This is a genomic window from Pseudomonas sp. SCB32 (assembly GCF_009189165.1).
Classification (GTDB): domain Bacteria; phylum Pseudomonadota; class Gammaproteobacteria; order Pseudomonadales; family Pseudomonadaceae; genus Pseudomonas.
On the sequence record NZ_CP045118.1, the window covers coordinates 5839488 to 5896702 of the forward strand.

At 65.2% G+C, this 57215-nt stretch carries 50 protein-coding genes and 1 pseudogene (1 of these 51 only partly in view); 23 read left to right on the top strand and 28 right to left on the bottom strand.

Annotated elements, in window-relative coordinates:
- Positions 1-104 precede the first annotated feature (104 nt).
- Both GA645_RS26620 and ompR read right to left on the bottom strand, forming a co-directional pair.
- A complete protein-coding gene (locus GA645_RS26620; protein ID WP_152227070.1) occupies positions 105-1424 on the bottom strand; it encodes an ATP-binding protein in 1320 nt (439 codons plus the stop codon).
- 61 nt (positions 1425-1485) lie between these two features.
- Positions 1486-2226 (bottom strand): two-component system response regulator OmpR, encoded by a 741-nt coding sequence (gene ompR / locus GA645_RS26625; RefSeq protein WP_152227072.1) that lies wholly within the window; start codon positions 2224-2226, stop codon positions 1486-1488.
- A gap of 363 nt (positions 2227-2589) precedes the next feature.
- Here ompR and GA645_RS26630 point away from each other — a divergent pair, with 363 nt between their 5' ends.
- From GA645_RS26630 to gshA, 3 genes are all read left to right on the top strand, one after another.
- Entirely contained in the window at positions 2590-4932 is a 2343-nt protein-coding gene (locus GA645_RS26630; RefSeq protein ID WP_152227074.1) for a Tex family protein, read from the top strand.
- Between the two features lie 57 nt (positions 4933-4989).
- Positions 4990-5331: a PaaI family thioesterase gene (locus tag GA645_RS26635; RefSeq protein WP_372239819.1), complete on the top strand. Its 342-nt coding sequence runs from the start codon at positions 4990-4992 to the stop codon at positions 5329-5331.
- A 221-nt stretch (positions 5332-5552) separates the two neighbouring features.
- Positions 5553-7139, top strand: coding sequence for a glutamate--cysteine ligase (gshA, locus tag GA645_RS26640; RefSeq protein ID WP_152227078.1), 1587 nt, complete (start codon positions 5553-5555; stop codon positions 7137-7139).
- A 195-nt stretch (positions 7140-7334) separates the two neighbouring features.
- Here the strand turns inward: gshA and argA are convergent, their stop codons facing one another.
- A complete protein-coding gene (argA, locus tag GA645_RS26645; protein ID WP_152227080.1) occupies positions 7335-8633 on the bottom strand; it encodes an amino-acid N-acetyltransferase in 1299 nt (432 codons plus the stop codon).
- Positions 8634-8788: 155 nt separating this feature from the next.
- On the bottom strand, positions 8789-9928 hold the full coding sequence (gene argE, locus GA645_RS26650; protein WP_152227082.1) for an acetylornithine deacetylase: 1140 nt from the start codon (positions 9926-9928) through the stop codon (positions 8789-8791).
- A 175-nt stretch (positions 9929-10103) separates the two neighbouring features.
- Here argE and GA645_RS26655 point away from each other — a divergent pair, with 175 nt between their 5' ends.
- Both GA645_RS26655 and GA645_RS26660 read left to right on the top strand, forming a co-directional pair.
- Positions 10104-11468 carry an inorganic triphosphatase gene (locus tag GA645_RS26655; protein WP_152227084.1) on the top strand — a complete coding sequence of 455 codons (1365 nt, stop codon included), beginning with the start codon at positions 10104-10106 and terminating at the stop codon, positions 11466-11468.
- Between the two features lie 58 nt (positions 11469-11526).
- Positions 11527-13311: a GspE/PulE family protein gene (locus GA645_RS26660; RefSeq protein ID WP_152227086.1), complete on the top strand. Its 1785-nt coding sequence runs from the start codon at positions 11527-11529 to the stop codon at positions 13309-13311.
- Here GA645_RS26660 and GA645_RS26665 read toward each other — a convergent pair.
- Positions 13286-14302: an AraC family transcriptional regulator gene (locus tag GA645_RS26665; RefSeq protein ID WP_152227088.1), complete on the bottom strand. Its 1017-nt coding sequence runs from the start codon at positions 14300-14302 to the stop codon at positions 13286-13288. The genes GA645_RS26660 and GA645_RS26665 overlap by 26 nt on opposite strands.
- 131 nt (positions 14303-14433) lie before the next feature.
- Here GA645_RS26665 and GA645_RS26670 point away from each other — a divergent pair, with 131 nt between their 5' ends.
- Both GA645_RS26670 and GA645_RS26675 read left to right on the top strand, forming a co-directional pair.
- Positions 14434-15321 carry an SDR family NAD(P)-dependent oxidoreductase gene (locus GA645_RS26670; protein WP_218572344.1) on the top strand — a complete coding sequence of 296 codons (888 nt, stop codon included), beginning with the start codon at positions 14434-14436 and terminating at the stop codon, positions 15319-15321.
- Positions 15322-15429: 108 nt separating this feature from the next.
- Positions 15430-16272 (top strand): SDR family NAD(P)-dependent oxidoreductase, encoded by an 843-nt coding sequence (locus GA645_RS26675; RefSeq protein WP_178119594.1) that lies wholly within the window; start codon positions 15430-15432, stop codon positions 16270-16272.
- 58 nt (positions 16273-16330) lie between these two features.
- Here the strand turns inward: GA645_RS26675 and lgt are convergent, their stop codons facing one another.
- Complete coding sequence (gene lgt / locus GA645_RS26680; protein ID WP_152227092.1) at positions 16331-17131, bottom strand: prolipoprotein diacylglyceryl transferase; 801 nt, start codon at positions 17129-17131, stop codon at positions 16331-16333.
- Between the two features lie 20 nt (positions 17132-17151).
- Complete coding sequence (locus tag GA645_RS26685; RefSeq protein ID WP_152227094.1) at positions 17152-17934, bottom strand: sulfite exporter TauE/SafE family protein; 783 nt, start codon at positions 17932-17934, stop codon at positions 17152-17154.
- 114 nt (positions 17935-18048) lie between these two features.
- Here GA645_RS26685 and GA645_RS26690 point away from each other — a divergent pair, with 114 nt between their 5' ends.
- Positions 18049-18795 carry an NRDE family protein gene (locus GA645_RS26690; RefSeq protein WP_152227096.1) on the top strand — a complete coding sequence of 249 codons (747 nt, stop codon included), beginning with the start codon at positions 18049-18051 and terminating at the stop codon, positions 18793-18795.
- Here GA645_RS26690 and GA645_RS26695 read toward each other — a convergent pair.
- The 3 genes from GA645_RS26695 to GA645_RS26705 all read right to left on the bottom strand — a co-directional run bounded on the left by GA645_RS26695 (position 18792) and on the right by GA645_RS26705 (position 22691).
- Entirely contained in the window at positions 18792-19817 is a 1026-nt protein-coding gene (locus GA645_RS26695; RefSeq protein ID WP_152227098.1) for a sensor domain-containing diguanylate cyclase, read from the bottom strand. The two genes, GA645_RS26690 and GA645_RS26695, sit on opposite strands and share 4 nt — an antisense overlap.
- Before the next feature lie 83 nt (positions 19818-19900).
- Positions 19901-22180, bottom strand: coding sequence for a phosphoenolpyruvate--protein phosphotransferase (ptsP, locus tag GA645_RS26700; RefSeq protein WP_152227100.1), 2280 nt, complete (start codon positions 22178-22180; stop codon positions 19901-19903).
- Positions 22181-22211: 31 nt separating this feature from the next.
- Positions 22212-22691, bottom strand: a complete 480-nt coding sequence (locus GA645_RS26705) for an RNA pyrophosphohydrolase (protein ID WP_152227102.1) — start codon at positions 22689-22691, stop codon at positions 22212-22214.
- Between the two features lie 147 nt (positions 22692-22838).
- Here GA645_RS26705 and GA645_RS26710 point away from each other — a divergent pair, with 147 nt between their 5' ends.
- On the top strand, positions 22839-23495 hold the full coding sequence (locus GA645_RS26710) for an HAD family phosphatase (protein WP_152227104.1): 657 nt from the start codon (positions 22839-22841) through the stop codon (positions 23493-23495).
- Between the two features lie 5 nt (positions 23496-23500).
- Here GA645_RS26710 and GA645_RS26715 read toward each other — a convergent pair whose 3' ends face one another.
- The 3 genes from GA645_RS26715 to ilvA form a co-directional block, all read right to left on the bottom strand.
- The gene (locus GA645_RS26715) at positions 23501-23968 is read right to left on the bottom strand and encodes a DUF2269 domain-containing protein (protein WP_152227105.1); all 468 of its coding nucleotides are present in this window, start codon (positions 23966-23968) and stop codon (positions 23501-23503) included.
- 10 nt (positions 23969-23978) lie between these two features.
- The gene (locus GA645_RS26720) at positions 23979-24446 is read right to left on the bottom strand and encodes a DUF2269 domain-containing protein (RefSeq protein WP_178119595.1); all 468 of its coding nucleotides are present in this window, start codon (positions 24444-24446) and stop codon (positions 23979-23981) included.
- Positions 24447-24520: 74 nt separating this feature from the next.
- The gene (gene ilvA, locus GA645_RS26725; protein ID WP_152227109.1) at positions 24521-26035 is read right to left on the bottom strand and encodes a threonine ammonia-lyase, biosynthetic; all 1515 of its coding nucleotides are present in this window, start codon (positions 26033-26035) and stop codon (positions 24521-24523) included.
- 202 nt (positions 26036-26237) lie between these two features.
- On the opposite strand from ilvA, the gene rpiA reads away from it, so the two are divergent.
- A complete protein-coding gene (gene rpiA, locus GA645_RS26730) occupies positions 26238-26909 on the top strand; it encodes a ribose-5-phosphate isomerase RpiA (protein WP_152227111.1) in 672 nt (223 codons plus the stop codon).
- A 42-nt stretch (positions 26910-26951) separates the two neighbouring features.
- On the opposite strand, the gene GA645_RS26735 is transcribed toward rpiA, so the two are convergent.
- Entirely contained in the window at positions 26952-27881 is a 930-nt protein-coding gene (locus GA645_RS26735) for an SdiA-regulated domain-containing protein (protein WP_152227113.1), read from the bottom strand.
- A gap of 138 nt (positions 27882-28019) precedes the next feature.
- On the opposite strand from GA645_RS26735, the gene GA645_RS26740 reads away from it, so the two are divergent.
- The 7 genes and pseudogenes from GA645_RS26740 to GA645_RS26770 all read left to right on the top strand — a co-directional run bounded on the left by GA645_RS26740 (position 28020) and on the right by GA645_RS26770 (position 35973).
- Positions 28020-29036 (top strand): AraC family transcriptional regulator, encoded by a 1017-nt coding sequence (locus GA645_RS26740; RefSeq protein WP_152227115.1) that lies wholly within the window; start codon positions 28020-28022, stop codon positions 29034-29036.
- Positions 29037-29274: 238 nt separating this feature from the next.
- Complete coding sequence (locus GA645_RS26745) at positions 29275-30324, top strand: ABC transporter ATP-binding protein (protein WP_152227117.1); 1050 nt, start codon at positions 29275-29277, stop codon at positions 30322-30324.
- Complete coding sequence (locus tag GA645_RS26750) at positions 30321-31235, top strand: ABC transporter permease (protein ID WP_152227119.1); 915 nt, start codon at positions 30321-30323, stop codon at positions 31233-31235. Before GA645_RS26745 ends, GA645_RS26750 begins: the two co-directional genes overlap by 4 nt.
- Positions 31232-32020 carry an ABC transporter permease gene (locus GA645_RS26755; RefSeq protein WP_152227121.1) on the top strand — a complete coding sequence of 263 codons (789 nt, stop codon included), beginning with the start codon at positions 31232-31234 and terminating at the stop codon, positions 32018-32020. Before GA645_RS26750 ends, GA645_RS26755 begins: the two co-directional genes overlap by 4 nt.
- Positions 32021-32063: 43 nt before the next feature.
- Complete coding sequence (locus tag GA645_RS26760; protein ID WP_152227123.1) at positions 32064-33113, top strand: extracellular solute-binding protein; 1050 nt, start codon at positions 32064-32066, stop codon at positions 33111-33113.
- Between the two features lie 385 nt (positions 33114-33498).
- Positions 33499-34886 (top strand): annotated as a pseudogene (locus tag GA645_RS26765) (APC family permease).
- Positions 34887-34941: 55 nt separating this feature from the next.
- Positions 34942-35973: a histone deacetylase family protein gene (locus GA645_RS26770; RefSeq protein WP_017520827.1), complete on the top strand. Its 1032-nt coding sequence runs from the start codon at positions 34942-34944 to the stop codon at positions 35971-35973.
- A gap of 128 nt (positions 35974-36101) precedes the next feature.
- On the opposite strand, the gene GA645_RS26775 is transcribed toward GA645_RS26770, so the two are convergent.
- The 3 genes from GA645_RS26775 to GA645_RS26785 all read right to left on the bottom strand — a co-directional run bounded on the left by GA645_RS26775 (position 36102) and on the right by GA645_RS26785 (position 38905).
- Entirely contained in the window at positions 36102-36479 is a 378-nt protein-coding gene (locus tag GA645_RS26775) for a NirD/YgiW/YdeI family stress tolerance protein (protein ID WP_152227125.1), read from the bottom strand.
- A 205-nt stretch (positions 36480-36684) separates the two neighbouring features.
- The gene (locus GA645_RS26780; protein ID WP_152227126.1) at positions 36685-37350 is read right to left on the bottom strand and encodes a fumarylacetoacetate hydrolase family protein; all 666 of its coding nucleotides are present in this window, start codon (positions 37348-37350) and stop codon (positions 36685-36687) included.
- Between the two features lie 160 nt (positions 37351-37510).
- Entirely contained in the window at positions 37511-38905 is a 1395-nt protein-coding gene (locus GA645_RS26785; RefSeq protein ID WP_152227129.1) for an FAD-binding oxidoreductase, read from the bottom strand.
- A gap of 193 nt (positions 38906-39098) precedes the next feature.
- Between GA645_RS26785 and serA the strand changes: the two genes are divergently transcribed.
- Entirely contained in the window at positions 39099-40328 is a 1230-nt protein-coding gene (serA, locus tag GA645_RS26795; protein ID WP_152227131.1) for a phosphoglycerate dehydrogenase, read from the top strand.
- Between the two features lie 219 nt (positions 40329-40547).
- Here serA and GA645_RS26800 read toward each other — a convergent pair whose 3' ends face one another.
- Both GA645_RS26800 and GA645_RS26805 read right to left on the bottom strand, forming a co-directional pair.
- Positions 40548-40979, bottom strand: a complete 432-nt coding sequence (locus tag GA645_RS26800; RefSeq protein ID WP_152227133.1) for a DUF4399 domain-containing protein — start codon at positions 40977-40979, stop codon at positions 40548-40550.
- Between the two features lie 134 nt (positions 40980-41113).
- Positions 41114-41608: a DUF523 domain-containing protein gene (locus GA645_RS26805; protein WP_152227135.1), complete on the bottom strand. Its 495-nt coding sequence runs from the start codon at positions 41606-41608 to the stop codon at positions 41114-41116.
- A 253-nt stretch (positions 41609-41861) separates the two neighbouring features.
- Between GA645_RS26805 and GA645_RS26810 the strand changes: the two genes are divergently transcribed.
- Positions 41862-42410 carry a DUF6160 family protein gene (locus tag GA645_RS26810; RefSeq protein ID WP_152227137.1) on the top strand — a complete coding sequence of 183 codons (549 nt, stop codon included), beginning with the start codon at positions 41862-41864 and terminating at the stop codon, positions 42408-42410.
- 10 nt (positions 42411-42420) lie between these two features.
- Here GA645_RS26810 and GA645_RS26815 read toward each other — a convergent pair whose 3' ends face one another.
- Positions 42421-43044 carry a 2OG-Fe(II) oxygenase gene (locus GA645_RS26815; RefSeq protein WP_152227139.1) on the bottom strand — a complete coding sequence of 208 codons (624 nt, stop codon included), beginning with the start codon at positions 43042-43044 and terminating at the stop codon, positions 42421-42423.
- Positions 43045-43144: 100 nt separating this feature from the next.
- Between GA645_RS26815 and GA645_RS26820 the strand changes: the two genes are divergently transcribed.
- Positions 43145-43885, top strand: a complete 741-nt coding sequence (locus GA645_RS26820) for a hypothetical protein (protein ID WP_152227141.1) — start codon at positions 43145-43147, stop codon at positions 43883-43885.
- Positions 43886-44023: 138 nt separating this feature from the next.
- Here GA645_RS26820 and GA645_RS26825 read toward each other — a convergent pair whose 3' ends face one another.
- Positions 44024-44962 carry an alpha/beta hydrolase gene (locus GA645_RS26825; RefSeq protein ID WP_152227143.1) on the bottom strand — a complete coding sequence of 313 codons (939 nt, stop codon included), beginning with the start codon at positions 44960-44962 and terminating at the stop codon, positions 44024-44026.
- Between the two features lie 125 nt (positions 44963-45087).
- Here GA645_RS26825 and GA645_RS26830 point away from each other — a divergent pair, with 125 nt between their 5' ends.
- Together GA645_RS26830 and GA645_RS26835 are read left to right on the top strand one after the other, a co-directional pair.
- Positions 45088-45663 (top strand): DUF6436 domain-containing protein, encoded by a 576-nt coding sequence (locus GA645_RS26830; protein ID WP_152227145.1) that lies wholly within the window; start codon positions 45088-45090, stop codon positions 45661-45663.
- Positions 45664-45749: 86 nt separating this feature from the next.
- Positions 45750-46250 carry a transcriptional regulator gene (locus tag GA645_RS26835; RefSeq protein ID WP_152227147.1) on the top strand — a complete coding sequence of 167 codons (501 nt, stop codon included), beginning with the start codon at positions 45750-45752 and terminating at the stop codon, positions 46248-46250.
- 150 nt (positions 46251-46400) lie between these two features.
- Here the strand turns inward: GA645_RS26835 and GA645_RS26840 are convergent, their stop codons facing one another.
- Positions 46401-47453: an AraC family transcriptional regulator gene (locus GA645_RS26840; protein ID WP_152227149.1), complete on the bottom strand. Its 1053-nt coding sequence runs from the start codon at positions 47451-47453 to the stop codon at positions 46401-46403.
- 107 nt (positions 47454-47560) lie between these two features.
- On the opposite strand from GA645_RS26840, the gene GA645_RS26845 reads away from it, so the two are divergent.
- Positions 47561-49948 carry a penicillin acylase family protein gene (locus GA645_RS26845; RefSeq protein ID WP_152227151.1) on the top strand — a complete coding sequence of 796 codons (2388 nt, stop codon included), beginning with the start codon at positions 47561-47563 and terminating at the stop codon, positions 49946-49948.
- Positions 49949-50349: 401 nt separating this feature from the next.
- Here the strand turns inward: GA645_RS26845 and GA645_RS26850 are convergent, their stop codons facing one another.
- The 6 genes from GA645_RS26850 to GA645_RS26875 all read right to left on the bottom strand — a co-directional run.
- Positions 50350-51225 carry an ABC transporter permease subunit gene (locus GA645_RS26850; protein ID WP_152227153.1) on the bottom strand — a complete coding sequence of 292 codons (876 nt, stop codon included), beginning with the start codon at positions 51223-51225 and terminating at the stop codon, positions 50350-50352.
- 82 nt (positions 51226-51307) lie between these two features.
- Positions 51308-52189: an ABC transporter permease subunit gene (locus GA645_RS26855; RefSeq protein ID WP_152228330.1), complete on the bottom strand. Its 882-nt coding sequence runs from the start codon at positions 52187-52189 to the stop codon at positions 51308-51310.
- Positions 52190-52215: 26 nt separating this feature from the next.
- A complete protein-coding gene (locus GA645_RS26860; RefSeq protein ID WP_152227155.1) occupies positions 52216-53370 on the bottom strand; it encodes an ABC transporter ATP-binding protein in 1155 nt (384 codons plus the stop codon).
- Between the two features lie 151 nt (positions 53371-53521).
- Entirely contained in the window at positions 53522-54589 is a 1068-nt protein-coding gene (locus GA645_RS26865; protein WP_152228333.1) for a polyamine ABC transporter substrate-binding protein, read from the bottom strand.
- 247 nt (positions 54590-54836) lie between these two features.
- A complete protein-coding gene (locus tag GA645_RS26870) occupies positions 54837-55937 on the bottom strand; it encodes a polyamine ABC transporter substrate-binding protein (protein ID WP_152227157.1) in 1101 nt (366 codons plus the stop codon).
- A 117-nt stretch (positions 55938-56054) separates the two neighbouring features.
- A protein-coding gene (locus tag GA645_RS26875) for an aspartate aminotransferase family protein (protein WP_152227159.1) crosses the window boundary here: on the bottom strand, positions 56055-57215 show its 3' portion. The gene runs 204 nt beyond the window's last position; the window shows 1161 of its 1365 coding nt (coding positions 205-1365); the start codon falls outside the window, past its right edge; the stop codon is at positions 56055-56057.

Consider the following 57215-nt stretch of genomic DNA (forward strand, 5'->3'; position numbering starts at 1 on the left):
AAGGAGAGGACAGCTGAGAAAGCGAAGTTGACTGCAGTCAATGAGCACTTCTCGGCTGGCCTCAACGCAGTTTTGCCGACGCGCAGCAGATCGTAAGCAGGCTCTTAGTGGGCGTCGCGCGGCAGCAGCAACCCCAGCGGCAGGCAGACCCGCGCTTCCACACCACCGCCCTCACGGTTGCGCAGCTCGATGCTGCCGCCGTGCTGCTCGGCGATGCGCTTGACGATGGCCAGTCCCAGGCCGGTGCCTTTGCCGCCACGCGCCTTGTCACCCCGGAAGAAGGGATTGAAGATGTTCGCCAGCTCCTGCGGATCGACGCCGGCGCCACGGTCGAGCACGCTGAGCACCACGTAGGGCGCAGCGCCGCCACCGGCCACATGCGCCGCCACTTCGACCTTGCCACCGCCGTGGTTCAGACCGTTCTCGATCAGGTTGCCCAGCAGGCGCTTGGTCGACACCCGGCGGAAGCGGAACAGCGGCAGGGTATCCAGGCACAGGCGCACGCGATTCCCGTTCTGGTTGAAGGCATCGGCCACTTCGCGGATCAGGTCGGCCAGGTCACCCTCTTCCACCGGCTCGTCGCGGCCATCGCGGATGAAGGCGAGGAACTGGTCGAGGATGGCGTCCATGTCCTCGATGTCGCGGACCATGTCCTCGACCATCTCGCGGTCGCTCTCGGGCATCAGTTCCAGGGACAGGCGCAGGCGCGTCAGCGGCGTGCGCAAGTCGTGGGAAACACCGGCCAGCATCAGCTCGCGCTCGCGCCCGGCCTGCTCGACGTCGTCGGCCATCTGGTTGAAGGCGCGGTACACCTCGGCCATCTCGCTGGGGGTTTCCGGCCCCAGCGGCAGGCGCACGCTGCGCCCCTTGCCGAACTCGCGTGAGGCGAACACCAGGCGCTTGAGCGGCTGGCTGAGCAGGCGCACGAAGATCCACGCCGCCGCAGTGGACAGCAGGCCGATGCCGAGGAACCAGCCCAGCACGCTCCAGATCTGCTGGCCCCGCAGCGGGTGCGGGTACAGCGGTACGCCGATCCAGCCGTCACCCAGGGTCGGCGCGCGAACCCAGAGCATCGACGGATGATGGATGCGCAGGCGGGTCTCGGTGTCGATGCCCAGCTCCATGCGCATCTGCCGCTGGAAGATCTCGGTGTACGGCCAGTGCACTTCCTCCGGCTGCCCCTGCTCGTGGGGCGCCCACTTGAGCCCGGCGGACTCGGCGATGGCTTCGCGCGACTTCTCGTCCGCCGCCCAGTAGGCACGCACGGTCAACGCGGCACCGTGGCTGTACTGGCGGTCGACCAGCATGTCCTCGTTCATCAGCAGGTAGACCAGGGTCAGCGCCTTGGAAAACAGCACGACGATGAGCACCAGCCAGAGGGTGCGGGCGAAGAAGCTTTGCGGGAACCAGAGGGGTGTTTTCAAGAAGGCAGTACCAGCGGAACACGAACGGCCGGGGCGAAAGGGCTCGCCCCGGCGGGGTCAATCACTTGCGGGCGGCGCCATCGGGCACGAACACGTAGCCCACGCCCCAGACGGTCTGGATGTAGCGCGGCTTGGACGGGTCGGGCTCGATCAGACGGCGCAGGCGGGAAATCTGCACGTCGATGGAGCGCTCCAGGGCGTCCCACTCGCGGCCACGGGCCAGGTTCATCAGCTTGTCGCGGGTCAGCGGCTCGCGGGCGTGCTGCACCAGGGCCTTGAGCACGGCGAACTCACCGGTGGTGAGCATGTGCACTTCATCGCCTTTCTTCAGCTCGCGGGTGGCCAGGTGCAGTTCGTAGTCGCCGAAGGTGACGATCTCGTCCTCACCCGCCGGTGCGCCCGGCACCAGCGGCGCCTGGCGGCGCAGCACGGCCTTGATCCGCGCCAGCAGCTCGCGCGGGTTGAACGGCTTGGCCAGGTAGTCGTCGGCGCCCTGCTCCAGACCGGAGATGCGGCTGGACTCGTCGCCCTTGGCGGTGAGCATGATGATCGGGATCTGGTTGTTCGAGTCGCGCAGGCGCTTGCACGCGGAGAGGCCATCCTCGCCGGGCATCATCAGGTCCAGCACCACCAGCTGGAACAGCTCGCGGGCCAGCAGGCGGTCCATCTGCTCGGTGTTCTCGACGGCGCGGACGCGGTAACCCTGCTCATCGAGGAAGCGTTCGAGCAGACGGCGCAGGCGCGCGTCGTCATCGACCACGAGGATCTTTTCGCCTTCCGGCAGGTTGGCAGCGTTACTCATGGAAACTCCCAGAATCTGATTCGGCGGGCATTATCGCCCAGCCGCCGTGCATCACGGCCTGTCCATTGTTAGCAGATTTTTCCCCGACCAGCCGACCACCGGGTGAAATTGTCGTGGGTATAATGCGGCGCTTTTGCGGCGGGGCGTTGTCACAGAGCCTGTCAAATGACCGGGAAGCCCGGTCCAGATGCTCTTTTATGTGCCTGTTCATGATCTTGCGAGCTAGCGCAGAACAAGGCGAGGGCGACTGAGAAAGCAGAGTTGACTGCAGTCAACGAGCATTTCTCTGCTGGCCTCAACGCAGTTATGCCGACGCGCAGCAGATCATGTGCCCCGTTTTCGATTGTCTTGTCAGGTGGATTCATGGACAGCATCAACACCCGTATCGCCGAAGAGCTTTCCGCACTGCCCTCCGGCCGCGTTCAACCGCAGCAAGTCGCCGCTGCCGTCGCATTGCTCGATGAAGGCTCCACCGTCCCCTTCATCGCCCGTTACCGGAAAGAAGTCACCGGCAGCCTGGACGACACCCAGCTGCGCATGCTCGAAGAACGCCTGCGTTACCTGCGCGAGCTGGAAGACCGCCGTGGCGCGATCCTCGCCAGCATCGAGGAACAGGGCAAGCTGACCCCGGAGCTGGCCCGCGAGATCAAGCTCGCCGATACCAAGACCCGCCTCGAAGACCTCTACCTGCCCTATAAGCAGAAGCGCCGCACCAAGGGCCAGATCGCCCTGGAAGCCGGCCTGGGCGAGCTGGCCGACGCACTCTTCAACGATCCGAGCCTGACGCCGGAAACCGAAGCCGCACGTTTCGTCGATGCCGAGAAAGGCTTCGCCGACACCCGCGCCGTGCTCGAAGGCGCCAAGTACATCCTCATGGAGCGCTTCGCCGAGGACGCCACCCTGCTGGACCGCCTGCGCGGCTTCCTCAAGGACAACGCCACCCTCACCGCGCGCATGGTGCCGGGCAAGGAAACCGAAGGGGCCAAGTTCAGCGACTACTTCGAGCACGACGAGCCGCTCAAAAGCGCCCCGTCGCACCGCGCCCTGGCGATCTTCCGTGGCCGCAACGAAGGCATCCTCAGCGTTGCGCTGAAGGTCGGCGAAGAACTGCCGGGCACCTCGCACCCGTGCGAGATCATGATCGGCGAGCGCTTCGGCGTTTCCAACCAGGGCCGCGCCGCCGACAAGTGGCTGTCCGAAGTGGTGCGCTGGACCTGGAAGGTCAAGCTCTACACCCACCTGGAAACCGACCTGCTGGGCGAGCTGCGCGACGGCGCCGACGCCGAAGCGATCAACGTCTTCGCGCGCAACCTGCATGACCTGCTGCTGGCCGCCCCGGCCGGCCCGCGCGCCACCCTGGGTCTGGACCCGGGCCTGCGCACCGGCGTGAAGGTCGCCGTGGTCGATGCCACCGGCAAGCTGCTGGACACCGCCACCGTCTACCCGCACGTGCCGAAGAACCAGTGGGACCAGACCATCGCCGTGCTCGCCGCGCTGTGCGCCAAGCACCAGGTGGAGCTGATCGCCATCGGCAACGGCACCGCCAGCCGCGAGACCGACAAGCTGGCCGCCGAGCTGATCAAGAAATACCCTGCGCTCAAGTGCACCAAGATCATGGTCAGCGAGGCCGGCGCTTCGGTGTACTCGGCGTCGGAACTGGCCGCCAGGGAATTCCCGGAGCTGGACGTATCGCTGCGTGGCGCCGTGTCCATCGCCCGTCGCCTGCAGGACCCGCTGGCCGAACTGGTGAAGATCGAGCCGAAATCCATCGGCGTCGGCCAGTACCAGCACGACGTGTCCCAGCTGCAGCTCGCGCGCAGCCTGGACGCGGTGGTGGAAGACTGCGTGAACGCCGTGGGCGTGGACGTGAACACCGCCTCCGCCGCCCTGCTGGCGCGCATCTCCGGCCTGAACAGCACCCTGGCGCAGAACATCGTTGCGCACCGTGACGCCAACGGCGCGTTCCGCACCCGCGACGACCTGCGCAAGGTCAGCCGCCTGGGCGACAAGACCTTCGAGCAGGCCGCCGGCTTCCTCCGCGTGATGAACGGCGACAACCCGCTGGACGCCTCCGCGGTGCACCCGGAAACCTACCCGCTGGTGCAGCGCATCGCCGCCGACACCGGTCGCGACGTGCGCTCGCTGGTCGGAGACTCGGGGTTCTTGAAGCGCCTGGACCCGAAGAAGTTCACCGACGAGCAGTTCGGCCTGCCCACCGTCACCGACATCCTCAAGGAACTGGACAAGCCCGGCCGCGACCCGCGTCCGGAGTTCAAGACCGCCGAGTTCCAGGAAGGCGTCGAGAGCCTGAAGGACCTGACACCGGGCATGGTGCTCGAAGGCGTGGTGACCAACGTTACCAACTTCGGCGCCTTCGTCGACATCGGCGTCCACCAGGACGGCCTGGTGCACATTTCCGCGCTGTCGGAGAAGTTCGTCAAGGACCCGTACGAAGTGGTCAAGGCCGGTGACATCGTCAAGGTGAAGGTCATGGAAGTGGACATCCCGCGCAACCGCGTCGGCCTGTCCATGCGCATGAGCGACACCCCCGGCGAGAAGGTCGACGGCCCGCGTGGCGGTGGCCGTCCCGGCAACGGCGCGCCGCGCGGCGAGCGCAGCGCAGCACCGCGCCAGCAGGAGAAGGCCCCGGCGAACAACGCCATGGCCTCGCTGTTCGCCAACGCCAAGCAACTGAAGAAGAAGTAAGGAAGGTCCATGAGCGAGATGCCCAGCCGCGACACGCTGATCAGTGCGTTCAGCGATATGGTCGGCCTCGAGCCGGTCAGTATCGGCGACGGCGTGGCCGAGGTGAGCCTGAATATGGGTGATCACCTGCGCAACCGCGGCAACATGATGCACGGCGGCGCGCTGTTCTCGCTGATGGACGTTGCCATGGGCCTGGCCTGCTCCAGCGCCCATGGTTTCGACCGGCAGAGCGTCACCCTGGAGTGCAAGATCAACTACATCCGCGCGGTCGCCGAGGGCGAAGTGCGCTGTGTGGCCAAGGTCCTGCACGCCGGGCGCCGCTCGCTGGTGGTGGAGGCCGACATCCACCAGGGCGACAAGCTCGTCGCCAAGGGACAAGGCACCTTCGCCCAGCTGTAAATAGCGCCGCGCCATCTGACCTATGCTGTACGCCGGCCCCAGGAACCATGGGCGCCGGCGTACAGCCTCAAGAGCCTGTTTTTATCGCAGCCCTGCCGACGCGCAGCAGATTGTAAGTAGGCTCGATGCAAGCCAGGCGACCACGCCGGTAGTGTTCTCCCCTTGTAGACCGCTCAGTCCACCCCCATAGTGGGGCGACTGCCGTGTGAAGGACTTCCAACTTGAGCGACCAACTCTCCCGCCGCCTGGCTCTGCTCGGCGATGCTGCCAACCTGTCCCTGCTCACCCAGTGCCTGCACGGTATCGAGCGCGAATGCCTGCGCGTCGACGAGCAAGGCAAGCTGGCGCTGACCCCGCATCCGCGCGCCCTGGGCTCGGCCCTGACCAACCCGCAGATCACCACCGACTACTCCGAATCGCTGCTGGAATTCATCACCCCGACCGCCAGCAGCGTCGAGCAGACCCTCGACGAACTGGGCGAAATCCACCGCTTCGCCTACGAGAAGCTCGACGGCGAATACCTGTGGAGCCCGTCCATGCCCTGCGAGCTGCCGGATGAAGAGACCATCCCGATCGCCCGCTACGGCAGCTCCCACATCGGCCGCCTGAAGTACGTCTACCGCAAGGGCCTGGCCCTGCGCTACGGCAAGACCATGCAGTGCATCGCCGGCATCCACTACAACTTCTCCCTGCCCGAAGGGCTGTGGGAACTGCTGCGCCAGGAAGAAGGCAGCGAGAAGAGCGCGCGTGACTACCAGTCCCACCGCTACATCGCGATGATCCGCAACTTCCGCCGCTACAGCTGGCTGCTGATGTACCTGTTCGGCGCCTCACCGGCCCTGGACGCCGGCTTTCTGCGCGGCCGCCCGCATGGCCTGGAGTCGTTCGACGAACACACCCTCTACCTGCCCTACGCCACCAGCCTGCGGATGAGCGACCTGGGCTACCAGAACAACGCCCAGGCAGGCCTCACGCCCTGCTACAACGACCTCGACAGCTACATCGACAGCCTGCGCCGCGCGGTGAGCACGCCCTATGCGCCGTACGAGAAGGTCGGCACCAAGGTCGATGGCGAGTGGGTGCAACTCAACACCAACATCCTGCAGATCGAGAACGAGTACTACTCGAGCATCCGTCCGAAACGCGTTACCTACACCGGCGAGCGCCCGATCCAGGCGCTGATGGCCCGTGGCGTGCAGTACGTCGAAGCGCGCTGCCTGGACATCAACCCCTTCCTGCCGCTGGGCATCGATCTCCCCGAGGCGCGCTTCCTCGACGCCTTCCTGCTCTTCTGCGCACTCTCCGACAGCCCGCCGCTGGGCGGCTGCGAGTGCGGCGCGGCCACCAGCAACTTCCTCAAGGTCGTCAAGGAGGGTCGTCGCCCTGGCCTGAAACTGGAGCGCGGCGGCCAGCAGGTGGAGATGAAGGACTGGGCCAATGGCCTGCTCGACGCCATCGCGCCAATCATCGAACTGCTCGACCGCGCCCGTGGCGGCAGTCTGCACGCCCAGAGCCTGGACGAGCAGCGTGCCAAGCTCGCCGACGCCAACCTGACGCCTTCGGCCAAGGTCCTGGCGGAAATGCGCGAACGCGGAGAGAGCTTCGAAGCCTTCGCCCTGCGCTACAGCCGCCAGCACGCCGCGACCCTGCGCGCGCAGTCGCTGACCGCCGAGGAACAGGCACGCTTCGAGGACATGGCCAGCCAATCGCTGCAGGAACAGGCGGATCTGGAAGCGCAGCCCGAAGGTGACTTCGACACCTTCGTCGCGGCCTACCAGGCGAGCATCCTGGGGCTGCTCAGCGTCTGAGTGCGCAGCCAGGCAGAACGAAAAAGAGGCCCGAGGGCCTCTTTTTCATGCCCACACCACAGCGTCCTGTAGGAGCGAGCTTGCTCGCGAATGGGCCCGCTGCGGGATTGGTTCGCGAGGCCGAATCCATTCCCTACGGATAACGGCATTCCCCACATCCCTGTGGGTCACAAGCTCGCTCCAGCGAAAAGCGCCTTACAGGCTCTTCTCGAAGACCTGCGAGTTGCGCTGGTAGTTGTACAGCGAGGCGCGCGCCGTCGGCAGCCGGTCGACGCTGCTGGGCTGGAAGCCGCGCTCGCGGAACCAGTGGGCGGTGCGCGTGGTGAGTACGTAGAGGGTCTTCAGGCCAAGATTGCGCGCGCGCTGCTCGATGCGCTCCAGCAGGTCGTCGCCGCGTCCGCCGTGACGATACTCCGGGTTCACCGCCAGGCACGCCAGCTCGCCGGCATCGGAGTCGGCAATGGGATAGAGCGCCGCGCAGGCGATGATCAGGCCTTCGCGCTCGACGATGCTGAATTGCTCGATCTCGCGCTCCAGTACCTCGCGGGAGCGGCGCACCAGGATACCCTGCTCTTCCAGCGGGCGGATCAGTTCCAGCAGGCCGCCGACGTCCTCGATGCCCGCCTCGCGCAGCTGTTCGAACTGCTCCTGGGCGACCAGGGTGCCGTTGCCGGTGCGGGTGAAGAGTTCGCTGAGCAGCGAGCCGTCTTCGGTGAAGCTGACGATGTGGCTGCGCCGCACGCCGGCCCGGCAGGCCTGGGCGGCGGCATCGAGCAGCTCGCCCTGGTAGCTCGCGCCGAGGCGCTCCAGGTGCGCCGGCACCTGCTGCGGGCGCAGTTCGCGCACCAGCTTGCCATTGCCGTCCAGCAGGCCGCGCTCGGCTCCGTAGAGGATCAGCTTGTCGGCATCCAGCTCGATGGCGGCCTGCATGGCCACGTCTTCGCAGGCGAGGTTGAAGATCTCCCCGGTGGGCGAGTAGCCCAGCGGCGAGAGCAGCACGATGCTGCGCTCGTCGAGCTGGCGGTTGATGCCCTTGCGGTCGATCCGGCGGACTTCGCCGGTGTGGTGGTAATCGATACCCTCGACCACGCCGATCGGCCGCGCGGTGACGAAGTTGCCGGCGGTCACCCGCAGGCGCGAGCCCTGCATGGGCGAGGCGGCCATGTCCATGGACAGACGCGCCTCGATGGCGATGCGCAGGTTGCCCACCGCGTCGATCACGCACTCCAGGGTCGGCACGTCGGTCACCCGCAGCCCGTGGTGGAAGCGCGGCGCCAGCCCGCGAGAAGCCAGGCGCGCCTCGATCTGCGGGCGCGAGCCATGCACCAGGACCAGGCGCACGCCGAGGCTGTGCAGCAGGACCAGGTCGTGGACGATATTGCCGAAATTGGGGTCTTCGACACCCTCGCCGGGGAGCATCACCACGAAGGTGCAGTCCCGGTGCGAGTTGATGTAGGGCGAGGCGTGGCGCAGCCAGTTGACGTAGTCGTGCATTGCTTGAAAAGCCTGTCGTTCGAGTGGGCGGAAATCTGTCGGATGCGGCCGGAGCTCGGCCAGGGGCGGCGCGGTTATCGTCGTCGCATGTACATCGACAGGTTTCTCCTCTTGGATAGGTCGGGCCCGTGAGCCGGGCTCCATTCAGGCAAGCTTTACAGACAATAGTGACGGATCAGGCCGCGCAGCAATTGCACGGTCGGCTCGATTCGGTCGAGGGCAAGGTGCTCGTCAGGCTGGTGGGCGCAGGCGATGTCGCCGGGGCCCAGCACCAGGGTCTGGCAGCCGAGCTGCTGAAGATACGGTGCTTCGGTGCCGAAGGCTACCGCTTCCGCCGAATGCCCGGTCAGACTTTCGGCGATACGCACCAGCTCGCTATCGGCCGCCTCCTCGAAGGGCGGCACGGCGGGGAACAACGGGCGATAGTCGAGCCGCACCGCATGGCGCTCGGCGACCGGCCGCAGGCGCTCGCGGATGGCCTGGCGCAGCACCTCCGGCTGCATGCCGGGCAGCGGGCGCAGGTCGAACTCCAGGGCGCACTGGCCGCAGATGCGGTTGGGGTTGTCGCCGCCGTGGATGCAGCCGAGGTTGAGCGTCGGCTGAGGCACGCTGAACTGCGGATTGGCGAATTCGCGCTGCCATTCGCCACGCAGCACCAGCAGCTCGCCGATGGCCGCATGCATGGCCTCCAGCGCGCTGTGACCCAGACGCGGGTCGGAGGAGTGACCGCTCTGACCGACGATATCGATGCGCTCCATCATCACGCCCTTGTGCAGGCGGATCGGCTTCAGGCCGGTCGGCTCGCCGATCACCGCCGCGCGCCCCAGCGGCTGTCCCGCAGCGGCCAGCGCGCGGGCGCCGGCCATGGAGCTTTCCTCGTCGCAGGTGGCGAGCAGGATCAGCGGTTGCTTCAGGGGCTGGTCCAGCAGAGGCAGCAACGCCTCGATGGCCAGCGCGAAGAAGCCCTTCATGTCGCAGGAACCCAGGCCGAACCAGCGACCGTCGCGCTCGTCCAGGCGCAGCGGATCACTGCTCCACAGGGCCTCGTCGTAGGGCACGGTGTCGGTATGCCCGGCCAGCACCAGGCCGCCGGGGCCACTGCCCAGCACGGCGATCAAGTTGAGCTTGCCCGGCGAGACTTCCTGCAGCTGGCAGGCGAAACCCAGGTCGTCCAGCCAGCCGGCCAGCCGCTCGATCACCGGCCGGTTCGACTGGTCCAGCGCGGGCTGGGTGCAACTCACCGACGGCAGCGCGAGCAGCTCGGCGAAGCGTTGTTTCAGGGGCGGCAACGACATGGCGTTCTCCGAAGACTTTCTCCCCACTATGAACCAAGCCAGCCTGCGGTAAAACCTCGCGCCGCCCGGCAGGCATGCCGAACTACCTGTAAACTGCACACCTTTGATGTCTTTTTTCGCTCCCGTCCCAAGGCTTTCGCCGGACGGGCGCAACCGCCCTGACCCGGACACCGCCATGCAGAAAGAAACCGAAATCAAACTGCGCGCCAGCCGCGAGACCCTCGAAGCCCTGCGCGACCACCCCGCGCTGAAGAAGCGCAACAAGTCCGGCTGGGAACTCCGCGAGCTGTTCAACCAGTACTACGACACGCCGGCCCGCGACCTGGCCCGCGCCCGCGTCGCCCTGCGCATGCGCCGCGACGGCGAGCAATTCATCCAGACCCTGAAGACCCGCGGCCAGAGCGTCGCCGGGCTGTCCGAGCGCAACGAGTGGGACTGGTACCTGGAGAAGAACAAGCTCGACCTGAAGAAGCTCGATGACCAGTGCTGGCCGGTCGCCCTGGCCGATCTGGACAAGAAGACCCTCAAGCCGATCTTCAGCACCGACTTCACCCGCCAGCGCGCCGAGATCGCCTGGGGCCGCGGCAAGACCAAGGTAGTCATCGAGGCCGCGCTGGACCTGGGCAAGGTGATCGCCGGCAAACAGGAAGAGGAAATCTGCGAGCTGGAACTGGAACTGCGCCAGGGCGAACCCGCGGCGCTGCTGGAGCTGGCAATCGAGCTGGCCGCCGACCTGCCGCTGATGCCCTGTGACATCAGCAAGGCCGAGCGCGGTTACCGGCTGTTCGACCCGGCCAGCTACAGCATCCAGCCCGACACCCAGAAGCTGCTGGCGGAGACCCCGCTCGACGGCGCCTTCGCCGCGCTCTCCTGGGCGCTGCTGGGCAGCAGCCAGCGCCTGGCCGAGCAATACCGCTTCAACGGCCACTGGCGTCTGCTGGAAGACTGGCTGCACCAGCTGATGGACCTGCGCGCCCTGCTCGGCAGCCTCGGCCAGGCCGTACCGCGCGCCACCACTCGTGAGCTGCGCGCCGCCCTCGATGCACTGATCGCCGACTGGCTGCCGCGCATCGAACAGGGTCGCAATGACGAAGCCGTGCGCCAGCAGATGCCGGACGCCTTCCGCGAGGAGCTGGCCAACACCCGCTGGGGCCAGTTCTCCCTGGGCGCCTCGCGCTGGCTGCTGGCCAAGTCCTGGACCGCCGAGCGCAACGAGCGCGCCAATCGCCTGGGCGGTGCGGCCGTCGGCAAGTGGCTGCAGCGCACCTTGGCCGAAGAGGCCCAGGCCATGCCCCTGCAACGCGCCCTGCAACAACCCGAGGTGCTCGCCGACCAGCTGCCGCGCCTGCAACGCATGCTGGTCTGGCTGCGCCCGGCGCGTGGCGTGCTGGAACTGCCGGAGGTCGATCGCCTGTACGGCGAGCTGGCCAAGCTGGAAGAACTGCTGGCCAGCCCGGAGGCCGAAGGTCGCCTGGAAGCCCTGGCGGCCCAGGCCCATACTGTGCTCACCCTCAAGCCGTGGAAGGCCCTTTTGAAATAAGCTGGCCCGGCATCGCGGCGGGCTGACCACAAGCCCGCCCCACACGAAGGGAGTCCGTATGTCCGCCTTTGCTCCATCCGCCCAGGACCGCATGCTCGATCTGGGCGACATTCTGCGCGAACTGGTGAGCCAGGGTCGCGTGGCCCAGGATGACGCCGAGCAGTGCATGGCCATCCGCCGCAGCGCGGTGAAGAACCAGCAGCACCCGCTGGAATTCCTCGCCGCGCAGCAGATCGAGGACCGTCAACGCAGCGGGCGCAAGCTCGACCTCGACGCCCTGGTGCACTGGCTGGCGGAACATTCCGGGCAACCCTACCTGCGCATCGACCCGCTGAAGATCGACGTCGCCGCGGTCACCCCGCTGATGTCCTACGCCTTCGCCCAGCGCCACCAGATCCTCGCGGTGGCCGTAGCGCCGGACGAGGTGACCATCGCCAGCGCACAGCCCTTCGTGCAGGCCTGGGAGAGCAATCTCATCCACGTCCTCAAGCGGCCGATCAAGCGCGTGGTCGCAAGCCCCGCCGACATCCAGCGCTTCACCGTGGAGTTCTACCGGCTGGCCAAGTCCGTCAGCGGCGCCACCGCCAAGGACCAGAAGATCAGCGGCGTGGGCAACTTCGAACAGTTGCTCAACCTGGGCGCCGCGGACCAGGAGCCCGATGCCAACGACGCGCACATCGTCACCATCGTCGACTGGCTGTTCCAGTACGCCTTCCAGCAGCGCGCCAGCGATATCCACATCGAGCCGCGCCGCGACCAGGGCACGGTGCGCTTCCGCATCGACGGCGTGCTGCACAACGTCTACCAGTTCCCTCCACAGGTCGCCATGGCGGTGGTCAGCCGCCTGAAATCCCTGGGCCGGATGAACGTCGCCGAGAAGCGCAAGCCGCAGGACGGCCGGGTGAAGACCAAGACCCCGGACGGCGCCGAGGTGGAACTGCGCCTGTCGACACTGCCCACGGCCTTCGGCGAGAAGATGGTGATGCGGATCTTCGACCCCGAGGTGCTGCTCAAGACCTTCGACCAGCTCGGCTTCTCACCGGACGACCTGCGCCGCTGGCAGAGCATGACCAGCCAGCCCAACGGCATCATCCTGGTCACCGGGCCGACCGGCTCGGGCAAGACCACCACGCTCTATACCACGCTCAAGCAGCTTGCGACTGATGAAGTGAACGTCTGCACCATCGAGGACCCGATCGAGATGATCGAGCCCTCGTTCAACCAGATGCAGGTACAGCACAACATCGAGCTGACCTTCGCCAGCGGCGTGCGCGCCCTGCTGCGTCAGGACCCGGACATCATCATGGTCGGTGAGATCCGCGACCTGGAAACCGCCGAGATGGCGATCCAGGCAGCGCTCACCGGTCACCTGGTGCTCTCCACTCTGCACACCAACGACTCGCCCACCGCTGTCACCCGCCTGCTGGAGCTGGGCGTGCCCTACTACCTGATCCGCGCCACCGTGCTTGGCGTCATGGCCCAGCGCCTGGTCCGCACCCTGTGCCCGCACTGCAAGGAACCGATGGAGCTGGACGAGGCGGACTGGCAGGAACTGACCCGCCCCTGGAACGCACCGCTGCCGACCGGCGCCCATCGCGCCGTCGGCTGCCTGGAGTGCCGCGACACCGGCTACCGTGGTCGTGCCGGGGTCTACGAGATCATGCTGCTGAGCGAAACCGTGAAGGAGCAGATCAGCGCGGACACCGACCTCATCCCGCTGCGCCGCCAGGCCTTCAAGGAAGGCATGCGCAGCCTGCGCCTGTCCGGCGCGCAGAAGGTCGCCGCCGGGCTGACCACCATCGAGGAAGTCCTGCGGGTCACTCCGCAGAGCGAGCAGAAGTAGCACCGCCGCGAGCTGGCGAGGCCGACGGCCTCAGGCCGGTCCAACCCTTGAAGGCACGGCGGAATGCACGATCATCGGAAAAGCCCAGGCGCTGCGCCACCGAAGCGATCGACGCGCCGCCGTCCTGCATGAGCCGCTCCGCGGATTCCTGCAGGGACGAGGCACGCAACTGCATATAACGGGTGCCATGCGCGCGCAACTGGCGGCGCAACGTGGCCTCGCTCATGTGCAGGATATCGGCGATGGTCACCGCCGACGGCAAGCGCCTGCCCTGGCGCAACGCATGGTCCAGCAACAGCTTCACCTGCGCCGGCAGCCCGTGCTCGTCCAGCGTCTCGATGATGAAGTTGTAGGGAAAACAGTCGAGGATCGCCGCCAGCTCCGCAGGCGTCCGCACCACCGGCCGGGCGAGCATGGCCTCATCGAGCAGCAGCGCGTTGCGCGGCTGATCGAACTGCACCGGTGCACCGAACAGTTCGAGCAGCCGGTTCGAGCGTTGCGGACGACCATAGACCAGCTCCACACCACGCAGGGCGAGGCGCTGGCCGCTCAGCCAGGCCAGCAGCGAAAGGTAATAGTGGAGGCCGATCAGGTCGCTGAGCAGCGCGGCATCGTCGCGGGTCGCATAGCGCGACGCCATGCTGAACCGCACCCGTTCACCCTCCCGCTCCAGCCGGCTGGAGCGGGAGGCCCCGACGAACATGATGCTGAAGCGATGACTGCGTTCGAGCACCGCACCGATATCCGGGCAGTTGATGACCGCGTGGCAGAGCATTTCGCCGGCCAGGTTGGCAAAGATAGGGGCGCTGTCGCGCGCGCAGCACAGGCGTTCGAGCGCATCCATCCGGTCGCTGAACATGCGCGCAAAGGCAGCAGGGTCCTGCCAGGAGTGCCCCTCCAACTCACCCGCAGTCACTTCCGGGGAATCGAAGCAGGCCAGGGCGTTGGCCAGTTGCGCCAGCAGCCCTTCAGTGAGATCGGAGCCGTCCATCGGTACCGCCGCAGCGAAGTCGGAGTCGCGTCGTCAGCACGCGAGTGATCGAAACTGTCCTACGATATTGCGCGCTTGTGTCCTTTGCAATGCAGGAGGCGCGCTCGATAGTGCCCGCTACTGACACCTTCATGCACAGCGAGGATGGACGGATGGCGGCGAAGCGATTGGCGGGCAGGACGGCACTGGTGACGGGATCGAGCCGGGGAATCGGGCGCGCTATCGCCCAGCGGCTGGCAGCGGAAGGCGCCACCGTGGTGGTGACCGCGCGCAGCGTGGACGCCTCCGCCGGCAACCCCGGCACGCTGCGGGAAACTGTCGAACTGATCGAAGCGAAGGGCGGCCGGGCCATTCCGATCGCCTGCGACCTGGAACGGCAGGAGGAATGCGAACGACTGATCGAGACGGTGACGAAGGCCGTCGGGCCGATCGACATCCTCGTGAACAATGCAGGTCTCGCCGAATACGTGCCGCTGGAAAGCATGCCGCTCGACTTGTTCGACCGCACGCTGACTCACTACCTGCGCGCGCCCTTCATCCTGACCCAGGCAGTCATCCCGCAGATGAGAGCCCGTGGTGCCGGCTGGATCGTCAATATCGGCTCGGTCACCGCGCAGCCACCGATCAAGCCCTACAGCGTGTTCGACACCGACGTCGGGTCGACCGTCTACGCCACCGCCAAGGCGGCGATGAACAGATTCACCCAGGGGGCGGCAGCCGAACTGCTGGCGTCGAACATCGCCGTCAACATGGTCGCGCCGTCCACCGCCATCCTCACCCCCGGCGCGGCCCGCTACATCCCGGATGACTATCCCGGCGAAAACGTCGCCTATCTGGCGCATACCGTCGTCGAGATGTGCCACCTGCCGGCCGCCGAGCGCTCGGGCCTGCTCGCCCATTCGATGCACTTCCCGGCGGCGCACAAGCTGGCGGTGCTGGACCTGGACGGCGCCACGCCGCTGCCACCGGCACAGATCCCGGCCTGGTCGCACCCGGCGGTGAATCCGTTCGGCGAATAGGCCATCCGCCAAGGGCAAATGCGTGCCGGCACCCGAGCGTTGTGCCATAACGGGGCGGACTATCCGCCACTTGAACCCGCAATTGAGACACGAGAAGAAGAGGACTGCATGAGCGAAAACATCATGGCCGGCGGCGTGGCCGTCATCACTGGCGCGGGCAGTGGCATCGGTGAAGCGATCGCGCGGATCGCCGCGTCACGCGGCATGAAGGTGGTCGTGGCCGATATAGCCGGTGATCGCGCCGAAGCGGTTGCCGCCGACATCCGCGCCGAGGGCGGCGAAGCGCTGGCGGTGGCGACCGACGTGTCCGACGCCGCGCAGCTCGATCGCTTGGCGCAGCGCAGCTACGAGGCCTTCGGCGAGGTGACCCTGCTGGTCAACAACGCCGGTATCGAGATGCTCGGCTACGCCTGGGAAATCCCCGCCGCCACCTGGGAAAAGACGCTGGCGATCAACGTCCTCGGCGTCATCCAGTCGGTGCGCGCCTTCGCCCCGCGCATGATCGCGGCCGGCAAGCGCGCCTGGATCGCCAATGTCGGCTCGGTCGGCTCGCTGGGCATGATGCCGATCCAGACCTCCTACATGGTCAGCAAGCACGCCGTGCTGTCGTTCAGCGAATGCCTCGCCCTGGAGATGGAACTGATCGGCGCGCCGATCAGCGTGTCCTGCGTGCTGCCCGGCCCCGTCGCGAGCCGGATCTTCACCGATGCGGTGATGGGCGAGGAAGGCGAGCTGTCCGGCAAGCACCGCTCGATCATGGCCGACATGCTGAGCACCCACGGCCTGTCGCCCATGCAGGCGGGCGAGATCATTCTCGACGGCATCGCCGCCGGAGACTTCTGGGTGCCCACCCATCCAGACCTGGCCGATGCCATGGCCCGGTCGCGCGCCGACTACCTGGTGAACGAGCGCCGTCCCCGGCTGCGTGACGAAGTGCGCGGACTGCTGTAACGGCACCCACGAAAAGCAAAAAGCCGCCCGAGGGCGGCTTTTTTCATTCAAGCGAAACTCAATTCGCCGCTGGCTGCGCCGGCGTACGGCGGTAGGCCCAGACCATCAGTCCGATGCCGCCCAGGACCATCGGCACGCACAGCACCTGGCCCATGGTCAGCCAGCCCCAGGCCAGATAGCCCAGCTGGGCGTCCGGCACGCGGACGAACTCGACGATGAAGCGGAAGATGCCGTAGCAGAGCACGAACAGGCCGGAGACCGAGGCGGTCGGGCGCGGCTTGCGGGTGAACAGCCAGAGGACGACGAACAGCGCCACGCCTTCCAGGGCGAACTGGTACAGCTGTGACGGGTGCCGCGGCTCCGGACCGCCGGTGGGGAAGATCATCGCCCAGGGCACGTCGGTCACCTTGCCCCACAGCTCGCCGTTGATGAAGTTGCCGATACGCCCGGCGCCAAGGCCGATCGGCACCAGCGGCGCGATCAGGTCCATCAGCTGGAAGAAGCTCTTGTTGTTGCGCTTGCCGAACCACCAGGTTGCCAGCATCACGCCGATCAGGCCGCCGTGGAACGACATGCCTCCCTTCCAGACCTCGAAGATCAGCGTCGGATTGGCGATGTACTCTTCCAGGTTGTAGAACAGCACGTAGCCCAGGCGTCCACCCAGCACCACGCCACAGGCCACCCAGAACACCAGGTCGGAGAGTTTCTCCTTGGTCCAGGTCGGGTCGAACTCGTGGAGCTTGCGCGAGGCCAGCAGCCAGGCGCCGCCGATGCCGATCAGGTACATCAGGCCGTACCAGTGGATTTTCAGCGGCCCGAGCGATACGGCAACCGGGTCGATCTGTGGATAAGGCAGCATCCGCTTCTCCTAGCAGGAACTCAGATCAGGAAACTCAAGCCCACGCAGAACAGCAGCAGGGCAAACAAACGCTTCAGGACTTTTGCCGGCAGGCGATGTGCCAGGCGCGCCCCGATGCGGGCAAAGAACATGCTGGTCAAGGCAATGCCCACCAGTGCCGGCAGGTAGACGAAGCCAATGCTCATCTCCGGCAGCCGGGGGTTGTGCCAGCCGACGACGATGAACGATATCGCACCGGCAATGGCAATCGGCAGTCCGCAGGCCGAAGAAGTCGCAACCGCCTGTTGCATGGAGACGCCGCGCCAGGACAGGAAAGGCACGGTCAGCGAACCACCGCCGATGCCAAAGATCGCCGAGGCCCAGCCGATCACTCCGCCGGCGACCCCGAGGCCGAAGCGGCCGGGCAACTCGCGGCCGCCCTTGGGCTGCAGGCCCAGCGCCATCTGGATCGACACCAGGATGGCAAAGACGCCGATGATCTTCTGCAACACCGGCCCCTGGATCTTCGACGCGGTGAGCGCCCCCAGGGCACTGCCGAGCACGATGCCGACGGCCATCCAGAGAAACACCGTCCAGCGCACCGCGCCACGGAGGTGGTGCTCCCGAATCGAGTTCACCGAGGTAAAGATGATGGTCGCCAGCGAAGTACCGACCGCCATCTGCGTCAGAACATCGGCCGAAAAACCGTGGGCGCTGAAACTGAACACCAGGACCGGCACGATGATCAGCCCGCCGCCAACGCCGAACAGGCCGGCCAGTACGCCAGCGCAGGCGCCCAGCACCAGGTAGAGCAGGAACTCCATGGGGCAACCTTCGTAAACAAAGCGGGCATGGTAGCCGATGGCTCCTGGGCGCTCCAGCCACTCCGAGACATCGGTGGAGTTGATAGACTGCCGGCATACTACGGAGTTCGACCCATGTGCCTGATCGTCTTCGCCTGGCGCCCCGACCACGCCACGCCGCTGATCGTCGCGGCCAACCGCGACGAGTTCTACGCCCGCCCTACCCGGCCGCTGGCGGCCTGGGAGGATTTCCCCGGCCTGTACGCGGGCCGCGACCTGGAAGCCGGCGGCACCTGGATGGGCATCGCCCCCGGCGGCCGCTTCGCCGCCCTGACCAACGTCCGTGACCCGGGCCAGCCGCTGGGGCCGCGCTCCCGCGGTGAACTGGTCGCCACCTTCCTGCAGGGCCGGCAGGCACCGCTGGAGTATCTGCAGCAGGTCGCGCGGCGCGCCAGCGACTATAGCGGCTTCAACCTGCTGGTCGGGGACACTGAACAGCTCTGCTATTTCAACCCGCGCGTCGGCCCGCCGGCGGCGGTGGCGCCGGGTGTACACGGCCTGTCGAATGCCGCGCTGGATACGCCCTGGCCGAAACTGCTCAGTGCCCGCTCAGCCCTGGAGACGCAGCTGGAACAGCCCGATGCCGGGTCGCTCGTCGCGCTGCTGGCCGACGAACGCCAGGCCAGCGACGGCGAACTGCCCGAAACCGGCGTAGGCCTGGCCACCGAAAAGCTGTTGTCGAGCGTGTTCATCGCCAGTGCGAACTATGGCACCCGTGCCAGCACCGCGCTGATCGTCCACGCGGATGGCCGCCGCGAACTGCTGGAGCGCAGCTTCGGTCCGGCCGGGGCCCGCCTGGGCGAGGTCCGCCTGAGCCTCTAGCAGGCCACGATGCAATCGCGCCGCTGCTTGGCGCGGTAGAGACCATCGTCCAGCCGGCGCATCAGGGCCATCAGGTCCTCGCCGGGGTGCATCGCGGTGACCGCGAAGCTGGCGGTCAGCCGCACTGGCAGTGAGGTGTCCGCGCAGCGCAGGCTCAGGCGCAGCCGTTCGGCCAGCTCCCGCGCCGCCTCGCGGCCCGTCTCCGGCAGCAGCACAATGAACTCCTCGCCACCCCAGCGGGCGAAGCAGTCCTCCTCGCGCAGCTGCCGCCGCACCGCCTCCGCCACGGTCACCAGCACGCTGTCGCCGGCCGGATGCCCCAGGCTGTCGTTGACGCGCTTGAAATGGTCGAGGTCGAACATCATCAGCGCGCAGGCGTGACCGTGACGCTGCAGGCGCTGCCATTCGGCATGCATCTGCTGCTCGAAGCGCCGGCGGTTGGCGATCTGCGTCAGCGGGTCGATTTCCGATAGCCGCAGGGCCATCGCCGCCTGCTCGGCCAGCGCCTCGTTGGCCCGACGCAACGCCTCGGTGCGCGCCTCCACCAGCGCTTCCAGTCGCTGGTTGAGCTGCTGCAGTTCGAGGTTCTTCTGCTGCAAGGCCAGTTCGGCCAGCTTGCGTTCGTGGATATTGCGATGGGCGCCGATCATCCGGGTCGCCTTCCCCGCCTCGTCGAACTCGACGAATCGCCCGTGATCGCTGACCCACAAGTAACTGCCATCGCGGCAAAGGCAGCGGTACTCCTCGAAGTACCGTCCGCTGCGCCCTTCGATGTAGGCATTGAAGCCGCTCATCACCTGCTCGAAGTCGTCCGGGTGGATCACCTCATGCCAGGTCGCGACGTTCTCCGGCAGGCTGTCGGTGTCGTAGCCGAGCATGGCGTACCACCCCGGAGTGCGGCTGACGTGATTGGTGCGGATGTGCCAGTCCCAGATGCCATCGCTGACGATCCCCAGCGCCAGGCGCAGGGTCAGGGCACTGTCGTGGGAGTCCCTGCCGGGGCTGACGTCGAGCTCATCCATAAGCTTCGCCTTGGCCGGCGACCGGCCCTGCCGTCTTGGAGCCTCCCGGCCACGCTGGTTTTCGGGAGGATCTGGGCCCGGCGTCAGGCCTGGATGGTCGCCGCCGGGTTGATCACACGGCCGAGGCCGAGGTTGCGCAGCGCCAGGTGCAGCGAGCTGTGGATAACCTGCGGGTTGTCGAAGGTCATCAGCTGGCCGAGCAGCTCGCGGGACTTGGACAGGGTCATCTGCCGCAGCAACCATTTCACTTTAGGCAAGTTGGTGGCGTTCATCGACAGAGAATCGAAGCCCATGGCCATCAGCAGCACGGCGGCCGCCGGATCGCCGGCCATCTCGCCGCAGATGCTCACCGGCTTGCCTTCGGCGTGGGAGTCGTCGACCACCTTCTTCAGCGCCTGCAGCACGGCCGGGTGCAGGTAGTCGTAGAGGTCGGCGACGCGCGGGTTGTTACGGTCCACCGCCAGCAGGTACTGGGTCAGGTCGTTGGAGCCGACCGAGAGGAAGTCCACCTGGCGCGCCAGTTCGCGGGTCTGGTACACCGCTGCCGGGATCTCGACCATCATGCCGATCGGCGGCATGGGGATGTCCACGCCCTCGTCGCGCACTTCACCCCAGGCACGGTGGATCAGGTGCAGCGCCTCTTCCAGCTCGTGGGTGCCGGAGATCATCGGCAGCAGGATGCGCAGGTTGTCCAGGCCTTCACTGGCCTTGAGCATGGCGCGGGTCTGCACCAGGAAGATTTCCGGGTGGTCGAGGGTGACGCGGATGCCGCGCCAGCCGAGGAAGGGGTTCTCTTCCTTGATCGGGAAGTAGGACAGCGCCTTGTCGCCGCCGATGTCCAGGGTGCGCATGGTCACCGGCAGCGGGTGGAAGGCCGAAAGCTGCTCGCGGTAGATGGCGAGCTGTTCCTTCTCGCTGGGGAAGCGGTCGTTGATCATGAACGGCACTTCGGTACGGTACAGACCAACGCCTTCGGCTCCGCGCTCCTGGGCGCGCGCCACGTCCGCCAGCAGGCCGGTGTTGACCCACAGCGGCATGCGATGGCCGTCCAGCGTTTCGCAGGGCAGCTCGCGCAGCGCAGCCAGGCCCTTGCTCAGTTCCTTTTCTTCGGCGACCACTTCGCCGTACTGCTTGACCAACTGCGGCGAGGGGTTGGTGTAGATCTCACCGTGGTAGCCGTCAACGATCAGGTCGATGCCATCGACCTTGGAATACGGCAGGTCTACCGCGCCCATGACCGTGGGAATGCCCATGGCGCGGGCGAGAATGGCGACGTGGGAGTTGCCCGAGCCGAGTACCGAGATCAAGCCCACCAGCTTGCCCTCGGGCACTTCGCCGAGCATGGCCGGCGACAGCTCCTCGCTGACGATGATGGTCTGGTCCGGGTAGGTCAGGGACTGCTGACGCTCTTCCTGCAAATAGGCGAGGATACGGCGGCCGATGTCCTTCACATCCGAGGCGCGTTCGCGCAGGTAAGCGTCGTCCATCAGCTCGAAGCGCTGCACGTGCTCCATGACCACCTGGCGCAGGGCGCCCTGCGCCCACTGGCCGGTGCGGATGATGCGTTTGACCTCCTGGCCGATGGAGGCATCGTCGAGCATCATCAGGTACACGTCGAACAACGCCCGCTCTTCCTTGCGCAGCTGGGTGGCCAGCTTGCTGGAGAGGTTGCGCATGTCCTCACGGACCGATTCCAAGGCCTGCTTGAACAGCTCGACCTCGCCCTCGACGTCGTCGATGGGCTTGTCCGGGACCACTTCCAGATCGGCCGGCGGCAGCACCACCACGGCCTTGCCCACGGCCACGCCGGGTGCGCCGGGAACACCGACGAACTTGGCTTCGCTGATGCCCTTGCCGAGCTTGCCCAGGCCACGGATCGAGCCGGTCGCCTCGGCATGGGCGATCACGCCGGCGAGCTGCGCGCTCATGGTGACGAGGAAGGCTTCCTCGCCTTCGTCGAACTGGCGCTTTTCCTTCTGCTGCACCACCAGGACACCCATCACCCGACGGTGGTGGATGATCGGCGCGCCGAGGAAGGAGGCGTAGCGTTCCTCGCCGGTCTCGGCGAAGTAGCGGTAACGGGGGTGTTCGGAGGCGTTCTCGAGGTTGAGCGGCTCCTCGCGGGTGCCGACCAGGCCGACCAGGCCCTCGTTGGGCGCCATGCTCACCTTGCCGATCGAGCGCTTGTTCAGGCCCTCGGTGGCCATCAGCACGAAGCGGTTGCTCTCGGCGTCCAGCAGGTAGACCGAGCACACCTGGGTGCCCATGGCCTCCTTCACCCGCTGCACAATGATGCCCAGCGCCGCCTTGAGGTCCTTGGCGGAGTTCACTTCCTGGACAATCTTACGCAGCGTGTTGAGCATGGCTCGGGGTCTAACTCCTTGAACTTGCGTATCAGTCGCGCGCGAGCAGGCGCGGTGCCAATTCCTTCAGTGCCCGGCGGTAGACCTCGCGCTTGAAGGTCACGACCTGGCCGAGCGGGTACCAGTAGCTGACCCAGCGCCAGCCGTCGAACTCCGGTTTGCCGGTGACATCCATGCGCACCCGGCTTTCCTCGCCGGTCAGGCGCAGGAGGAACCATTTCTGTTTCTGCCCGATGCACAGCGGTTGGCTGTTGGTCCGCACCAGGCGCTGCGGCAGGCGGTAACGCAGCCAGCCACGGGTACAGGCAAGAATCCGTACGTCCTGTTCTTCCAGGCCGACTTCTTCGTTCAATTCGCGGAACAGCGCTTCCTCAGGGGTTTCGCGGGCGTTGATGCCGCCCTGGGGAAATTGCCAGGCTTCCTGGTTGATACGCCGTGCCCACAATACTTGTCCGACATCGTTGGAAAGGATGATGCCGACATTAGGGCGAAAACCATCGGGATCGATCACGGCGGTACATCCTCGAAATCGCGTGTGCCCGCATTGTTCCATAAAGCTTGTGACAGCGGCAACGCGAGGCGCGGCGTCATGTGCAGGGCCGGCAAAAGCCGTTACTCTAGGCGACTTTTCAGCATAGGCAACCATTGGTAATTCGACGTGCGATTGGCCCTCTTCGATCTCGACAATACCCTCCTGGCCGGTGACAGCGACCACAGCTGGGGCGAATGGCTGTGCCAGCGCGGCCTGGTCGACGCCGGCGAGTACCAGGCGCGCAACGACGCCTTCTACGCCGACTACATGGCCGGCACCCTGGACGTGTTCGCCTACCAGGCCTTCACCCAGGCCATCCTGAGCCGCAACAGCCTGGAACAGCTGGCGATCTGGCATCAGCAGTTCATGGCAGAAGTCATCGAGCCGATCATCCTGGCCAAGGGCGAGGCGCTGCTGGCCGAGCACCGCGCCGCCGGCGACAAGCTGGTGATCATCACCGCCACCAACCGCTTCGTTACCGGCCCCATCGCCGAGCGCCTGGGCGTGGACACCCTGATCGCCACCGAGTGCGAGATGCGCGATGGCCGCTACACCGGCCAGACCTTCGACGTGCCCTGCTTCCAGGGCGGCAAGGTGACCCGCCTGAGCCGCTGGCTCGAGGAGACCGGCCTGAAGCTAGACGACGCGTACTTCTACAGCGACTCGCGCAACGACCTGCCGCTGCTGGATAGGGTCGCCAATCCGATCGCCGTCGATCCGGACGACACCCTGCGCGCCACCGCCCTCGAACGCGGCTGGCCGGTGATCAGCCTGCGCGGCTGAGTGCATCAGAACGTCTTGTTCACCATCAGGTGGAAGATCGCCAGGAAGGCCAGGAACGCCGGCCAGCCCAGGGCGAACCACCAGCGCATATAGAGGAAGGCTTGCGGCGATAGCGCCGCGCCTTCCCGGTGCGCCGCCTCGGCCATGTCCCGCACGCGGATCTGCAGCCAGACCACCGGCAGCCAGCAGGCGCCAGCGAACACATAGAGCGACAAGCTCCACAGCAGCCAGCCCGAATCCAGCGGCCAGCCGGCGATATGCGCCATGGCCATGCCGCTCAGCGGCTGGAACACCGCCGTGGTGGCGATGAACAGCCAGTCGGCGGCGACCAGATGGCGAAAGGTGACCCGGATCGCCTCCAGGCTACCGCTGCGCCACGCGCGCCAGGCGTAGTAGGCCGAGCCCAGGCCAGTGCCGAACAGCAGCGTGGAGGAAAGGATGTGCAGGGTCTTGAGCAGCAGGAAGAAGCTCACGAGGCGCGCATCAGACCGGCTTGCCGATCATCAGCACCAGAATGGCGATCACGCAGAGCAGCGAGAGCACGAAGAAGGCCAGGCCGAACTTCCACTCGCGCACCGCGCGCACGGCAATCGGTTCGCCGCTACCCTGGGCCGCCAGGGCCAACCCACGGATACGCCACAGGCGGCTGGTGAACAGCAGCCAGAACAGGGTGGCGACGATCAGCAGGCAGGCGCTGCCCAGCAACCAGGTCTGCCCCAGCGGCAGGCCCGCGCCGTGCACCATCTGCCAGCCGGTGACCGGCAGGCTGGCGATGCTGCCGGCGACCAGCACCCAGCCGGCCAGGCCGATGCGCTGCAGCGCGGTGGCGATCTTTCCGGCGTCGCCGGCGCGCCAGCTGCGCCAGCCGTACCAGGCCAGGCCGATGATCGCGAGAAACGGCAGCACCGCCGCGACACCGTGGAGGATTCGGAAGGTCTGGTAGCTTTCCATGGTCATGCGTTCCTGTGAACAATCCCGTGTTCAGCGAAGACTAGCACCCGCCGCGGCGGCCCTGCGCCCCGGCGTCAGCCGAGGAACAGGCGATAGGCCGGGTTGTCGCTTTCGTCCCAGTAGGGGTAGCCGATCTCTTCCAGCGCCGCGGCCACCAGGTGCTTCTCCTCGTCCGGCACCTGCAGGCCGGCGACCACGCGGCCGTCGGCCGCACCGTGGTTGCGGTAGTGGAACATGGTGATGTTCCAGCGCCCGCCCAGGCGGTTGAGGAAGTTGAACAGCGCACCGGGCCGCTCGGGGAACTCGAAGCGGAACACCTGCTCGCCCGAGACGCGCGGCGAGTGGCCGCCGACCATGTGGCGGATGTGCAGCTTGGCCAGTTCGTTGTCGGTCAGGTCCAGTACCGGGAAGCCCTGACCGCGCAGCTGCTCGACCAGCGCCTCGCGCGGGTCGTTGTCCGGATGGGTCTGCACGCCGACGAAGATGTGCGCTTCCTGGTTGGTGTTGTAGCGGTAGTTGAACTCGGTGATCTGGCGCTTGCCGATGGCCTCGCAGAAAGCCTTGAAGCTGCCCGGACGCTCAGGGATGGTCACCGCGATGATCGCTTCGCGCTTCTCACCCAGCTCGGCGCGCTCGGCCACATGGCGCAGGCGGTCGAAGTTGATGTTGGCGCCCGAGTCGATGGCCACCAGGGTCTGTCCGCTGGCGCTCTCGCGCTGCACGTACTTCTTGATGCCCGCCACTGCCAGCGCGCCAGCAGGTTCGGTGATCGAGCGGGTATCGTCGTAGATATCCTTGATCGCCGCACAGATCTCGTCGGTGCTGACGGTGATCACTTCGTCGACATGGTTCTTGCACAGATCGAAGGTGTGCTGGCCGATCTGAGCCACGGCGACGCCGTCGGCGAACAGCCCGACCTGCCCCAGCACTACGCGCTCGCCGGCGGCCATGGCGGCCTGCAGGCAGTTGGAGTCATCCGGCTCGACGCCGATCACCTTGACGTCCGGGCGCAGGTATTTGACGTAGGCGGCGATGCCGGCGATCAGACCGCCGCCGCCGACCGGGACGAAGATCGCGTCCAGGCGCCCCGGATGCTGACGGAGGATTTCCATCGCCACGGTGCCCTGGCCGGCGATCACTTCCGGATCGTCATAGGGGTGGATGTAGACGTAGCCCTTCTCTTCCACCAGCTTCAGCGAGTACGCCAGCGCCTCGGGGAAGGCATCGCCGTGCAGCACGGCCTTGCCGCCACGGGCGCGCACGCCCTGCACTTTCAGCTCCGGGGTGGTGCGCGGCATCACGATGGTGGCCTTGATGCCCAGCTCGCGGGCGGCCAGCGCCACGCCCTGGGCATGGTTGCCGGCGGATGCGGTGACGACGCCGCGCGCGAGTTCTTCCGGGCTCAGCTGCGCCAGCTTGTTGTAGGCGCCGCGAATCTTGAAGGAGAACACCGGCTGCAGGTCTTCGCGCTTGAGCAGAATCTGGTTGCCCAGGCGCTCGGAGAGCTGGCGGGCGGGCTGCAGGGGCGTTTCCACGGCAACGTCGTAGACACGCGAGGTGAGGATCTTCTTGACGTATTGTTCGAGCATCGGAAGGGCACATTCGGCGGCATTTTCGAGGATTTGCGAGTCTACTCCAGCCGGCGCCGGGCGGGCCACCGAACAATCCGCGCGCAGATCACCATAACAGTTGCCCGGCGGCGCAACACCGAGGCCCCCGCGGCCGCTATAATTCGACCCTTCGTACCTTCCCGGGCGCCCGGCGCGCCGAACATCCAGAAGACAGTCCGCCATGAACCAGGATCAGCTCAAGCAGGCAGTGGCCCAAGCCGCCGTCGACCACATTCTTCCGCACCTCGACAGCAAGAGCATCGTGGGCGTGGGCACCGGCTCCACCGCCAACTTCTTCATCGACCTGCTGGCCAAGCACAAGGCCGAGTTCGATGGCGCCGTGGCCAGCTCCGAAGCCACCGCCGCCCGCCTGAAGGGCCACGGCATCCCGGTCTACGACCTGAACACCGTCAGCGAGCTGGAGTTCTACGTGGACGGCGCCGACGAGACCAACGAGCGCCTGGAACTGATCAAGGGCGGCGGCGCCGCGCTGACCCGCGAGAAGATCGTCGCCGCGGTGGCCAAGGAGTTCATCTGCATCGCCGACGCCAGCAAGCTTGTGCCGATCCTCGGCGCCTTCCCGCTGCCGGTGGAAGTCATCCCCATGGCGCGCAGCCATGTGGCCCGCCAACTGGTGAAGCTGGGCGGCGATCCGGTGTATCGCGAGGGTGTGCTGACCGACAACGGCAACATCATCCTCGACGTGCACAACCTGCGCATCGACAGCCCGGTGGCCCTGGAAGAGGCGATCAACAACATCGTCGGCGTCGTCACCAACGGCCTGTTCGCCGCGCGTCCGGCCGACCTGCTGCTGCTCGGTACCGCCGAAGGCGTGAAGGTCCTCAAAGCCTGAGCCGCCGGAACAGTCGTCCTGCAATAACAGGAGCGGAGGCCTTCAGGGCGCCTCCGCTTCGCGCTTCTTGAACACGTAGAAGAGGTTGGGCTCGCTGACCAGGTACAGCGTGCCCTGGTCATCCAGGGCCACACCCTCGGCCTGCGGCACGCTGCGGCTCAGGCCCTGCATGCCGCTGCGCAGCGACAGCGAGCTGATCGGCTCGCCGTCGGCGCTCAGCTCCAGCACCAGCCGCGACTCGTCCGACAGCGCCAGCAGATGGCCGCTATGGGCATCGTACTGGAGGCTGGAAAGGTCACGGAGGAACAGGTTGCGGTTGTGCTTGAGGTCGTCCACCACATGCACGGCGAACGGCTCGCCAGCCTGCATCCGGGGGAAACCGCGCACCTCGTAGATGCGCACCGGGTCGCTCTCCTTGGCGACAAACAGGCGCTTGCCCACGGCGTCATAGGCCAGCCCCTCGAAGCCCCGGTTGCCGAGATCGCCCAGCGACAGCGACAACTGCTGCGCCTGGCTGGCCTCAAGATGGGTGGTGTCCTCACGCAGGCTCACCTGGAACAGGCGCTGTCGGTACTCATCGCTGAGCACGTAAGCGTCCTTGCCGATGTACTCGATGGCTTCGGTATCGCCGAAGTCCGCCAGGCTGATCCTGCGTAGGACCTTGCCCTCCAGCGACAGCTCGATGATCTGCGCCGGCTTGTTGGTCACACTGAAGAGGGTCTTGCGGTCGGGGTCGAAGGTCAGCGCCGAGACGTTTTCGCTCAGGCCCTCGATCGGCTGCGCCTCCAGCACCACCCGGTAGTCCGGCAGCCACAGCGACTTGCCGCGCCAGGCATCGGCATGACGCCATTCCTCGATGCTGAACCAGGCCCGCTCGTAGAGGCGCAGCGCCTGCCCCAGCCAGAGCAACAGCGCCACCACGACCAATAGCAGGGCGGCGATCAGGCGACGGGAATTGAGCAAGCGGCGCATGGAAGGCTCGGTGATCTCGGAACGGCCGCGCAGCTTCGCAGCCAGGACTGAAGCCAAACTTAAAGGCGGCACGGAAAATGCCCGCAAGCTAGAGTCAGGTTAGCGCAAGACCGATCGCTCATCCGCGAAGGTGCACCGATGGCCGTGTCCCTGCTTCCCGAACAACGCCAGCAAGCCACCCTGCATACCGTGGTACTGGCCACCGAGGTGCTGCACCACGCAGGCATTGCGCGCCAGCGGCTTCTGGAGGGTAGCGGTATCGGCGAGGCGGACCTGCTGACTCCACACAAGCTCATCACCCACGCCCAGGAACTGCGGGTCTTCGCCAACGCCCTGAGCTGCCATCACGATCCGGCACTGGGTCTCTACCTCGGCCTGCGCATGCACGTCTCGGCCTACGGCATCCTCGGCTACAGCATGCTCGCCAGCCGCACCCTGCGCGATGCGTTGGAACTGGCACTGTCCTTCCCCGACCTGCTCGGCACCTACTTCCGCCTGGCCCTGGTACCGCAGGACGACGAGGTACGCCTGACCGCCGATGGCTACCGCTACGCGCCGGAGCTGACGGTGTTCAATACCGAGCTGTGCCTGACCTCGCTGCTCACGGTGATCCGCGACCTGCTCGGCGAATCGGTGCGCCCGCGCCGCCTGCTGCTGGCCTACCGGCCGCCGCTGCATGCCGAAACCTACACCGAGCGCCTGGGCTGCCCGGTGGAATTCGGCGCGCCCACCAGCGCCCTGTGCTTCAGCCCGGCGCTGCTTGACCGCCCGTTGCCGCTGGCCGATCCGGTGAGCTGCCACAACGGTGTGCAACAGTGCCTGCGCATGAGCGCAACGCTCAGCAGCCGCGGCGACGTGATCGAGCAATTGCGCCAGCACCTGGCCAGTCATCTGCAGGACACCGCCAACCTGGACACCGTGGCGCGCCACCTGCACCGCTCCACCCGCACCCTGCGCCGCCACCTGCAGCAGCAGAACACCAGTTATCAACAGGTGCTCGACGAGGTGCGCTTCGACCGCGCCCGGCAGCTGCTCAAGGACACCGACCTGCCGATCTACCTGATTGCCGAGCAGCTGGGTTACAGCGAGACGGCCAGCTTCCGCCATGCATTCCAGCGCTGGAGCGGGTCGAGTCCGAGCCTGTACCGGGGCTGAGCCGCCGACGCTCTCTCCCTCCTACGAAGAACAGGAACTCCGCACGCCATCCACCTGACGCCTGAAATCCCGCATTCCAGAGGCTTTTTTCAACTTGGCCTGATTTATCCCTTATTGGCCTGATCTATCGTTCTGCGTATTCGACGGCTTGGTCATTATCAATCCGCAGCTAGGACGAAACGGCCTCAAAAACCGAAAAACACGAACAATAACAACCACTTAACTGCACGGTACGAGCATGACCAGCGCGATCACCATCGAGCGGATATGCATGGAGTTCGGTACACCCGGACAAGGCCTCAAGGCCCTGGACGATGTGTCACTGGAAATCCGCGCCAATGAGTTCTTCACCCTCCTCGGCCCCTCGGGCTGCGGCAAGACCACCTTGCTGCGACTGATCGCCGGATTCGAACAACCCTCCTCCGGCAGCATCCGCCTCTACGGCGATGCGATGGAAGGCCTCCCGCCCTTCCGCCGCCCGGTCAACACCGTCTTCCAGAGCTACGCCCTGTTCCCCCACATGACGGTGGCGGAAAACATCGCCTTCGGCCTGGAAATGCAGGGCAAGAATCGCAGCGACATCGACGCCACCGTGCAGAAGATGCTCGAACTGGTGCGCCTGCCGGACGTGGGCAAGCGCCGCGCCGACCAGCTCTCCGGCGGCCAGCAGCAGCGCATCGCACTGGCCCGCGCACTGGCCAGCCGGCCCAAGGTGCTGCTGCTCGACGAATCCCTCTCGGCGCTGGACCTCAAGCTGCGCAAGGAGATGCAGATCGAGCTCAAGCGCCTGCAGCACGAGACCGGCATCACCTTCATCTTCGTCACCCACGACCAGGAAGAAGCGCTGACCATGTCCGACCGCATCGCGGTGATGAGTCGCGGCAAGGTCATGCAGATCGGCACGCCGACGGAAATCTACGAAGCACCGGTCAACCGCCTGGTGGCCGACTTCATCGGCGAGACCAACTTCCTCGAGGGCGAGTCCAGCGGTGAGGGCGTGCGCCTGGCCGACGGCCAGACGCTGCCGGCCGCGACGACCCTGCCGGGCAAGGTGACCCTGGCGATCCGTCCGGAACGCACCGAGCTTGCGCACGACGGCCAGCTCGAAGGCGTGGTGGAGAACATCGTCTACGTCGGTACCGACACCGTGTACCACCTCAATGTCGCCGGTCAGGGCGGCTTCCGCGTACGTCAGCAGAACCGCGACGGCGCCCATTCCACCCACGCCCCGGGCGCACGGGTAAGGGTACGCGTACCCGCCACCGCCATCCGGGTGCTGGCCGAATGAGTACGCTGCGCGCACAAGCCGAACGCAAATCGCTGTTCAATCGCCTGGCCCTGACCAGCCCGGCGATGATCATGCTGGTGGTGTTCCTCGTCGTGCCGCTGGGCATCATGTTCGCCGTGTCGGTCCAGGCACCGGGGGACTACGGCGGCGTGAAATGGGGCCAGCACACCGTCGAGGCCTACATCAACTTCCTCTGGGAGCGCGACCTGGACGACAGCCTGTCGTTCAACGCCGACTACCTGGGCATCTTCCAGCGCTCGTTCTGGCTGTCGATCCTGACCACCCTGGGCTGCCTGCTGATCGGTTTCCCCACCGCGCTGTACCTGGCGTTGCAGGACGAACGCCGGCGCAACCTGCTGCTGTTCCTGGTCACGGTGCCGTTCTGGACCAACCTGCTGGTGCGGGTCTACGCCTGGATCCTGCTGCTGCGCAACGGCGGCCTGATCGACGAGGGCTTGCACGGGCTGGGCTTCACCGACGCATCGACCGGCCTGCTCTACACCGACAACGCGGTGATCATCGGCCTGCTCTACACCTACCTGCCGTTCATGGTGCTGCCCATCTACACCAGCCTGGAGAAGATGGACTGGCGCCTGGTGGAGGCGGCGTTCGATCTCGGCGCCAACCGCTGGAAGGCGCTCAAGCGGATCATCGTGCCGCTGGCCATGCCCGGCATCGTCGCCGGCTGCATCCTGGTGTTCATCCCTTCGCTGGGCAGCTACATCATTCCCGAGCTGCTGGGTGGCGGTAAGTCGCTGATGATCGGCAACCTGATCCAGCTGCAGTTCGGTACTGCGCACAACTGGCCGTTCGGCGCGGCGCTGTCCTTCGCGCTGCTGGCCTTCGTGCTGCTGGCGATGATGATCTACAGCATGCGCTTCAAGCAGGGCACCGCGGGAGGTCATCCATGAAGTCGGCCAATCCGCTCTGGCGCTTCACCGGGGTCCGGCCTGCCGCCTGGCTGTTCTTCGCCTTCCTCTACATCCCGATCTTCGTGCTGGTGGTGCTGAGCTTCAACAGCGGGCAATCGGCGACGCTGTGGGAAAGCTTCAGCCTGAAGTGGTACGCGGTGGTGGCGGACGATCCGGAAATCCTCCGCGCTGCGAAGAACTCGCTGATCATCGCCAGCTTCGCCACGATCATCTCCACCACCCTGGCCACCCTCGCCGCCCTGGGCATGCGCGGGCGGGTCTTCCGTGGACAGAGCCTGATGAGCGGTGTACTCGGCCTGCCGCTGCTGGTGCCGGAGATCGTCACCGCCGTGGCGACCCTGATGTTCTTCGCCTTCATCGGCCTGAAGCTGTCGCTGTTCACCATCCTGCTAGCGCACGTGGTGTTCTGCATCCCCTTCGCCTACCTGCCGATCCGCGCCCGTCTCGAGGGCATGGACCCGCGCCTGGCCGAAGCAGCGGCGGACCTCTACGCCTCGCCGTGGAAGACCTTCTGGAAGGTGACCTTCCCGCTGCTGATGCCGGGCATCCTCTCCGGGGCGATGCTGGCGTTCATCATCTCGATGGACGACTTCGTCATCACCTACTTCGTCGCTGGCGCCGGCGCCACCACCCTGCCGGTGTACATCTTCAGCTCCATCAGAATGGGTATTTCTCCGAAGATCAACGCCATTTCCTCAATAATACTGTTGATTTCCATCGCGTTCGTTGCGTTGTCGTACTACGTCGGCCAGCGACGCCGCTGACCTCCTGCCGCCAATCAAAACAACATTGCAAGGAGCTTCACCGATGAAATTCCGCCGTACCCCCATCGCCCGCGCGCTCGTCGCCGCCAGCCTGCTGCTGGCCGGTAGCGCCCATGCCGACGGTACCCTGCACTTCGCCAACTGGTCCGACTACTTCCCGCCGGAACTGCTGAAGAAGTTCGAGAAGGACACCGGCATCCACGCCACCCTGGACTCCTACGACAGCAACGAAACCCTGCTGGCCAAGCTGAAGGCCGGCGGCGGCGCCTATGATGTGGTGGTGCCGTCCGACAGTTTCATCGAGATCTTCGTCAAGGAAGGCCTGCTGCAGAAGCTCGACAAGGCACAGCTGCCGAACCTCGCGAACCTCAAGGACAAGTTCAAGACCCTGAGCTACGACCCGGGCCACGACTACACCATCCCCTACCTGTGGGGCACCACCGGCTACAGCTATGACAGCGCCAAGGTTCCTGGCGGCAAGCTGGAGGAAAGCTGGAAGCCATTCTTCGAGCCGCCAGCCGAGCTGAAGGGCAAGGTGGTGGCGCTCAACTCCATCGAGGAGCTGTATGCCCCGGCGTCCTATTACCTGGGCATCAACGAATGCACCGAGGACCCGAAAGAAGCGGCGAAGATCCAGGACCTGCTGCTCAAGCAGAAGCCGATGCTGGCGATGTACAACAGCGACGGCACCATCGAGCGCATGGCCGCCGGCGAAGTCTCCATGCACCAGCAGTGGAACGGCGCCTTCCACCGCGCCCACGCCCAGCGCGCCAGCCTGGTCTACGTCTATCCGAAGGAAGGCATCCGCCTGTTCATCGACAACCTGGCCATTCCCAAGGACGCCACCAACATCAAGGAAGCCCATGTCTTCCTGAACTGGATGATGCAGCCCGAGAACATCGCCGCCGCCTCCAACTTCGCCAAGTACAACAACGCCATCCAGGGCTCGGACAAGTACATGGAGAAGGAGCTGTTCGACGACCCGGCAATCAACACCCCGGCCGACATGCTCGACCGCCTCAAGCCCTTCCAGCTGTGCTCGCCCAAGGCGCTGCAGCTGCGCTCCAAGGTGTGGACCAAGCTGAAGAAGTGATCCGTAGATCACCCGGCGCGGCGGTGCGCGCCGGGTGATTCTGACAGCACTTTTGGCCATTTTGATCCCTTTTTGACCCTTTGCAGGGTTCTGCCCGGCCACCCCGGTTGCTAGAGTCGGGCCGCTCGCGCAGGGAGCGGCTGGAAAGGCGGCCAGCTCCGGCGCCACATGAGTGGTGCCGGAACATCCCCAGGGAACGCGAGCGCGTTATCCACAAGAACAAAGTCCCCGAGAACGCCCATGACCAGCTTTTGCGTCACCCTGCAGCAAACACCCTCATTCCTCGCGCGTCGTCAGCGCTGCGGCTGAGCCGCAAGCCGACGACATCAGGACGGCCACCGAACGCCGCCCGCCCGCAAGAACATAACAATCGCGAGGAATCCCCATGGCCAGCCAACACAGCGCCAGCACTGCACCTACTCCAAAGAGCGCTCCACAGAGCACCCAACAGGGCACCGCGGCGAATGCCGACGCCCGCCTGAAACGCGTCCTGGGGCTGCCCGCCCTGGTCTTCTTCGGCCTGGTCTACATGGTCCCGCTGACCATGTTCACCACCTATGGCGTGGTCACCGAGATGACCGGCGGCCGTACCGCCACGGCCTACCTGATCACCCTGCTGGCGATGCTGTTCACCGCGGCGTCCTACAGCTTCATGGTGCGCAAGTACCCGATCTCGGGTTCGGCATACTCCTACACCAGCCTGAGCTTCGGCCCGGTGGTCGGCTTCCTCTCCGGCTGGTCGCTGCTGCTGGATTACCTGTTCCTGCCGATGATCAACTACCTGCTCATCGGCCTGTTCATGAACATCGCCTTCCCGGAAATCCCGGCGTGGATGTTCGTGATCGCCTCCATCGCGCTGGTCACTGTGCTCAACGTGGTCGGCATCAGCCAGGTCGCCGGCATGAGCAACGTCATCGTCGGCGCGCAGCTGGTGTTCATCGTGGTGTTCGTGGTCATGTCGATCAAGAGCCTGGCCGGTGGCGCCGCAATCGACTTCTCCCTGCCCTTCGTCGGTGACGGCAGCCAGCCCGGCTTCGCCCCGCTGATGGCCGGCGCCGCGGTGCTGTGCCTGTCGTTCCTGGGCTTCGACGCGGTCTCGACCATGGCCGAGGAAACCCGCGACGCCCGCCGCGACATCCCGCGCGCGATCATCATCACCACCGTCATCGCCGGCCTCATGTTCACCCTGCTGGCGATCATCAGCCAGTTGGTATTCCCCGGCAGCGTGTTCCAGAACGCCGACTCGGCGGCCAACGAAGTGATGCTCAAGGCTGGTGGCCAGTTCCTCGGCAACTTCTTCACCTCCGCCTACATCGCCGGCTGCATCGGCTCGGCGCTGGCGTCCCAGGCCTCGGTGTCGCGCATCATCTTCACCATGGGCCGGGACGGCATCCTGCCGCGCAGCCTGTTCGGCGTCCTCCACGCACGCTTCCAGACCCCGGTGGTCGCGATCCTGGTGGTCTCCGCCGTATCCCTGCTGGCGGTCGTGCTGGACCTGACCACCCTCGCCTCGTGGCCTTCTCCGTGGTCAACCTGGCGGTGATCCGCACCTACCTGGGCGTCGAGCGCCGTCGCGGTGCGAAGAACGTCCTAGTGTACGGGGCGATCCCGTTCATCGGCCTGTGCCTGACCCTGTGGCTGTGGACCAGCCTCTCGCAGCTGACGCTGGTCGTCGGCCTGAGCTGGTTCGCGGTCGGCTTCGCTTACCTGGCGGCGCATACCGGCGGCTTCCGTCGCAAGGCACCGAGTGTGAATTTCGAGGAAAACGCCTGACGGCAGAGCTATCCAGAACCCAACGGGCGCCCGGAGGCGCCCTCAGGAGCGCGTGATGTTGACGATCTATACCGACGACCATCGCTTGCACCACGGTCAGCACGAGCTGATCGGCGGCCAGTTCACTCCCTGCTTCGAAAAGCCCAGCCGCGCCGACATGGTGCTGGACCGGGCCAAGGCGGTGAAACTGGGCGACATCCAGGCCCCGCGAGACTTTGGCCTGGAGCCCATCCTGAGGGTGCACAGCGAAGGCTTCGTGCGGTTCCTGCAGCACGCCTGGCGTGACTGGCTGGCCACCGGCCGGACCCACGACATGCTGCCGATCTGCTGGCCGACCCGCCGCCTGCGGCAGAAGGAACCGGACAGCATCGACGGCCGCCTGGGCTACTACAGCCTGGACGCCGGCGCGCCGATCACCGCCGGCACCTGGCAGGCGGTGCTCAGCTCGGTGAACGTGGCCATGACCGGCCAAGCCGAACTGGCCAAGGGCGCACGCTCGGTGTTCTCCCTCTGCCGTCCGCCGGGCCACCACGCCTCGGCGGACTTCATGGGCGGCTACTGCTTCTTCAACAACGCGGCCATCGCCGCCCAGTCGATCCTCGACCAGGGCGCCAACCGCGTGGCCATCCTCGACGTCGACTACCACCACGGCAACGGTACCCAGGACATCTTCTACGACCGTGCCGACGTGCTGTTCACCTCGATCCACGGCGACCCGCGCTTCGAATATCCCTACTTCCTCGGCTATGCCGACGAGAAGGGCCAGGGCGTGGGCGAGGGCTTCAACTTCAACTATCCGCTGGCTTCGGGTAGCGACTGGTCAGTGTGGAGCCTGGCGCTTCAGGCGGCGATCCGGCAGATCTCGGCGTACAAGCCGGACGTGCTGATCGTGTCGCTGGGCGTGGACACCTACAAGGAAGATCCGATCTCCCAGTTCAAGCTCGACAGCCCGGACTACCTGCGCATGGGCGAAGCCATCGGCAAGCTCGGCCTGCCAACCCTGTTCGTCATGGAAGGCGGCTACGCGGTGGAAGAGATCGGCATCAATGCGATCAACGTGCTGCAGGGTTTCGAGAGCATCGGCTGACAGCCGCCCGTAGGGCGTGGTGTATCAGCGTACAACCGCGAACGGTTGTACGCCCTACTCCAGAACGATAAAGCCGCGCCGGGAATGCGGTTCCCGGCGCGGCTTCTTTATGGGTTTCGCACAGTGGACTACTGCAGGACTTCCACGCGATCCACGTCGATATCGGCAGCCTTCTGCTTGTGGTGATCGACTTCACCGGTCAGACGCACCTTGGTGTTTTCAGAGACCGAGGCGCCCGCCGGCCAGTCATCGTGGTCAATCTCGACCTGAATGCTGCCGGTAACGTCCTTGAACTCGTAGTGCTCGCCGCCGATGCGCTTGGCGATAGTCCCTTCCAGCACGACCGGGGTGTCGTCGGCAGCAGACTGGGCCTGCTTGACGGTGGTGACCTGGGCGGCAGCTGCCGGTTTGGCGGCGTCACTGCCGGGGCCGGTGTAACCGGCGGCCAGGGTGAGGGTAGAGAACAGGCCGGCGGCAGCGATCAGCGGGAGATGACGGAGTTTCATGGATTGGCCTCCTGGGGCGTTTTCGATGGGGCGAGCCTAGTGCCGGTGACTGAAACCAGCCTGAATCCGGACTTAACCCAAACTTAAACGCCCCAACGCCCCGCCCTTGCCAGGAGCAATCGACCCAGGCCGGCTCCGGCCCGGGCACAGCACCCCGCAATATGCAAAGGCCGCCCAAACGGCGGCCTTCGGCGGGACAACGGCGTCAGAGCACGCGGCTTTCGAAACGGCTGGCACCGGGAAGCTCCAGCACCAGCGTATTGCCGCTGTGCAGCGGCCCGACACCGACCGGCGTGCCGGTCGACACCACATCGCCCGGCTGCAGCGAGAAGTGCCCGCAGATGTGCTGGATCAGCGGCACGATGGGGTTGAGCATGTCGCGGCTGTTGCCGTCCTGGCGGACCTCGCCGTCGATGGAAAGGCGGATGCCGATGTCGGCTGGGTCCGGGAAGTGGTCGGCGCTGATGAAGGGCGCCAGCACGAAGGCGCCGTCGAAGGACTTGGCCAGCTCCCAGGGCAGGCCCTTTTCCTTCAGCTTCGCCTGTACGTCGCGCAGGGTCAGGTCCAGCGCGGGGGCGTAGCCGGAGATGGCGTCCAGCACTTCTTCAACGCTGGGCTTGCGCGACAGCGGCTTGCCGATCAGCACGGCGATCTCCGCCTCGTAGTGCACCGCGCCGCGGTCCTCGGGAATGGCGAAGCCACCCGCCTGGGACACGGTGCAGGAACCGGGCTTGATGAACAGCAGCGGCTCGGTCGGCACCGGGTTGTTCAGCTCCTTTGCGTGCTCCGCGTAGTTGCGCCCGACGCACACCACCTTGCCCAGGCTGAAGTGGATCGGGGTGCCATCGACATACTGATGCTGGTAACTCATGACCGACTCCTACAACGCATGGAAGAGATGATCCGCGCGGGCTCGTGATTCCGCGCGATTGCCCGCATTCTGTTGGCGCACGCGCCACTTCCCGTGACGCTGACGTGCGAAGGGCCGGCCTCTCTATTCCTAAAGAACCGGCCCTTCTGGATACCGCGACTTATTCGGCGAAGATCTTGCCGGGGTTCATGATCCCATTGGGATCGAACACCGCCTTGACCGCCTTCATGTAGCCGATTTCAGCCTCCGAGCGAGAGTACCCCAGGTAATCGCGCTTGGTCATGCCCACGCCGTGTTCCGCAGAGATCGAGCCGTTGTACTTCTGCACGGTCTCGAACACCCACTTGTTGACGGTGGCGCACTTGCCGAAGAACTCGTCCTTGGTCAGGTTCTCGGGCTTCAGGATATTCAGGTGCAGGTTGCCGTCGCCGATGTGGCCGAACCACACGACTTCGAAGTCGGGGTAGTTGGCTTCGACGATGGCGTCGATGTCCTTGAGGAAGGCCGGGACCTTGCTGACGGTCACCGAGATGTCGTTCTTGTACGGCGTCCAGTGGGAGATGGTCTCGGAGATGTACTCGCGCAGCTTCCACAGGTTCTGCAGTTGCTGCTCGCTCTGGCTCATCACGCCGTCCAGCACCCAGCCCTGCTCTACACAATGTTCGAAAGTCGCCAGGGCCTCGTTGGCCACCTCCTCGGTGGTCGCCTCGAACTCCAGCAGGGCGTAGAACGGGCAATCGGTCTCGAAGGCCGGCGGCACGTCGCCACGGGCCATGACCTTGGCCAGGGCCTTGTCGGAGAAGAACTCGAAGGCGGTCAGGTCCAGCTTGCTCTGGAAGGCGTGCAGCACCGGCATGATCGAGTCGAAGTCCGGGGTGCCCAGGACCATCGCGGTGAGGTTCTTCGGCTGGCGCTCCAGGCGCATGCTGGCCTCGACCACGAAGCCCAGGGTGCCTTCGGCGCCGATGAACAGCTGGCGCAGATCGTAGCCGGTGGCGTTCTTGATCAGGTCCTTGTTCAGCTCCAGCAGGTCGCCCTTGCCGGTGACGACCTTCATGCCAGCCACCCAGTTACGGGTCATGCCGTAGCGAATGACCTTGATCCCGCCGGCATTGGTGCCGATATTGCCACCAATCTGGCTGGAGCCGGACGACGCGAAATCCACCGGGTAGTACAGGCCGTTTTCCTCGGCGAACAGCTGCAGCTGCTTGGTCACCACGCCCGGCTGGCACACCACGGTGCGGTCGACGGCGTTGAAGTCGAGGATCTTGTTCATGTAGTCGAAGGCCACGACCACTTCGCCGTTGGCGGCGACGGCGGCGGCGGAGAGCCCGGTGCGGCCGCCCGAGGGAACCAGCGCGACCTTGTGCTCATTGGCCCAGCGAACGATGGCCTGGACCTGCTCGGTGCTCTTGGGGAAGGCGATGGCCAGCGGTGCCGGGGCGAAATGCTTGGTCCAGTCCTTGCCGTAGGTCTCGAGGGAATCGGCATCGGTCAGCAGCTTGCCGGGCTCCAGCAGGGGCTTGAGCGATTCGATCAGGGCTTCGCGGGTCATGGGAAGAACTCTCAAAGGATTCATGGTCGTCCTGAGAACAGCTCAGGTCGCAACCGGGCAAGGAAAAGGGAGAACATGCTAGCATACGCACCCCACGCAGATCGCCACTTGGCGCCGAGCTGCCTGGCACCGGCCGGTCCGGCCTGAGCTGTTCAATTTCTCGCCACATCCCGGGACTACAGGTTCAAAGCAGATGAGCAAGACTTCTCTCGACAAGAGCAAGATCAAATTCCTTCTCCTTGAAGGCGTGCACCAGAACGCCGTCGACACCCTCAAGGCGGCCGGTTACTCCAACATCGAGTACCTCAAGACCGCACTGTCCGGTGACGAGCTGAAGGAAAAGATTGCCGATGCACACTTCATCGGTATCCGCTCCCGCACCCAGCTGACCGAAGAAGTCTTCGACGCTGCCAAGAAGCTGATCGCCGTTGGCTGCTTCTGCATCGGCACCAACCAGGTCGACCTGAACGCGGCTCGCGAGCGCGGCATCGCCGTGTTCAACGCGCCCTACTCCAACACCCGTTCGGTTGCCGAACTGGTACTGGCCGAGGCCATCCTGCTGCTGCGCGGTATCCCGGAGAAGAACGCTTCCTGCCACCGTGGCGGCTGGATCAAGTCCGCAGCCAATTCCTTCGAGATCCGCGGCAAGAAGCTGGGCATCGTCGGCTACGGCTCCATCGGCACCCAGCTCTCGGTCCTGGCCGAAGCCTTAGGGATGCAGGTGTTCTTCTACGACACCGTGACCAAGCTGCCGCTGGGTAACGCCCAGCAGATCGGCAACCTGCACGAGCTGCTCGGCATGTCCGACATCGTTTCGCTGCACGTCCCGGAGCTGCCGTCCACCCAGTGGATGATCGGCGAGAAGGAAATCCGCGCCATCAAGAAAGGCGGCATCCTGATCAACGCCGCGCGTGGCACCGTGGTCGAGCTGGACCACCTGGCCGATGCGATCAAGGACGAGCACCTGATCGGTGCCGCCATCGACGTGTTCCCGGTCGAGCCCAAGTCCAACGACGACGAGTTCGAAAGCCCGCTGCGTGGCCTGGATCGCGTGATCCTGACTCCGCACATCGGCGGCTCCACCGCCGAAGCCCAGGCCAACATCGGCCTGGAAGTGGCCGAGAAGCTGGTCAAGTACAGCGACAACGGCACCTCGGTGTCCTCGGTCAACTTCCCGGAAGTGGCCCTGCCGTCGCACCCGGGCAAGCACCGCCTGCTGCACATCCACGCCAACATCCCGGGCGTGATGAGCGAGATCAACAAGGTGTTCGCCGACAACGGCATCAACATCTCCGGCCAGTACCTGCAGACCAACGACAAGGTCGGCTACGTGGTGATCGACGTCGACGCCGAGTACTCGGACCTGGCGCTGGAGAAGCTGCAGCACGTGAACGGCACCATCCGCAGCCGCGTTCTGTTCTAAACGCTGCTCGGTGGCAAGAAAAAAGGAGGCCTCGGCCTCCTTTTTTTGTTTGAACGGCTCGGAATCGGACGCCGCTTCTGCGTTGTTTCTGGGTCCCCGCGTTCGCGGGGATGACGTGTGCGGAGGACGGTGCATATCACCGTCACTCCCGCGAACGCGGGAGCCCAAAAGACAGTTGCTCCTACAGATACATCAGGCCGGCGCCGACTCGATCAGCCATCACTTCACATTGACAGTGATCGTCTGCGACTCCACCGGCGGGTCCAGCGGCACGTGGTTCTTGTCGCCCACCAGCAGCTGCAGGGTGTGCTTGCCCGGCGGCAGGGTCACTTCAGTCTCGGTCTGGCCCTTGCCAAAGTGCTTGATGTTGTCCGTCATCGGCAGCGGCATGTTCATCGCCGGCTGCTCCTTCAGGTCGATCAGCAGGTGATGGTGGCCGGTAGCCGGCGAATCCACGCCAGCGGGCGCGACGCCCATGCCCTTGAGGCCGAACTTGACGGTGAAGGTCTTGCCGACAGTGGCGCCGTCGGCCGGCTCGATGAAGTACACCTTGGCGCCTTCCGGGGCCGGGGTGCGCGGCATATCGGCGGCGATCGCGGAAGACGCGGCGAGCAGCGCAGCGAGACCGAGGCAAGGCAGCATGGTTCTCATGGAATTCTCCTTCTTCACGGGATTCGGGGAACGCCCTTCAGAAGCAGCCATTCACCCGCATGGAACCCACAAGCATAGGCGGCTCCCTCGCAGGCTCAAGAAAAAGAGTGCGTCTTCAAATGTCTTCGACCGCTCTAACCTCCGGCTTCCAGCCCGGCCAGGCAGACCGCGGCGGCGTCCAGCTGTTCCTCGCTGAACACCAGCACGCCCATGCGTTTGAGCGCGGCGGCAGTGACGCCTTCGCCGGCAACCTTGCGCCCGCTGAAACTGCCGTCGTAGTTCTCGAGGTTGCCGCAGGACGGGCTGCGCGCCTTCAGCACGGCCAGGCGGATGTCGTGATGCTGCACCAGCTTCACCGCCGCGTCGGCACCCAACAGGAACGCCTGGCTGACGTCCTCCCCGTCCACCGTGACCACCGGTTTGACGCGCTCCAGCACCGCCATGCCCTGGCCGCCGGGAATCTCCGCCGGCGCGCGCGGCGTCGGCAGACCGCCGGCCACCTCCGGACACAGCGCCACCACACGTCCCTGGGCCAGCCAGCGCGCCAGCAGGTCGAACGGGCCGTGGGCACCACCGTCGTAGCGAACACGGTGTCCAAGCAGGCAACGGCTGACGAGAACCTTCTGCATAGGCCAATCACTCCATTTCGAATGGCACAGACTAGCCGCTCGATTTCTCCGGGTCACGCGGGGTAACACGACATTCATCGGCGATCCGTTTCGAAGGTTTTCGAGCCCGCCGAAAGTCGGGGAGCGCCGGCGCAACCACCCGTCGGGCCGGTGACAGAGCACAACCTTTGGCGGGAACCGTCGTCCGGCACTGGCCGCCCGCACGTCGCCTGACCAGACTGACGCACCGGCCAATCGCCTCGGAGCCCCCACCATGTCCCGTCTGTTCGCCCTGTCCGCAGCCACCGCGGCGCTCCTCCACCTGTCGGTCGGCCAGGCCGCCCTCCAGGCCCTCGACAACGAGAGCCTCGGCGCAGTCACCGGGCAAGACGGCATCAGCATCCGCGCCGACGTTCTGGCGCACATCGGCAGCGCCGCCTGGAACGATGATGGCGGCAGCGTCTCGTTGCGCAACGTCTCCATCGACAACGGCTGCGCGAACGCCGGCGACTGCCCCGACGGGCGCGGTGGCAGCCTGCCGTACGGCGCCGCACAGCTGGGGCTGAGCCTGCCGATCTTCGGCATCGAGCAGCCAACCCTGCAGGTGGACGTGGTGCAGAACGCCAGTGGCCAGCAGCAGCTCGCCCTGACCCTGCCGGACCTCACCACCATCAACCAGCAGCTCAACAGCAGCGGCCTGCCGGCGCAGACCATCCGCATGCGGGTGATCGGCGACCTCTATGTCGGCGACGGGCGCCTGGGCACGCTGGAAATCCGTGACATCCAGGACATCAGCGGGACCATCAAGGTCTGGGGGCACTGAGCCGGACGGCTCAGAAGGACGAGTCACCGCGACGGCGGAACCAGCCGGTCAAGGACAATCGCTCCTGGTTGGCCGGCAGCACTTCGTGGGGGAAATCGCCGGACAGGAACACCACCAGCCGCCCACCGAGCGGGGCCAGGTCCAGCGCCTGCCCGTCGGGCAGGTACATCCGCAGCGCGCCGCCCTGGTCGGCCTGCCAGTCCGGATTGAGGTAGAACACCGCCGACACGCTGCGACGGTCGTCATCGCGGAATCGATCCAGGTGCTTCTGGTAGAAGGCGCCCGGCGGATAGAGGGCGAAGTGCCCCTCGAAGTCCTCCAGGCCGAGGAACAGCGAGCGGTTGATCAGCTGACGCAAGGCATCGAGCGACACCAGGTAACGGTCGCAGGCCTCGGACTGCGCAGGCTCGATCCACTGGATACGGTCGCCACGCACCCCTTCGCGCACGGCCAGCCCGTCTCCCCGCCCGATGCCGGCAGCAGCCAGTTTCCCGGCAGCGTCACGGGCACGACACTCCGCCGCCAGTGCGGCGATCAGCGGGGCGGGAAGAACATCGTCCTGGACGGACCAGCCCTTCTCGGCGAGGTCGTCAACGATGCTATGCAAGAGGGGAGAATCGGCGTCGAGATCCATGGCGCATTGTAACGTCCGACGCCAGTGGCTCGACAAGCAGGGCAAGCCTTGCCGACAATAGCCCCCGGCGAGCGAACCCTGCCGCCCACAAGGAGTTGCAATGCGCGTACTGCTGGCCCTCACTCTTCTGGTACTGGGCATGCCCGCCCTGGCTGACAATTACCAGCGCCTCTACCAGGCCGCCGGTTGGCCCGAGCAGCGCGCACACTTCAACGACGCCCTGCATGCCGCCCAGAAGCGCTACCAGGGCAACCTGCCGCCGGCGCTCTACCAGGCCCTGGTAGACAACAGCAACCGCCGCTTCGCCGCCGCCGACATCGATCAGCGCGCCCTGGCCAGCCTGCGCCAGAACCTGCCGGACAACAGCTCGGCGCTGAACTTCTTCGAATCCCCCCTGGGCCAGAAGGTCGCCACCGCCGAGACCTTCGCCACCCGCAGCGACCAGTTGCTCAAGTACGCCAATGGCCTGCCGCGCCAACAGGCGAGCGATGCCCGGCGCCAGCTGGTGCAACGCCTGGGCAAGGTGCTGCCGGCCCGCGAGGCTGGCGCGGAAGTCAGCCTCGCGCTGGCCAGCGTCGCCGCCGACAGCCTCAGCCAGATGCTCCCCGGCCTGCTCGGCGGCGGCCAGGCCCAGGGCATGCTCGAAGGCCAGCGGCAGAAGCTGATGGGGCAGATCGGCGCCGATCTGGATAACACCCTGCTTTACGTCTATCGCGGGCTGAGCGATGCCGAGCTGAGCCAGTTCACCGCCTTCGGCGAATCCCCAGCCGGACGCGGCTACTATCGCGCTGCACTGGCGGCCTTGCGCGCCGGGTTGTCCGTCTCATCCGACGGCCAGTGATCGGAGTTTGCCTACGACGCTTGGAGACCACTCCTAGGAACTCCCCTCTTAGAATTGCCTCCGCTGTAGCGGGGGTGGCGCCTGAGGAGAATGGCGCAAGGAGTGAAGGACGCACCCCCACTCATTCTGGCTCCACCTCTACCCCAGCCTCTCGCTGAGAAATTCGAAGTAGCGCTGGCGCAAGACCTCGCTCTCGTTCGCCAGATGGTGCCGCGCACCGGTGAGCAGCAAGCACTCGATCTTCTCGAACTTGTCTTCCAGCACCCTCAGGTTGTACCGCCAATCCACCGTCTCGTCGGCGTCGCCCTGCACCACCAGCAGGCTTTGCGGCCCTGGCGAAGCCGCTTCGATGCGCGGAATCCAGCGCGCCAGCGCGCCCACCCAGGCGGTTGGCAAGGTGCGCGGCTGCAGGGGATCGCGATCGCGCAGGAAGGCCAGGAACTCCGGATCGGTGGAGTTTTCGGTGAAACGTCGCGGAATCGAGTCGACGAAGGGGCGCAGCACCTGGTAGCTCAACTTCGACCATCCCCAGGCGCGTGGGCGGACCAGCGGCGCCAGCAGGATGGTCCGCCCGAGTTCCGGCCGCATCTCGCCGGTCAGCAGGTAGTCCAGCAGGATCGCCCCGCCGGTGCTCTGCCCGCACAGATGCCATGGCTTTGGCAGGTCGAGCGCCTGGGCCTGGCCCAGCAGCCCTGCCAGCACCGCCTGGTACTCGGAGAAGTCGCCGATGCTGGCCGCCTTGCCCTCCGACAGCCCATGTCCCGGCAGATCGCAGGCCAGTACGGCAAACCCCATGCCCACCGCCCAATCGATCACATGCCGGTACAGCCCCATGTGGTCGTAGTATCCATGCATCAGCAACAGGGTGCCGCGCGCCACCACCGGCCGCCAGAGTTGCGCGGCGATGCGGTAGCCGCCCGCCTCGAAGGTGCCCAGGCGGCTTTGCAGGCCCGGGTAGCGCCCGGCCAGGTCGAGCCCGTAGAAGCGCTGGTACAAGGCAACCCCGCCCTCGGTCGTTGCTGCGGTCAGTGGTCGCAGGAGCGGACGCAGCAGATCAGGCTGGAAGGCTTCAGGCATGGGCGATTCGCTTATCGACAGGAGGTGAACGGAAAGCACGGTGCGCTGCAGGGATATTCAGCCGCGGCCGTGCTCGTGGCAAGCTTGGCGGTTATCTTACCGGTCGTTGTCTTTCGAGAGATGCCATGTCCCCCCGCCGCAAAACGCTCATCGGCTGGCTGCTCGCCGCCCTCTGCCTCGCCGGCCTGCTCAGCACCTACTGGTGGTACGAGAAGCGCTACATCCGGCCGTTCAGCCACCAGCCGCAGCTGTTCTCCGGCGACCACCTGATGCTGCCGGCGGAGCTGGCCGGCCCAGGACGCATCCGCCTGGTGCATTTCTGGGACCCCGCCTGCCCGTGCAACGTCGGCAACCAGCAGCACCTCGCCGAGCTGATCGCGCGCTTCGCGTCGCAAGGCGTGGACTTCTATGCCGTGCAACGGCCCGGCAGCCACGGGCAACTGCCCGACACCCTGAAGGCGATGCGCACACTGCCCACCCTGCCCAGCGCCGAACAGTTGCCCGCCAGCCCAGCCGTGGCGATATGGGACGCCCAGGGCAACCTCGCCTACGTCGGCCCCTACAGCGAAGGCGCGGTGTGCACCTCCAGCAACAGTTTCATCGAGCCGATCCTCGATGCGCTGGTGCAGGGCCGGCACGTACAGGCGACCCATACCCTGGCGGTCGGCTGCTATTGCCCCTGGATCAGCACTGCAAAGTAGTGACACAACCCCAGAATTGATCGCAAAACCGTGGCTACACTTGCAGCGCTGGCCCATGAAGGGCCATTCGCTATCAAGGAGTCTACATGCGTCTTCATTCCGCCCTCGCATTCTGCGCCGTTCTCGCCCTGCCAATGGTTGCCCACGCGGACGATACCCCCAGCAGCAGCCAGGTCATGGCACAGCACAAGCAGGCCATCAACAACCGCCTCGCTGACATCGACTACAAGCGCAAGCGCATCGTCGAAGCCAACATGAAGCTCAACCCGCAGGAAGGCGAGAAGTTCTGGCCGATCTACAACAGCTACCGCACCGAGGCCGACAAGCTGAGCAAGAAGACGCTGGCAATCATCATCGACTACGCCGGCGCCTATAACACCGGCGCGGTAAGCGACGACGACGCCACCAAGCTGCAGAAGCAGGTGCTGCAACTGCAGGACGACAAGCAGGACCTGAAGGAGAAGTACGTCAAGCGCATCGCCAAGGAAGTGTCGCCCACCCGCGCCCTGCGCTTCCTGCAGATCGAGGACCAGCTCGACGCCATGGCGATGCTGGAAGTGACCCGCGAGATCCCGCTGGCCGACTGATCGCGCTCAGATCCTGTTTACGATCTCGCGAGCTAGAGCAGAACAAGGCAGAAACAGGCGAGGACGCGGAGTTTACGCGCTGTAAATGAGCAAGTTCGAGCCTGTTTCTAACGCCGTTATGCCGACGCGCAGCAGATCGTAAACAGGCTCTCAGGACTCGGCACCGCCCCCACGCAGCCACTGCCGGTAGCGCTCCGGCGGCGCCGAGTACCAACGCCGGAACGCCCGGTAGAAGGGCGACAGCTCGGCGAAGCCACAGGCGCGCGCCACCTCGCGGATCGCCATTCCCTGATCCAGCATCTGCGCGGCACGCTGCCGTCGAACGTCTTCCCGTACATCCCTGAAGGTCTGCGCCCTGGCGGCCAGGCTGCGCTGCAGCAGCCCCGGCCGCACGCCCAGCTCCCCTGCGCAACTGCGCAGCGAGCACTCCGCCGCCCCCAGACGCACGGCGATCAGATAGCGCAGGCGGTTGAGCAGGTCATTCTCGTCGAACGTGCCCAGCTGCTCGCGAGCGTGCGCGCTCAGCAGGCGGTGCAGGTCCGGATTGGCCGTGCGGGACGGGCGCGACAACAACGCGCGATCGAACAGCACGGCATCGTGGGGCTGGCCGAATCGGGGGGTGGTTCCGTAGAGCCGTCGATGCTCGGTCAACCGGCTTGGCAGCGCATGTCGGAATTCGATGGCGTCGGCGCGAAACTCCCCGTCGGTGATCAGTGCGAGAAGCTTGAGGAACAGCAGCATCAGACACTCCATCTGCTGGCGCAGGCTCGGCACACCCAGGTAGTTGAGGTCGAGGATCAGCCGCACCTGCTCGCCCTCCTCGAGCATCTGCGCGGCAAAGCCGCCGGAGAGGATGTGCTGGAAGCGCACGAAGCTCGCCAGGGCCTCGCGCAGGTCGGCACTGGCCATCAGCAGATAGCCGACCACGTCCAGCAGGCGCGGCTTCATCACCTCGCCCAGGTGCAGCCCGATGTCGCGGTCGCCGGTGATCTCGTCGAGTGTGCTCCAGAACAGTGGCGCGTCGTCATGTACCAGTCGGCCGCTCTGGGCCGGTGCCGGCAGGCGGACCTTCTGCAGGGCCAGGCGATAGATATCGGTGGGATCGAAGCCCAGGTCGGCGAGCGACTCGTACAGCAGCCGGCGCAGCGTGGCGGACTGGGTCAAGGCTGGGGCGGACGGGAAATGCAGCTCGGGGGCGGACATGGATTCTCCTGGTTTGACCAAAGAATTCCAGCAGCGGGACATTAGGTCAATGAACAGCAACGGCCTTCCTTTGCAGAATCTCTCGCATAACAACAAGGAGTTGCCGCATGAAACGCACTTTGACTGTCCTCGCTGTCGTCGTGGCCGCTGCCGCCGCAGGCACCGGCTGGTACCTGCACGGCAAGCAGCCGCAACGTGACGGACAGCTGCCCCTGGCCGGGCTGCACGGCGAGGTCACGGTACGCTACGACGAACGCGGCGTGCCGCACATCAAGGCCGGCAGCGAGGATGACCTGTACCGGGCGATCGGCTACGTCCACGCCCAGGACCGCCTGTTCCAGATGGAGATGCTGCGGCGCCTGTCGCGCGGCGAGCTGGCCGAGGTGCTGGGGCCCAAGCTGCTGGACACCGACCGCATGTTCCGCAGCCTGCGCATCCGCGACAAGGCTGCCGACTACGTGGCGCGCCAGGACAAGAACTCCCCGGCCTGGAAAGCGCTGGTGGCCTACCTCGATGGCGTCAACCAGTTCCAGGACAGCCACCCGCGCCCGCTGGAGTTCGACATCCTCGGTATCCCCAAGCGACCGTTCACCCCCGAGGACACCGTCAGCGTCGCCGGCTACATGGCCTACAGCTTCGCTGCCGCCTTCCGCACCGAGCCGGTACTCACCTATGTGCGCGACGAGCTGGGCGCGGACTACCTGAAGGTCTTCGACCTCGACTGGCACCCCGAGGGCGTGCTCAAGCCAAGCTCGCTGGCCGCCGCCGACTGGCAGGACCTCAATGCCATCGCCCGGATCAGTCACGCGGCGCTGGAAGAGGCCGGCCTGCCGCAGTTCGAGGGCAGCAATGCCTGGGCCGTCGCCGGTAGCCGCACCAAGAGCGGCAAGCCGCTGCTGGCGGGCGACCCGCACATCCGCTTCGCCGCCCCGGCGGTGTGGTACGAGATTCAGGCCAGCGCCCCGGGCTTCGAGCTCTACGGGCACTACCAGGCGCTCAACCCCTTCGCCTCGCTCGGGCACAACGAGCAGTTCGGCTGGAGCCTGACCATGTTCCAGAACGACGACGTCGACCTGGTCGCCGAGAAGGTCAATCCGGACAACCCCAACCAGGTCTGGTACCACGGTCAGTGGGTCGACCTGACGAACGAGGAGCAAAGCATCGCGGTCAAGGGCCAGGCACCGGTGAAGATCACCCTGCGCCGCTCGCCCCACGGCCCGCTGGTCAACGATGCGCTGGGCACCGCCGCCGGCAAGACGCCGATCGCCATGTGGTGGGCCTTCCTCGAAACCCAGAACCCGATCCTCGATGCCTTCTACCAGCTGGATCGTGCCGACACCCTGGACAAGGCCCGCGCCGCGGCGTCGAAAATCCACTCGCCGGGCCTCAACGTCGTCTGGGCCAACGCCCGCGGCGACATCGGCTGGTGGGCCTCGGCGCAGCTGCCGGTGCGCCCGGACGGCGTAGTCCCCTACTTCCTCCTCGACGGCAGCACGGGCCAGGCCGACAAGAACGGCTTCTACCCCTTCAGCGAAAACCCCCAGGAGGAGAACCCGGCGCGTGGCTACATCGTCTCCGCCAACTTCCAGCCGGTTCCGGCCAATGGCCGGCCGATTCCGGGTTACTACAACCTGCCCGATCGCGGTCAGCGCCTGAACGAGCGCCTGGCCGACACGTCGGTGAAGTGGGACCTGCAGAACAGCCAGGCACTGCAGCTGGATACCGCCACAGGCTACGGGCCGCGCGTCCTCAAGCCACTGCTGCCGCTGCTGCGCGAAGCGGCCTCGACAGCCGAAGAGACGACGCTGGTGGAGCATCTGGCAGCCTGGCAGGGCGATCACCCGGTCGACTCGGCCACCGCCACCCTGTTCAACCAGCTGCTGTACCAGATCGCCGATGGTGCCATGCGCGACGAGATGGGCGATGCCTTCTTCGACAATCTGCTATCCACCCGCGTGCTGGACATCGCCCTGCCGCGCCTGGTCGCCGACGACAGCTCACCCTGGTGGGACAACCGCAAGACGCCGCAGAAGGAAACCCGCGCCGATATCGTCAAGGCTGCCTGGAAGGCCAGCCTTGCGCACCTGCGCGCGACGCTGGCCCAGGATTCGGCGGAATGGCAATGGGGCAAGGCGCACACCCTGACCCACAGCCACCCGCTGGGCCAGCAGAAGCCGCTGGACCGGATCTTCAACGTCGGCCCCTTCGCCGCGCCCGGCGGACATGAAACGCCGAACAACCTGTCGCACCGCGTCGGCCCGGCGCCCTGGCAGGTGGTCTACGGTCCGTCGACCCGGCGCCTGATCGACTTCGCCGATCCCACCCACAGCCTGGGCATCAATCCGGTCGGCCAGAGCGGCGTGCCCTTCGACAAGCACTACGACGACCAGGCCGAGGCCTACGTCGAAGGCCAGTACCTGCCCCAGCATTACGAAGACGCCGAGGTGAAGGCCAACACCCACGGCCTTCTCAAGCTGGTACCGGCGAGTCGCTGAGCCACCGCGCCAAACAAAACCCCGCGAAAGCGGGGTTTTGTTTTTGGAGCTCGAAAGAGAGTGCTGCGGGAGATGCCGAAGCTCCCTGGCGCGTTATTTCCCCTAGGGATAACACTCGGGGTGTTGTATTGGGCGCCTTCTCCCGCACGTATGCCAATGGTTCACTGGAAGTTGCCGCTGACGCTTCCGGCCCTGGTTCGGGGGGAGGCCGGCAGACGCCACCGAACGAGTTAAATACTAGTTGGCCATTTCGCCGAAGTAAGGCTTTGTACTTACAGATTTTTCCGATAAACCCAGGAAATCCAGACACTTCGGAATAACGTGGGCACAAAAGACACGGGCCACCCGAAGGTGGCCCGTGATTCGACAATCGCCGGAAGCAACCGGCCGACAAGACGGCGTCAGGCGGTGGCTGTCGAACCCTTCTGCTGCCAGTCGGTCGCGTTGGACTCCATGGCTTCCTGAATCGCGCGCTTGCGACGCTCTTCGGCCTGACGGGTGAAGTACCAGGCGAAGAAGGTGAACAGCGAAACGGTCAGCAGGATCAGGCTGGCAACGGCATTGATCTCCGGCTTCACACCCAGGCGCACGGCGGAGAACACTTCCATCGGCAGGGTGGTGGAGCCAGGACCGGACACGAAGCTGGCCAGTACCAGGTCATCCAGCGACAGGGCGAAGGACATCATGCCGCCCGCCGCCAGCGAAGGCGCGATCATCGGAATGGTGATCAGCAGGAACACTTTCCAGGGCTTGGCGCCCAGGTCCATGGCTGCTTCTTCGATCGACAGGTCCAGCTCACGCAGGCGCGCCGACACCACCACCGCCACGTAGGACGAGCAGAAGCTGGTGTGGGCGATCCAGATGGTCACGATGCCGCGCTCTTGCGGCCAGCCAATCAGCTGGGCCATGGCTACGAACAGCAGCAGCAGCGACAGACCGGTGATCACCTCGGGCATGACCAACGGCGCGGTTACCATGCCGCCGAACATCGTACGGCCACGGAAGCGCGGGATGCGGGTCAGCACGAAGGCGGCCAGGGTGCCCAGCGCCACGGAGGAGAACGCGGTGTAGACGGCGATCTCAAGCGAACGGAACACCGAACCGATCAGTTGCTGGTTGTCGAGCAGGCCGACGTACCACTTGACCGACCAGCCGCCCCACACCGTCACCAGCTTGGAGCCGTTGAAGGAATAGATGACCAGGATGATCATCGGCACGTAGATGAAGAGCAGGCCCAACACCAGCATGATGTTGGAGAACGTCCAGCGCTTGTTCATACCTTGCCCTCCAGCTCTTTAGCCACGATCTTGGGTGAAGAGTCTGTTGAAGGGGATGATGGGGGGATCACCTTGAAGGAAGTCATACCTTGCCCTCCAGCTCTTTAGCCTGGTTCTTGTTAAAGAGGATGATGGGCACGATCAGGATCGCCAGCATCACGACGGCAAGGGCGGAAGCCACCGGCCAGTCACGGTTGTTGAAGAACTCCTGCCACAGCACTTTACCGATCATCAGCGTCTCGGGGCCGCCGAGCAGTTCCGGGATCACGAACTCGCCCACCGCCGGGATGAACACCAGCATGCAGCCGGCGATGATGCCGTTCTTGGACAGCGGGACGGTGATCTTCCAGAAGCTGGTGAAGTTGCGCGCGCCGAGGTCGGAGGCGGCTTCCAGCAGGCTCATGTCGTGCTTCACCAGGTTGGCGTAGAGCGGCATGACCATGAACGGCAGGTACGAGTAGACGATACCGATGTACACCGCGAAGTTGGTGTTGAGGATCGTCAGCGGCTCGTTGATCACGCCCAGCCACATCAGGAAGCCATTGAGCAGGCCGTTGTTGGACAGGATACCCATCCAGGCGTACACGCGGATCAGGATCGCCGTCCAGGTCGGCATCATGATCAGCAGCAGCAGGACAGTCTGCATTTCCTTGCTGGCGCGGGCGATGGCGTAGGCCATCGGGTAGCCGATCAGCAGGCAGAGGAAGGTGCTGATCGCCGCCATCTTCAGCGAGCCGAGGTAGGCGTCGATGTACAGCGGGTCGTCCGTCAGCATCAGGTAGTTGCCGAGGTTCATCACCACCTGCAACGTCTGGTCGGCGTACCGGAACACCTCGGTGTACGGCGGAATGGCCACGTCCGCGGCCGCCAGGCTGATCTTCAGCACGATGGCGAAGGGCAGCAGGAAGAACAGGAACAGCCAGAAGAACGGCACGCCGATGACGGCATGCCTCCCTCGGGGCATACGTTTCAGGATCGATGCGCCAATGTTCATGCTTGCAATACCACGCCGCTGTCGTCGTACCAGCTGATGTAGACGGGCTGCTCCCAGGTCGGGCGCGCCACGTGACGCTCGGCGTTGGCCATGAAGGCCTGCACGATCATGCCGGAGGCGAGCTTGATGTAGTACACCGAGTGACCGCCCAGGTAGGCGATGTCATAGACGGTGCCCTGAGCCCAGTTGAAGCCTTCGTGCTCCAGGTTCTCCGGCTTCTGCGCGCTGACCATGACCTTTTCCGGACGCAGCGCGTAGGTGATGCGCTTGTTCTCGGCACGGGTGCTGATGCCGTGGCCGATGTAGATCGGGTTTTCCAGCTGCGGACAGGCGATTACCGCGTGATCCTGCAGGTCCTGCACGATTTCGCCGTCGAACAGGTTGACGTTGCCGATGAACTCGCAGATCAGGCGGCTGGCCGGAGTCTCGTAGATGTCCATCGGGCTGCCGATCTGCTCGATGCAACCCAGGTGCATGATGGCGATGCGCTGGGCCATGGTCATGGCCTCTTCCTGGTCGTGGGTCACCATCACGCAGGTCACACCCACGCGCTCGATGATCTCTACCAGCTCCAGCTGCATCTGCGAACGCAGTTTCTTGTCCAGGGCGCCCATCGGCTCGTCGAGCAGCAGCAGCTTCGGACGCTTGGCCAGCGAGCGGGCCAGGGCCACACGCTGACGCTGACCGCCGGAGAGCTGGTGCGGCTTGCGCTTGGCGTACTGGGTCATCTGCACCAGCTTGAGCATCTCGTCGACGATCTTGTCGATTTCACCCTTGGGCAGGCCGTCCTGCTTCAGGCCGAAGGCGATGTTCTGCGCCACGCTCATGTGGGGGAACAGCGCATAGGACTGGAACATCATGTTGATCGGCCGCTCATAGGGCGGCAGGTCGGTAATGTCCTGGCCATCGAGGAAGATGCGACCTTCAGTGGGACGCTCGAAACCAGCCAGCATACGCAGCAGGGTCGACTTGCCCGACCCCGAACCACCGAGCAGGGCGAAGATCTCGCCTTTCTTGATGTCCAGGGACACGCTGTCCACAGCCAACGTTTCGTCGAACTGCTTGCTGACCCGGTCGATTTTTACCAGAACCTCTTTAGGTTTCTGGTCGCCACTGAGGGCTTTCTTGTAGGCACCGGAGGCTATTGCCATTACCACAACTCCCAAATCATAGAGGCCCGGCCCCCGCGGCCGGGCATGCTTGGTATTACTAAGGGCTGGCGCAGTTTACGTGCGCTGGGAGGCCATTTTCGGACCTCTTCGACGCTCCGTGCCCGCGCGGACGGATTCAGGGAAATCCGCCTTACTTACCCGACTTGATCTTGGTCCAGGAACGGGTCATGAGGCGCAGGATCTTCGGCGGCAGCTCATGCTGCACGAAGAGTTTGTCGAGAACCTCCTGAGGGGGGTAAACCTCAGGATTGTTGCGCACAGACTCATCCATGAATTCGCCAGCCTTGGGGTTCGGGTTGGCGTAACCGACGTAATCGCTGACCTTGGCGATCACTTCGGGCTTGAGCAGGTAGTTGATGAACGCATGGGCGGCCTTGGGGTTGGAGGCATCCTTCGGAATGGCGAGGATGTCGAACCACAGGTTGGCGCCTTCCTTGGGAATGGCGTAGGCGATCTTCACGCCCTTGCCGGCTTCCTTGGCGCGATTGGCGGCCTGGAATACGTCACCGGAGAAGCCGGCCGCAACACAGATGTTGCCGTTGGCCAGGTCGGAAATGTACTTGGAGGAATGGAAGTAGGTGACGTACGGACGCACCGCCATCAGCTTCTCTTCGACTTTCTTGTAGTCGTCCGGGTTGGCGCTGTTGGGGTCCAGCCCCATGTACTTGAGCACAGCCGGCATCATCTCGTCGCCCGAATCGAGGAAGGCGACGCCGCACTGGCTGAGCTTTTTCATGTTCTCGGGCTCGAACAGGATGGCCCACGAGTCGATCTTGTCGACACCCAGAACGGCCTTGACCTTGTCGACGTTGTAGCCGATGCCGTTGGTGCCCCACAGGTATGGCACGCCGTACTGGTTGCCCGGGTCGTTCGCCTCGAGTTGCTTCATCAGGTGCGGGTCGAGGTTCGACCAGTTGGGCAGCTGGCTCTTGTCCAGCTTCTGGAACGCGCCCGCCTTGATCTGGCGGCCGAGGAAATGGTTGGACGGCACGACCACGTCATAGCCGGTGCGGCCGGCCAGCAGCTTGCCTTCCAGGGTTTCGTTGGAATCGAAGACGTCGTACACCGGCTTGATACCGGTTTCCTTCTCGAAATCGGCCAGGGTGGTCTCGCCGATGTAGTCCGACCAGTTGTAGATATGGACGGTCTGCCCTGCCTGGGCCAACGAGGCCAGGCCGAATACGGAGACTGCGGCGATCAGGGTTCTGCGGAAGGGAATGCGCACACGTTAGTCCTCTCGTTGTTTTGACTTCTTCTGTCGGTTGGCGACGACGGCCGTTCCGTGGATAGCGCCAAAGCCTACAGGTGCGCGAGAGCGCCTCGACTTGCGCAGCCACTCCACTGATGGAAGCTACGGAGTTCCTGCCGGGAGAACGGAGGAGCGAACTCCCCCGTCACCTACCCGGTACATCGGCCGGCGCGCAAACGCGCCGGCGACTACCCGATTACTTGCCGGACTTGATGGTGGTCCAACTGCGAGTCATCAGACGCTGGGTCTTCGCCGGCAGATCCGGGAAGGCGTACAGCTTCTTCATCACGGCGTCGGTCGGATAGATACCCGGGTCGTTGCGGATGGCTTCGCTCACCAGCGGAGTGGCAGCAGCGTTGCCGTTCGGGTAGGACACGGTATCGGAGATCTCGGCCATGATCTGCGGTTCAAGAATGAAGTTGACCCACTTCAGCGCGGCTTCCGGGTTCTCGGCATCTTTCGGGATAGCAACGGTGTCGAAGAACGCACCGGCGCCTTCCTTCGGAATGTTGTAGGCGACCTTCACGCCGTTCTTGGCTTCTGCGGCGCGGGACTTGGCCTGGTAAACGTCCCCGGAGTAGCCGATTGCCACGCAGATGTTGCCGTTGGCGAGGTCGGAGATGTACTTCGAGGAGTGGAAATAGGAGATGTACGGACGGATCTTCAGGAACAGGGCTTCAGCTTCCTTCAGCTCTTTCGGGTCCTGGCTATCCGACTTGTAGCCCAGGTAGTGCAGGGCGGCGGGCAGCATTTCGGTCGGCGAGTCGAGGAAACTCACGCCGCAACCTTTCAGCTTCTGGATGTTTTCCGGCTTGAACACCAGGTCCCAGGAATCGACCGGAGCGTTGTCGCCCAGGGCAGCCTTGACCTTGTCCGGGTTGTAGCCGATGCCGATGGTGCCCCACATGTACGGGATGCCGTACTTGTTACCCGGGTCGCTGACCTCCATGGTCTTCATGATGTCCGGGTTCAGGTTCTTCCAGTTCGGCAGCTTGGAGCGATCCAGCGGCTGGTAGACACCGGCCTTGATCTGCTTGGCGAAGAAGGAGTTGGACGGAACCACGATGTCGTAACCCGACTTACCGGCCAGCAGCTTGGCTTCCAGCACTTCGTTGCTGTCGTAGACGTCGTAGACGACCTTGATACCGGTTTCCTTGGTGAACTTATCGACGGTGTCCGGTGCGATGTAGTCCGACCAGTTGTAAACGTGCAGCACTTTATCATCAGCCTGCGCCATACCAGCCACAGCGCCCGCCAGAGTCACAGCGAGCAGGGATTTGCCGAGGGTGTTGAACATGCGGGTAGCTCCGTTTGTTTTTTTGATGTTCCGGGTGGCGTGGACAGTTCGATCCGTCACCACCCGGTGAGCCTGGCCAACGCACAGGCGCAGTCTGTCAAAGGTCTGGTGAAAGACTCAAGACAGAACGGCTGCGGCGGTTTGATCGAGGCACTTGCGCGCCAGGGTGATCAGGTCATCGATCTGCGATTTCTCGATCACCAGGGGTGGCGAGATAATCATAGTGTCTCCGACCGCGCGCATGATCAGGCCGTTGCGGAAGCAGTGCTCGCGGCACACCATTCCCACGCCCTTCTCAAAGCGTTCACGCGTCTTCTTGTTCTTCACCAGTTCCAGTGCTGCCACCAGACCGACGCCACGTGCTTCGCCTACCAGCGGATGGTCGGCCAGCTCCTGCCAGCGCTTTTGCAAATACGGTGCCGTTTCGGCCTTCACTCTCTCGACGATCTTCTCTTCGCGCAGGATGCGAATGTTCTCCAGCGCGACAGCCGCCGCAACCGGGTGACCAGAGTAAGTGAAGCCGTGGTAGAACTCCCCACCCTCATTCAGGGTATGGACGATCTCGTCGCGAACGATCACGCCACCCATGGGGATGTAGCCGGAGGTCAGGCCCTTGGCGATCGGCATCAGGTCCGGGGCGTTGCCGTAGTACTGGCTGCCGAACCATTCGCCGGTACGGCCGAAGCCGCAGATGACTTCGTCGGCGATGAACAGGATTTCGTACTTGGCGAGGATCTCGCGGATCTTCGGCCAGTAGGTTTCCGGCGGAACGATCACGCCGCCCGCGCCCTGGATGGGCTCGGCGATGAAAGCGGCGACCTTGTCCTCGCCAACTTCCAGAATCTTCTTCTCCAGCTGCTCGGCAGCCCAGACGCCGAACTCTTCCGGCGACATGTCGCCACCCTCGCCGTACCAGTACGGTTGCGGGATGTGCACGATGCCCGGAATCGGCAGGTCGCCCTGCTCATGCAGCGCCTTCATGCCGCCCAGGCTGACGCCGGCGACGGTGGAGCCGTGGTAGCCATTCCAGCGACCGATGACCACTTTCTTCTGCGGCTTGCCCTTGATGGTCCAGTAGTGGCGGACCATGCGCAGCACGGTGTCGTTGGACTCGGAGCCGGAGCCTGTGAAGAACACGTGGTTCATGCCCTCGGGGGCGATGTCGGCGATGGCCTTGGCCAGCTCCAGCACCGGCGGGTGGGCGGTCTGGAAGAACAGGTTGTAGTAGGGCAGCTCCTGCATCTGCTTATAGGCGACTTCAGCAAGTTCCTTGCGACC

Excerpts from the sequence above, each read along its gene's own strand:
- ompR (WP_152227072.1), bottom strand. The coding sequence starts at position 2,226 with ATGAGTAACGCTGCCAACCTGCCGGAAGGCGAAAAGATCCTCGTGGTC.
- GA645_RS26630 (WP_152227074.1), top strand. The coding sequence starts at position 2,590 with ATGGACAGCATCAACACCCGTATCGCCGAAGAGCTTTCCGCACTGCCC.
- GA645_RS26635 (WP_372239819.1), top strand. The coding sequence starts at position 4,990 with ATGGTCGGCCTCGAGCCGGTCAGTATCGGCGACGGCGTGGCCGAGGTG.
- argA (WP_152227080.1), bottom strand. The coding sequence starts at position 8,633 with ATGCACGACTACGTCAACTGGCTGCGCCACGCCTCGCCCTACATCAAC.
- argE (WP_152227082.1), bottom strand. The coding sequence starts at position 9,928 with ATGTCGTTGCCGCCCCTGAAACAACGCTTCGCCGAGCTGCTCGCGCTG.
- GA645_RS26655 (WP_152227084.1), top strand. The coding sequence starts at position 10,104 with ATGCAGAAAGAAACCGAAATCAAACTGCGCGCCAGCCGCGAGACCCTC.
- GA645_RS26660 (WP_152227086.1), top strand. The coding sequence starts at position 11,527 with ATGTCCGCCTTTGCTCCATCCGCCCAGGACCGCATGCTCGATCTGGGC.
- GA645_RS26665 (WP_152227088.1), bottom strand. The coding sequence starts at position 14,302 with ATGGACGGCTCCGATCTCACTGAAGGGCTGCTGGCGCAACTGGCCAAC.
- GA645_RS26670 (WP_218572344.1), top strand. The coding sequence starts at position 14,434 with ATGCACAGCGAGGATGGACGGATGGCGGCGAAGCGATTGGCGGGCAGG.
- GA645_RS26675 (WP_178119594.1), top strand. The coding sequence starts at position 15,430 with ATGAGCGAAAACATCATGGCCGGCGGCGTGGCCGTCATCACTGGCGCG.
- lgt (WP_152227092.1), bottom strand. The coding sequence starts at position 17,131 with ATGCTGCCTTATCCACAGATCGACCCGGTTGCCGTATCGCTCGGGCCG.
- GA645_RS26685 (WP_152227094.1), bottom strand. The coding sequence starts at position 17,934 with ATGGAGTTCCTGCTCTACCTGGTGCTGGGCGCCTGCGCTGGCGTACTG.
- GA645_RS26690 (WP_152227096.1), top strand. The coding sequence starts at position 18,049 with ATGTGCCTGATCGTCTTCGCCTGGCGCCCCGACCACGCCACGCCGCTG.
- GA645_RS26695 (WP_152227098.1), bottom strand. The coding sequence starts at position 19,817 with ATGGATGAGCTCGACGTCAGCCCCGGCAGGGACTCCCACGACAGTGCC.
- ptsP (WP_152227100.1), bottom strand. The coding sequence starts at position 22,180 with ATGCTCAACACGCTGCGTAAGATTGTCCAGGAAGTGAACTCCGCCAAG.
- GA645_RS26720 (WP_178119595.1), bottom strand. The coding sequence starts at position 24,446 with ATGGAAAGCTACCAGACCTTCCGAATCCTCCACGGTGTCGCGGCGGTG.
- ilvA (WP_152227109.1), bottom strand. The coding sequence starts at position 26,035 with ATGCTCGAACAATACGTCAAGAAGATCCTCACCTCGCGTGTCTACGAC.
- rpiA (WP_152227111.1), top strand. The coding sequence starts at position 26,238 with ATGAACCAGGATCAGCTCAAGCAGGCAGTGGCCCAAGCCGCCGTCGAC.
- GA645_RS26735 (WP_152227113.1), bottom strand. The coding sequence starts at position 27,881 with ATGCGCCGCTTGCTCAATTCCCGTCGCCTGATCGCCGCCCTGCTATTG.
- GA645_RS26740 (WP_152227115.1), top strand. The coding sequence starts at position 28,020 with ATGGCCGTGTCCCTGCTTCCCGAACAACGCCAGCAAGCCACCCTGCAT.
- GA645_RS26745 (WP_152227117.1), top strand. The coding sequence starts at position 29,275 with ATGACCAGCGCGATCACCATCGAGCGGATATGCATGGAGTTCGGTACA.
- GA645_RS26750 (WP_152227119.1), top strand. The coding sequence starts at position 30,321 with ATGAGTACGCTGCGCGCACAAGCCGAACGCAAATCGCTGTTCAATCGC.
- GA645_RS26755 (WP_152227121.1), top strand. The coding sequence starts at position 31,232 with ATGAAGTCGGCCAATCCGCTCTGGCGCTTCACCGGGGTCCGGCCTGCC.
- GA645_RS26760 (WP_152227123.1), top strand. The coding sequence starts at position 32,064 with ATGAAATTCCGCCGTACCCCCATCGCCCGCGCGCTCGTCGCCGCCAGC.
- GA645_RS26770 (WP_017520827.1), top strand. The coding sequence starts at position 34,942 with ATGTTGACGATCTATACCGACGACCATCGCTTGCACCACGGTCAGCAC.
- GA645_RS26775 (WP_152227125.1), bottom strand. The coding sequence starts at position 36,479 with ATGAAACTCCGTCATCTCCCGCTGATCGCTGCCGCCGGCCTGTTCTCT.
- GA645_RS26780 (WP_152227126.1), bottom strand. The coding sequence starts at position 37,350 with ATGAGTTACCAGCATCAGTATGTCGATGGCACCCCGATCCACTTCAGC.
- GA645_RS26785 (WP_152227129.1), bottom strand. The coding sequence starts at position 38,905 with ATGACCCGCGAAGCCCTGATCGAATCGCTCAAGCCCCTGCTGGAGCCC.
- serA (WP_152227131.1), top strand. The coding sequence starts at position 39,099 with ATGAGCAAGACTTCTCTCGACAAGAGCAAGATCAAATTCCTTCTCCTT.
- GA645_RS26800 (WP_152227133.1), bottom strand. The coding sequence starts at position 40,979 with ATGAGAACCATGCTGCCTTGCCTCGGTCTCGCTGCGCTGCTCGCCGCG.
- GA645_RS26805 (WP_152227135.1), bottom strand. The coding sequence starts at position 41,608 with ATGCAGAAGGTTCTCGTCAGCCGTTGCCTGCTTGGACACCGTGTTCGC.
- GA645_RS26810 (WP_152227137.1), top strand. The coding sequence starts at position 41,862 with ATGTCCCGTCTGTTCGCCCTGTCCGCAGCCACCGCGGCGCTCCTCCAC.
- GA645_RS26815 (WP_152227139.1), bottom strand. The coding sequence starts at position 43,044 with ATGGATCTCGACGCCGATTCTCCCCTCTTGCATAGCATCGTTGACGAC.
- GA645_RS26820 (WP_152227141.1), top strand. The coding sequence starts at position 43,145 with ATGCGCGTACTGCTGGCCCTCACTCTTCTGGTACTGGGCATGCCCGCC.
- GA645_RS26825 (WP_152227143.1), bottom strand. The coding sequence starts at position 44,962 with ATGCCTGAAGCCTTCCAGCCTGATCTGCTGCGTCCGCTCCTGCGACCA.
- GA645_RS26830 (WP_152227145.1), top strand. The coding sequence starts at position 45,088 with ATGTCCCCCCGCCGCAAAACGCTCATCGGCTGGCTGCTCGCCGCCCTC.
- GA645_RS26835 (WP_152227147.1), top strand. The coding sequence starts at position 45,750 with ATGCGTCTTCATTCCGCCCTCGCATTCTGCGCCGTTCTCGCCCTGCCA.
- GA645_RS26840 (WP_152227149.1), bottom strand. The coding sequence starts at position 47,453 with ATGTCCGCCCCCGAGCTGCATTTCCCGTCCGCCCCAGCCTTGACCCAG.
- GA645_RS26845 (WP_152227151.1), top strand. The coding sequence starts at position 47,561 with ATGAAACGCACTTTGACTGTCCTCGCTGTCGTCGTGGCCGCTGCCGCC.
- GA645_RS26850 (WP_152227153.1), bottom strand. The coding sequence starts at position 51,225 with ATGAACAAGCGCTGGACGTTCTCCAACATCATGCTGGTGTTGGGCCTG.
- GA645_RS26855 (WP_152228330.1), bottom strand. The coding sequence starts at position 52,189 with ATGCCCCGAGGGAGGCATGCCGTCATCGGCGTGCCGTTCTTCTGGCTG.
- GA645_RS26860 (WP_152227155.1), bottom strand. The coding sequence starts at position 53,370 with ATGGCAATAGCCTCCGGTGCCTACAAGAAAGCCCTCAGTGGCGACCAG.
- GA645_RS26870 (WP_152227157.1), bottom strand. The coding sequence starts at position 55,937 with ATGTTCAACACCCTCGGCAAATCCCTGCTCGCTGTGACTCTGGCGGGC.